Source organism: uncultured Methylophaga sp., assembly GCF_947259025.1.
Taxonomy (GTDB): Bacteria; Pseudomonadota; Gammaproteobacteria; order Nitrosococcales; family Methylophagaceae; genus Methylophaga.
The window spans coordinates 171,085-226,327 of the sequence record NZ_CAMYKO010000006.1 but is presented as its reverse complement, the minus strand read 5'-3'; the positions used below and the strand labels follow the sequence as shown (position 1 = coordinate 226,327).

The window sequence follows — 55,243 nt, the reverse complement described above, 5'->3', positions numbered from 1 at the left end:
AGATGATTCTTTCATCATTCCTGACCTTCCTGCCCGGCGGGCTTCTTAAGCCAGTCGCAGGCAGCTTGTGAGAGCACACGGCAACCAGGCAAAGACAAATCAATGAATATCGCCTATCGCACTTATCTCTACACCCCAGAAAGCGAGCGAATCAAGCTGGTTCCCAACGGCTATCTGTCGAGTATCACTTCCAGGCAGCGGGTTTTGTGGAAAAATGCCAACCAGGATATTCAACTGATTGAAGCACAGATTGTGGCAGATAAAGACGGGGCTGAAGTGTTACGCAGCATTAAGCTCTGGTATCTGACTCTGGATGCTGAAGGCTATCTGGCCAAACGCCGGGTCAATCAATTCGACGCTGCTGAGCTGAAAAAGATTGAACAGGACTTTAAGCTGCAAAACAATGACAGGCTGGTTCAGACATACATCGATGGCCTGTTCAGTGATGAGCCTGCTGAAGCTGAGCTAATCAAGCAGTCCGAAACTATCACCAGCCGAATCTGGACCGTGTTCAAAGCCCTGAACCCTGAGATTTTTGCCAGTTCGCCTGCTTATATCTAACTACCCGCTTAATCCCTCTCTCAATAGAAAACCGCTGGACTTGGGTTCAGGCGACGTTTAAGCTTGCCGTTGCTGCTGATTTCCCCGAGCTGATTAATCTAAATTTCCCCACAAGACAAAATCTTAAATGAACACTGCTAACTCTACTGCCCCACGTGATGGTGCTTTTTACCGCGCACTCTGGCGCTGGCATTTTTATGCCGGGCTGCTGGTGATGCCATTTCTGCTGGCGTTGTCGGCGAGCGGCCTGATGATGCTGTTGAGCAAGCCTGTCGATAATTGGCTGATCAAGGATATGACCCAGGTCAGTGTTGAAGGTGATGCGCTGCCCGCGACAACATTGCTGGCGACAGTTCGCGAGTCATTTCCTGACGCCAGAGTGAAGCTCTATATTCCGCCATCTGAACCGACACAGTCGGCTCAGTTTTCGCTGGTTGCCCATCACGCTGGCGGTCATGGCGGCCACGGTGCGCCCAGCACCACGGCTTTTGTGAACCCTTATAACGGCGAAGTACTGGGCACCTATGATCCGGGCGATAGTATTTATTCGGCGATCAAAACCTTTCACGGCAAGCTGTATCTGGGCGACCTGGGTGACAGTCTGATCGAGATTGCTGCCGGGCTGGCGATATTGATGGTGCTCAGTGGTATTTATCTGGCCTTTCAGCGTCAAAGCTGGCGCGATATGTTGCCACGAGCCCGTTTAAGCAGTCGCACCGACTGGCGTCGTCTGCACGGTTTTATTGGTCTTGTACTGGCGCTGCCACTGCTGTTTTTCCTGCTCTCGGGGATGTCTTGGACCAATATCTGGGGCGGAAAACTGGTGCAGGCCTGGAGTTCGGTGCCCAGCACCAGCTTCGTTGCCCCGGCAACAGAAACCACGCATCAAAGTATGAACCATGAGGGTATGGAACATGTGCCCTGGACGCTGGAACAGACGCCGATGCCACAATCGGACAGTGCGCCTGACAAGCCGAAAGCGCTGGACCTGGATCAGGTAGCGCAGATGGCTCAAGAGCAGGGTTTTGACAGCTTCCGTGTTCACCTTCCGGCCGATGACACCGGTGTGTGGACGATTTCTACCACTACCATGGCCGGCGATCTGACCAATCCGCTGCAAGAACGTACTTTGCATCTGGACCGTCACTCCGGTGAGGTATTGGGTGATGTCCGCTTTGCAGATTATCCACTGATGGGTAAGGCCATGACAGCGGGCATTCCCCTGCATCAGGGGGATCTGGGACTGTGGAATCTGATCACGAACCTGGTGCTATGCGCACTGGTGATGTTGATGATTGTCGGCGGTACCGTGATGTGGTGGAAGCGTCGCCCGCAAAAAACCCGCGCTATTGTCCCGCCACCCGCACATCCCGCTGCCAATAGAGCCGTGGTGGCTCTGATGCTGGTCGTGGCCTTGCTGTTTCCGCTCTCAGCGGCAGCCATAGCGGTCATTATCGCCGTAGATTTAGTGCTGATCTCAAGAGTCGAGCGACTACGGCTGATTTTCAAGTAAGCGCAGGGGTTTTGAAAAACACCATAATCAAGCAGAATCGTCCTCAGACATTTTGATTATGGACTTTCAACAGCACGGGGGTTAAACACCCGCATGTTTTCATCATTGCTGCTCAGCATTATTGCGTTTGCCTTGGCGGCAGTCATTATCGTCGCCGCTGGCAGCCGTCTGGCGGGACTGGCCGATGAACTGGCTGACCGCACCGGTATGGGTGAAGCCTTGTTCGGTATTCTGCTACTGGCGGGGGTGACTTCCCTGCCTGACTTCGCCGCGACCTTAAGTGCAGCAATGGATGCCCGCCCCGATCTGGCAATGAGTAATGTGATGGGCAGTATGGCAGTGAACCTGGCCTTTCTGGGCATCGCTGATATCGTTTACCGCAAAGCCAACCTGGAACATGCCGCTGCCTCGCCGGTGAACCTGATGCTGGCCGGGCTGCTGATCGTTCTGCTTACCCTGCCCCTGCTTGCCATTGTGACGCCGGTCTCATCCCAGTGGCTTCTGCATCCGGTCACTTTTGTGATCATTATTGCCTATCTGTTCGGCATTCAACTGGTGCGTCACACCGAGGCCAAACCGATGTGGTTTCCACGGCGCACAAAGCAAACTGTGCCGGATAGCCCCAAACAAAAACGCAGTGGCAGTCTGCTGGCAAGATGGCTGTTGTTTGTGGCGCTGGCGGTGGTCACCGGGCTCGCCGGTTGGACCCTGATGGAATCCGCCAAACTCATTGCTGATGAGACCGGGCTCTCAGACACGCTGGTCGGTGGTCTGCTGACCGCGCTGGTGACTTCGGCGCCTGAGCTGGTGACAACCATCGCGGCTATTCGCTATGGCGCACTGACCCTGGCGGTCAGTAATATCTTTGGCACCAACTGCTTTAATATGCTGGTCGTCGCTGCGGCGGATGTTGCTTATCCCGATGGGTCAATCTATTCAGCAATGGCACCGCTGCAGATGACCTGGGGATTGGTCAGTATTCTAATGACCGCCATTTTGCTGATGGGTATGGTGCGGCGTGAAACCTATGGCATTGGTCGCATCGGTTTTGAAAGTGCGCTGATTCTGGCGGTTTATGCTGCTGCGATTGGTATGATTGTGGTGAATGCTTGAGGCTTTTTCTGGCGGTCTTGGGGGGGGGTGAATATCAATGATGGTGCGTGGAATTGAGATCTGGATCTGGACTGCCGCGTCGCTAGCGCTCCTCGCAGTGACATTTTCTCTAAGTCCCGTCATTGCGAACGAAGTGAAGCAATCCATGCCACAGCTCAGCAATCAAAACTCACAAGTACAATCAGCCCGGGATTTAATATAGATCGGGGCTGGACTGCCGCGTCGCTAGCGCTCCTCGCAGTGACATTTTCTCTAAGTCCCGTCATTGCGAACGAAGTGAAGCAATCCAGGCCACAGCTCAGCAATCAAAACTCACAAGTACAATCAGCCTGGGATTTAATATAGATCGGGGCTGGACTGCCGCGTCGCTAGCGCTCCTCGCAGTGACGATTTTTCCTACGTCCCGTCATTGCGAACGCAGTGAAGCAATCCAGGCCACAGTTCAGCAATCAAAACCCACAAGCACAAACAGCCCGGACTTGAATATAGATCGGGGCTGGACTGTCGCGTCGCTATCGTTCCTCACAGTGACGATTTTTCTAAGCGCCGTCATTGCGAACGAAGTGAAGCAATCCAGGCCTCAGTTCAGCAATCAAAACTCACCAGTACAAACAGCCCGGACTTGAATATAGATCGGGGCTGGACTGCCGCGTCGCTATCGTTCCTCACAGTGATGATTTTTCTAAGCGCCGTCATTGCGAACGAAGTGAAGCAATCCAGGCCTCAGTTGAGCAATCAAAACCCACAAGCACGACCAGCCCGGACTTGAATATAGATCGAGGCTGGACTGCCGCGTCGCTATCGCTCCTCGCAGTGACGGTTTGTCTTAGAGGTTGGTGCGCTGTCATCAAGTCAGGCTATGTCGATGACAGCCGCGTGGGCTCGTATTTTCCGCTGTCGAACAGGATCAGCTCCCAACTATCAAGAATGACATCATGGCGCAGAATATATAGCGCATCATCATCTCCACGTAGTTTGTAATAGCCATGAGAAGGATCCAGCCAGCGATCCAGGATTTCGCTGACCAGGATTTGTCTGTCGCCATAAAAGAAACGGCCGGGCTCTTGTTCCGCCCGATAATCAGCCAGACACTCCACGTAAATGCCGGGGTTTTGCCTGTTACTCATCATCCCACTCCTTTCAGATCGCCGATCTGATGATATGGCTGGCACGTGACTTCTAGCCTGCGTATCGTCCATTATAACGACAAAATGGATGAGTGAAATTTAATCAGACGCTGAATAGGCTACTCATCACCCCAGGTGCTGATGAAGCCTGAAGCTGGTTGACCAAGCCCATGGCATGTCACAATCAGTCCTATGCTTTATTGCAATTAAGGAAAAGGTGGCGCGCCATGTCAGAGGCTTATCAACACCTGCTCACTTCGCTGCAGGAGAACCGCAGCGCCGGTGCAACCGAACTGGCTTTGCTGACCTTATCGCGGCTCAAGGACTGTCTTTTCGAGACTGGCGAACAAACACCCGAACAGATTGAAATGATCGTGGAAGATCTGAGCCATGCCCGCGCCAGTATGGTGCCGCTGGGCAATGCCCTGCACCGCTGGCAGCAGCGCCTTGATCCCGGGGCTGATAACTATCGGCAGCAATACCTGGATGGTTTGCTGAATGTTTATCGCCAGCTTGCTCAGGCATCGGAACAAGTTGCTGAAAACGCAGCAGAGCTGATTAAACCCGGCATGACCGTGATGACCCATAGCCGCAGTTCACAGGTGATGGCAATGTTCGAACAGCTGCTTGAGCGACATATGGATTTCAACGTGATTATCACCATCAGCGCGCCGGGGAATGAGGGGCTGATGGTTGCCTCACAACTAAACCGTATGGACGTGCCGGTCACGGTAATTACCGATGCCGAAATGGGCCAGACCATGCCCAATGTGGATATGAATATCGTCGGCTGTGACAACTGGCTGAGTGACCATCACTTTGTTAATAAAACCGGTACCCTGCTACAGGCGCTGGCCGCACGCCATTTCGGCAAACCGTTCTGGGTGCTGGCCGACAGTTTCAAGAACAGTTTGCAGACCCATCAGACTGTGAGCCTGGAAACCCTCCCTCTGGATAAGCTAAACCTGCCCGGAGCAAAAGGTATCAGTGGCAATAATACCTACTTTGAAGTGATTGCCACCCGGCTGATTACGGGCCGTGTTGAGGAGCATGGCTTGTTGCCGATACGAGAGTAAGCTTTCTGTCGGCTGGCTGGGGTGATTTAGGGACAAGTGGTGATTGTTTTAAGCACGGTACTGGATTGCTTCGTCGTACCTCCTCGCAATGACACCCCTCTGTCATCGCGAGGCCACAGGCCGCGGCGATCCAGTCCCAGTACTTACAACATGCCCCTAAGCAAACCGTGCAAACAAAGGCTTGGTTTTGATCGCCAGAGCCACCAGTGACAACATCACCGGTACTTCCACCAGCACGCCGACCACGGTAGCCAGCGCTGCACCAGAGTTGAGGCCAAACAGGCTGATAGCCACCGCCACTGCCAATTCAAAGAAGTTAGAGGTGCCAATCAGGGCAGCGGGAGCGGCGACATTGAACGGTACTTTCCACAAATAGGCCCAGCCATAGGCAATGGCAAAAATGCCGTAGCTCTGAATCAATAAAGGGATAGCAATTAAAACAATCACCATTGGCTTGGCGAGAATGGTTTCGGCCTGAAAGCCGAATAACAAGGTCACGGTCGCCAGCAGACCCAGAATCGACCAGGGTTTGACCTTCTCGGTAAACTCGGCAATCTCGTGGTGATCGTTGCTTTTATCCAGCTTACGGCGAGTGAAGTAACCGGCCATCAATGGTGTGACCACGTACAGCACCACCGACAATAACAACGTCTCCCAGGGCACGATAATATTGGTCATCCCCAGCAGAAAGGCAGCTATTGGCGCGAAAGCGAACACCATAATGATGTCGTTGATCGACACCTGCACCAGCGTGTAATTGGCATCACCGCGCACCAGCTGGCTCCAGATAAACACCATCGCGGTACAGGGCGCCACGCCCAGCAGAATCATGCCAGCAATATATTCCTTAGCAGTTTGCGGATCGACCAGGCCGGCAAACAGGAACTCGAAGAACAATATCCCCAGCCCGGCCATGGTAAACGGCTTGATCAGCCAGTTGACCACCAGCGTCAGGCACAGGCCTTTAGGCTTTTTGCCAACATCCTTAATAGAGGCAAAGTCGACATTGACCATCATCGGGAAAATCATCAGCCAGATAAATACGGCAACGGCCAGATTGACATTGGCAAATTCCAGCGCGGCAATCTGCTGAAAGACACCGGGAAAGAACCAGCCCAAACTGACACCGGCGATGATGGCCAACGCAATCCAGACTGATAAAAAACGTTCAAAGACGCCGATCGGGGCGCTCGATTCGCTCATGGTAGCTCCTGTTCGATACGTGTTTTGAGCATGTTGAAGGCTTCATCAAAGGCGGCTTCAATGTCCGCTTCAGTGCCCTCGGCCTTGGCGGGATCAGGTGTGCTCCAGTGCAGTCGTTTGAAATCGCCCATAAAAGCCGGACAGGCTTCATTGGCTGCGTTATCACACACCGTGATCACATAATCAAAAGCCGTATCAGCAAAGTCATCCCAGGACTGACTTTTTGGCTGACCGGGGTCGATGCCGTGGCGTTTCAGCGTTTCAATCGATTTGGGATGGACATAACCGGCAGGCTGACTACCCGCACTAACGGCCTGGTAGTCGTCTTTAAGTTGATTAATCAGGGCTTCGGCCATGACCGAACGGCAGGAATTACCCGTGCATAAAACCAGTACTTTTTTCATCAGCAGCATCCGGAATTGTTGTTATCAGAAGGTTCACAGCAGTCACTGGCGGCCGATACCACAGGAATATTGACTGGCGTACAGCAAGCACTGTCAGACTCGTTTTTCTGCTCGGAGAAAAGCTGGGCTTCCCCCATGGTGCGATAGGCTTCCCAGGCAATTCCGGCCGGATCTTCAACCCAGGACTTGTCGGACTCGGCATAGCAGCACACCGTTTCGCCTTCATCAAAAGTGCTGATATCCGCTTCTGTCAGTTGATCACGCAGGGCAGTCAGCTCAACGTCATCTTCGACCTGCAGGCCCAGATGATCGAGGCCTTGTTTGCCACTGCGGGTTGAGATGGCAAAGTTCAGCTTTGGGTCAGTCAATTCCCACTTGGCGTAATCGTCTTTTAGTTTGCTCGGTTTTGCAGCGAACATCGCTGAATAAAAGCGAACGCCCTGCTCTATATTGTCCACACCGACGTGGATATGCATGGTTTTCATGGTTTACCTCGCTGGCTTTTCAGCAGCAGTTTGATAGTTGAATAATAGAACAGCCGGTTTTTTCATCTTCCCGAATCTGTGCCATATCGCGGCTACAGCAATCTTTCACCATAAAGCTAATCAAAGCGTTCATGGCTTCGAAATTGGCCGCGTAAATCACGGAGCGGCCCTGTTTTTGTGAGGTCACAATGCCGGCATGTGATAACTGGTTGAGATGAAATGACAAGGTGTTGTGTGGTGTTTGCAGTTGTTCACTGATGGCTCCGGCTGGCAGGCCTTCGGGTCCGGATTCCACCAGCAGCCGGAATGCCTTCAGGCGGGTTTCCTGAGACAGGGCATCAAAGATCACTGTGGCTTTTTGTATTTCCATATTTCCAGAATAATGGACATTTATATTTTATGTCAACATTTATCGACATATAACGCATCATGATAGTGCTTTTCAGGCGTGATAATCTGTCATTAACCGAGTCAAAGCAAAGGAGTCCGCTATGGATAAAACCCTGGTAATCGGAGCCAATGGCCAGATTGGTAAGCAACTGATCGGACTGATGGCACTGGCGAAAATGCCAGTCAGGGCGATGATCAGAAATCAGGAACAGGCTCAAATCATGGAAAAACTGGGCGCTGAGACTTATCTTGCCGATCTGGAGCAGCCTTTGCCGGATGAGGCCTTTGCCGACTGCGATAAGGTCGTCTTCACCGCTGGTTCGGGCGGTAAGACCGGACCGGATAAAACCATCCTGATTGACCTGTGGGGCGCGGTGAAAGCCATCGATATGGCGCATAAGCATAAGGTCAAACAATTTGTCATGATCAGCAGCCGTGATGCCGGTGACCCGGAAAACGGCACCCCGGCCATCAAGCACTACAATATCTGCAAGCATTTTGCCGACAAGCATCTGCTGGAAAGTGGCGTCCCCTACACCATTATGAGGCCCGGTCGTTTGACGGATGATGCCGCCACCGGGCGTATCACCACACAACGACCGCTGAACAAGGATGAACAAATCATCTCCCGCGCCGATGTGGCAGCCTGTATTGTGCAGTGCCTGGATCACTCTGAAGCCATTAACCAGATTGACGAGCTTTACCAGGGAGACATGCCCATTGCCGAGGCTTTTATCAAGGCCGTGCGGGGACGGCTGGGATAAGTCACAGGCAATGGCTGGACTTAATCATCGATCATTAAGTCACGCATTATCTGCGCTTCACCAGCTCCACGTCACCCCGACTGGCGGCTGAGAGCGGCGCATAAGGGAGGGAGTAATGGACAAGATTTCGCCTTGTTTATGGTTTGACGGCAATGCCGAACAGGCTGTGGCCTTTTACTTGTCAGTGTTTGATGGTGAGGAAATAGACAGGCTTTACTACAACAGCGCTGGCCCGGGACCGGCTGGCAGCGTTTTATCGATCAATTTCCGCCTGTATGGTCAGACTTTTATCGCCCTCAATGGCGGCGATGAAGTGAGCTTTAATCATGCCCTATCGCTGTTTGTGAACTGTGATCATCAGCAGGAAATTGATCAGTTGTGGGACAGACTACTCGCCAATGGCGGTCGCAGCCTGCACTGTGGCTGGGTGCAGGATCAGTTCGGTGTTTACTGGCAAATTGTGCCGCGATCACTGGATACTATGCTGCAGGATAAACAGCGGGCACCGGCTGTCATGTCAGCTTTGCTGAAGATGAGTAAACTGGACCTGCCCGCCTTGGAAGCGGCCTACCAGCAGGGCTGACTACCAGTATTTCTCAATACTGATGTGCCCCGGCTCGCGGCGGCTGTGCTTGGTCAGTCCATAATTATCTATCAGAAGGTCCATGGTCTCCTGAATCATTGCCGGGTTGCCGCATAGCATAATCTGGCTGTCCTCCGGCGTGATATCAAGCCCGGTCCAGTGTGACAACTTACCATCTTCTATTGCCTGGGGAATGCGACCGGACAAGGCGAAATCACACTGTTCACGACTCACCATGGGCACATAGACAAAGCTTTCCGGCTGCTTGGCCTGAACTTCGGCAATGGTGTCCTGATAGGTCAGCTCATCCTGATAACGCACGGCATGTACCAGCACCACTTTTTCAAAACGCTGCCAGGTCTCGGCATTTTTAATGATCGACAAAAACGGGCCAATGCCGGTACCGGTAGACAGCAGGTAAAGATGTTTCGCCTCGGGCAATTGATCCACGGTCAGTAGCCCAGCGGCTTTGGGCGCAAGCTGAACGGCATCCCCCGCCTCAAGTCTGGCCAGGTGCGGAGATAGCTGTCCGCCAGGCACCTCGATAAAATAAAAATCCAAGGGTGTCTCATCAGGTGCATTGACCAGCGAAAAAGGTCGAATGACCTGTTCACCATCAATGTCCAGTGCCAGGCGAGCAAATTGTCCGGCTTTGAATTCCGGGAAATCCGCCTGCAAACGTAAAGAATGCAGCCGTTCATTCCACTGCTTGTTTTCAACGACGGTCGCCTCAAGCCACTTCGCCATGTTGCCTCCATTTAAAGGGATTCTTGGACTCATGCTACTATCAATCGACCCCGGAAACGAACCCGCGTTCACCGACAGGAAAAATCATGACTGCACTGCATTTCAGTCTGGCCAGTAATAACGATATTGATGCCATCGTGGCACTACTGACAGCCCTGTTTGAACAGGAAGCTGATTTCAAACCGGACCCACCCCGCCAACAACGGGCAGTGCGTGACCAGCTGGCACACCCCGAGCAGGGAGAGATTTTACTGGCCCGCCAACAACACCAGGTGATAGGCATGGTCAGTCTGCTTTATTTACCTTCCACCGCCATGGGTGGCCGGGTTGCACTGCTGGAAGATATGATTATCAATGAAAACTTTCGAGGTAGCGGTTACGGCAGACAATTACTCAGTGCGGCTATCGCGCATGCCCGCAAGAGAGACTGTTTGCGCATCACCCTGCTCACTGACAGGGATAACAAATCAGCACAGCAATTCTACCAACAGCAGGGTTTCAGCTTTTCCGCGATGGTGCCGATGCGGCTCAGCCTGGAGCAGGATAATGGATAATCTCAGCCCCCAGACATGGTGGGCGATTTTCAAACATGTGCGCCGCTGGCTTGCCAACCTGAACCGGGCCAGTCAGGCACGTCAGCAACAGTCAGTCAAAGCACTGCAGAATGTGGTGCTGGCTGCCAGGGAGACCAGCGTTTACCTGCGCCAGATCGAAAACGGACAGGTTGACCACAGTAGTGAAAAGGACCTCGCCCTGGTCTGGACCCGGCTTGGCTTTGAATTGGAAGAGTTGGGTTTGAACAAGCTGGCCAAGCGCTGCCATATTACTGGCAAGCACTGGGCCGAACCGGATTTTTATGATGCCACTTTTCTGCAGCAGGCCGATATCAGCCTGGAAACAATGGAAAAGCTGGCCAGACAGATTTTATTTACTCTCAAACAATAACCATGATGTTCAGAATTATTTTGTTATTTGTGCTGTTCGCTCCATCCCTCACCCAGGCTCGGGCTTTGTGTCCGCAGACAGTAGGTGAGCAAGCCATGAATCAGTGCCTGGATACCAAGCTTGAGCGGGCGGTGGATGAGTTGGACAGCAACCTGGATCACATCAGGCAAAAATTTGCCGGCGACCCGGATCTGCTGCAATTGATTGAGCTGGGCCAGAAAAACTGGGATGCCTACCGTAAGCGTCAGTGTCAGAGCGTATTTATGATTTACAGCCAGCCCCGTATTCAGAATTTGATGACCATGAGCTGCGCCATTCAGCTGGCCCGTGAGCGTAATCAGATACTGCGTGAGACCTATCAGCTTGGGGATTGATAATTGAGATCTGACTCATTGGGTCAGCGGGTTATCAGATAGTTATTTGCTATGTCTATGTGAGCATGGTCATTCAGTAAGCCCGGCTGCTGGCGCTTAATTTGGGTTATCAATTGAGCACTGGAACTGGATGGCTTCGTCGTACCTCCTCGCCATGACAGACTCCGTCATCGCGAGGTCGCAGGCCGCGGCGATCCAGTAAAGCCAACAGGCTTTTGACCTGCACAGGGTGAACCATTTCGCTCCGGACTGGATGGCTTCGTCATACCTCCTCGCGATGACATGTCCCGTCATCGCGAGGCCGTAGGTCGTGGCGATCCAGTAAAGCCGATAGGCTTTTGGACTGCACTGGGTTAACCATTTCGCTCCGGACTGGATGGCTTCGTCGTCCCTCCTCGCCATGACATGTCCCGTCATCGCGAGGCCGCAGGCCGCGGCGATCCAGTAAAGCCGTGAGGCTTTTGGACTGCACGGGTTTTGCCATTGCGCACTGGACTGGATTGCTTCGTCGTCCCTCCTCGCCATGACATGTCCCGTCATCGCGAGGCCGCAGGCCGTGGCGAGCCAGTAAAGCCGGCAGGCTTTTGGACTGCACGGGTTTCAACTATTGCGCACTGGACTGGATGGCTTCGTCGTCCCTCCTCGCCATGACATGTCCCGTCATCGCGAGGCCGCAGGCTGTGGCGATCCAGTAAAGCCGGCAGGCTTTTGGACTGCACGGGTTTCAATAATTGAGCACGGGACTGGATGGCTTCGTCGTGCCTCCTCGCCATGACATGATCTGTCATCAGGCATCCTGCGCCCCGCCGGTCATATACTTCTGATTTGAATGGGTATATTCTGAACTTAGCTGCTTTTCCAGCAGCGACGTATTAGCTGGCATTCAGGCTCTGAATGCCGGCTGGGAGGGTAACGTGATGATGATGTCTGACGTTGTCAAAACTTATCTGGATGATCGTGGTATCGACTACAAACTCAGCGCCCACCGTAAAACGGCAACCAGCCGTCAGTCAGCCGCCGCCGCACATGTAAAAGCCAATCAGGTGGCGAAAGCCGTGCTGATGAATCATGGCGGCGAGTATCTGATGGTGGTGGTACCGGCTAACAGCCGCGTTGATAATCGCCGTATCGACAAAGAAATGGGCACGCATTATCAGCTTGCCCCGCAGAATCAGGTTGAGTCGATGCTCAATGACTGTGTGCCCGGTGCCATACCGCCGATTGGCCGTGCCTATGGAGTGGAAACGCTGGTTGATGATTCATTGGCCAGCCTCACCGATGTCTATTTTGAGGCCGGTGATCATGAGCATCTAATCCACGTCAGTGGTATCGACTTTCACAAGCTGCTCAGCGATTGCCGCCACGGTCAATACAGCATTCACTAAGTTCAGCAGATAAGTGTTATTTCTTGTCCCCGGGGGCGTTATGCTTCCGGGGGCCAGGCCTAGGGCCTGCTTATCTTTCATCGCCACCACTGCTGGGGCGATGAAAGCTAGAACACCTCTGCAAAAAAGGTTCTGGCCTGGTCACAGTCCTTTTCAATCTGCGCCATCAGTCCTTCCAGACCCTCGAACCGCTGCTCATCACGGATCTTGTGCAGAAAATGTACCTGCACATGTTCGCCATAAATATCGCGGTTGAAATCAAACAGGTGCACTTCCAGCAAGGCCTTGTCTCCGCCTATCGTCGGTCGGATACCGATATTGGCAACACCGTTAACCGGCTCTTCATTGAGGCCAAATAACTGCACCGCAAACACGCCATTGAGTGGCGTCTTTTGCCGGTGCAGGTGAATATTCGCTGTAGGAAACCCCATCTCGCGACCACGCTTGTCACCATGGGCCACCCGGCCACTCATCCGGTAAGGCCGTCCCAGCAGGCGTTCTGCAGTTTCCAGATCACCGACGCGCAGAGCATCGCGGATCCGGGTACTACTCACCCGCTCGTGGTCGATAGCAAAAGTATGCATATTGACCACCTGGAAACCATGGTCGTGGCCCGCTTGCTGGAGCATCGCAAAATCGCCCTGACGATGGCGACCAAAACGAAAGTCGTCGCCCACCACCAGGTAGCGGACATCAAGCCCGTCCACCAGCAATTGCTGAATAAAGTCTTCAGCGCTCATCCGCGCCAAGGCATCGTTAAAACGCAACACGCACAGTTGCTGAATGGAATAGGCCCGCAAAGCCTCAACTTTTTCACGGAAACGGGTCAGCCGCGCCGGCGCTTTTTCGGGGACAAAAAACTCGAAAGGCTGCGGTTCGAAGGTAATGATAACGGCCGGCAGCCCCAGCATATCGCCTTTCATCGCCAGTTGTGTGAGCACCGCCTGATGGCCGAGATGAACACCATCAAAATTACCAATAGTGGCAACGCAACCCTGGGGTGACTCTGGCAGATTATGTAAACCGCGGATAATTTTAGGCATGGCTCGCTTGCAAACCGACAATCAAGCCCAACAGACTAACCAGAAATAAAAAAACATTCCAGCGGGCAAGGCCGTCAGGATTCCCTTATAATAGAAGGTTACATCGGTTTAGATTTAATTCAGAGGCCCGCATGGCGTCGAAGCAAAAAAAGCTGGATTACGAAGCAGCTGTCAAGGAGCTGGAAGCGCTGGTAGAACGCCTGGAACAAGGTGATATCAGCCTGGAAGAATCTTTAAAACTCTACGAGCGCGGCGTGTTGCTGACCCGCGACTGCCAGGAGTCACTGAAAGCGGCAGAGCAGAAAGTACAGATGCTGTTACAACAATCCGGCCAGAACACAATGGTCGATTTTGATTCTGAATCCGATCCATCGTGAATCCCAAATTCCCGCTTGAAGACTGGATGCAGGCGCACCAGGCACAGATAGAAATTGTGCTGGATAAACAGCTAAGCGCTGGCGAACAAATCAGTTCAACACGCCTGCTGGAAGCGATGCGCTACGCCACGCTGGGTGGTGGTAAACGACTGCGTGCCCTGCTGGTCTATGCTACCGGTCAGGCACTCAACGCCAAGAACCAGAACATGGATGCCGCTGCGGCCGCGGTGGAAATGATTCATGCCTATTCGCTGGTGCACGACGATATGCCGGTGATGGACGATGATGATTTGCGTCGCGGCCGTCCTACCTGTCACAAGGCTTTTGATGAGGCAACAGCGTTACTGGTCGGCGATGCGTTGCAGTCACTGGCATTTGAAACCCTGTGTCAGTCGGCATTAAACCCGGCGCAACAAGTGGCGATGGTGAATAAGCTGGCTCAGTCTGCCGGCGTTTTCGGCATGGCCGGCGGCCAGGCGATTGATCTGGAATCGGTGGGACAAAAACTCGATCTCAACGCCCTGCAAGCGATGCATAAGCTCAAAACCGGCGCTTTAATCCGTGCCAGTGTGGTGCTGGGCGCTTTGTCTGCTGGCGACTGTGACCAACAAACCCTGGCGCGGCTGGAACGTTATGCTGACTGTATTGGTCTGGCTTTCCAGGTGCAGGATGATGTGCTGGATGTGATTGCTGATACCGAGACGCTGGGCAAAACTCAGGGTGCCGATATTGCGCTCAACAAACCCACTTACCCGGCACTGCTGGGGCTGGAAAAAGCCCAGCAAAAAGCCGTGGCGCTGATTGAAAAAGCCCTCGGTCAACTGGCAGAGTTACCTTTTGACACCGAAGCTTTGGCCGCGTTGGCCCAGTTCGTGGTGAAACGCTCCCATTAATAGATTGATTTGATGGATAATTTACTCGCTCACATAAACAGCCCGGACGATTTACGTCAGCTGGACAAAAAGCAGTTGCCGCAACTGGCCGAAGAACTGCGTACCCTGATTATCGACAGTGTGCAGCAAACCGGCGGTCATATTTCCTCCAATCTGGGCGTTATCGAACTGACGCTGGCGCTGCATTACGTCTATGACACTCCCGAAGATCGGTTGGTCTGGGATGTGGGTCATCAAAGCTATGTACACAAAATCCTGACCGGACGCCGGGACCGTATGGACACCATGCGCCAGCCCGGCGGGCTCTCAGGCTTCCCCAAACGCTGTGAGAGTGAATACGATACCTTTGGTGTGGGCCACTCCAGCACCTCGATCAGTGCTGCCCTGGGGATGGCGATTGCTGCTCAGGCCAATGATGATCCACGCCACAGTGTCGCCATTATCGGTGATGGTGCCCTCACTGCCGGCCAGGCCTTTGAAGCCCTCGCCCATGCCGGCGATCTGGATGCCAACCTGCTGGTGATCCTGAACGATAATGAGATGTCGATCTCGCGTAACGTCGGCGGCATGGCCAATTACCTGGCTAAACTCCTGTCCGGTAATTTTTATGCCTCAGCGCGTGAAGGCAGTAAAAGAGTGCTGGAAAAAATCCCTTCGGCCTGGGAAATTGCCCGCCGTGCCGAAGAGCATGTTAAAGGCATGATGATCCCCGGCACCCTGTTCGAGGAAATGGGCTTTAACTACATCGGCCCGATTGACGGCCATGATATCGATACTCTGATCGCCACGCTCGGTAACCTCAAGCAGCGTAAAGGCCCACAATTCCTGCATGTGGTGACCAAAAAAGGCAAAGGCTTTGAACCCGCTGAGCAGCAACCCTGCAAATATCACGGTGTCAGTCCTGCCAGTAACAGCAAGTCTGGCGGCCCCAGTTACACCCAGGTGTTTGGCCGCTGGCTTTGCGATATGGCCAAACAGGATGCCGATTTAATCGGCATTACCCCGGCCATGTGTGAAGGCTCGGGCCTGAACCGTTTTGCTGAGGATTACCCGGATCGCTATTTTGATGTGGGCATTGCCGAGCAGCATTCAGTGACCCTGGCCGCCGGGCTGGCCTGTGAAGGCAAAAAACCGGTGGTAGCGATTTATTCCACCTTCCTGCAGCGTGCCTACGATCAATTGATTCACGATGTGGCGCTGCAGAATCTGCCTGTGTTGTTTGCCATCGACCGCGCTGGTCTGGTCGGGGCTGACGGGCCCACCCATGCCGGCAGCTTTGATCTGAGCTACCTGCGCTGTATTCCTAACATGGTGGTGATGACACCGGCCGATGAAAATGAATGCCGGCAGATGCTAACCACGGGCTTTCATCATAACGGCCCCAGCGCAGTGCGTTATCCGCGTGGCGGCGGTGTCGGTCGAGAGATAGACCCTGCTTTGAATACCCTGGAAATCGGCAAAGCCGAACTACGCAGACAGGGCGAGAAGGTCGCCATTCTGGCTTTCGGCAGCATGGTGGCAGAAGCGGAAAAGGCGGCCGAGCAACTGAACGCCACCGTGGTCAATATGCGCTTCGTCAAACCCCTCGATACCGCCATGGTGCAGCAACTGGCCGATAACCATGATTTGCTGCTGACCATCGAAGAAAATGCCCTGATGGGTGGGGCCGGCAGCGCGGTCAGTGAATATTTGCGGGATATCAACCACGCTGTACCTGTCCAACATATGGGATTACCTGACAAATTCATTGATCACGGCGTGCACAAGCAAATGTTGGCGGACTGCGGACTCGATGCGACAGGAATTATCGATATGATTAATCGATTCTTTTCGGCATAATGTCCTGTTAACCCGATGAATTCCTGAGTATAATAGTCAACATTATGAGCGCAATTTATACCCTTAAGATCCTGGCTGATTTTGCTTCGGCGCATACCCTGAGAGATTACCCGGGCGACTGCAGCCGCATGCATGGCCATAACTGGAAGCTGGAGGTTGAAGTCACTGCCACCGCGCTGAACGAGCACGGTATGGGAATGGACTTCAAGACCATGAAAACCGCGACCCGAGAACTGGCCAAGACCCTGGATCACCGGTATCTGAATGACATCCCGCCATTCGATACCATCAACCCGACGGCTGAAAACATCGCCCAGTATTTCTATCGCAAGCTGAGCGACACGCTGAATAACGATACAGCCAGGATTTCAGGTGTCACCCTCTGGGAAACAGACCGCGCCTGTGTGAAATATAGCGAGGAATAACTGAATGAGCACAACTCAAGCCAGCACCAAACACGACGAGATTGAAGACGTCCAGAATATCGCCGACAAACGCAAAATTGCAATTGATAAAGTCGGTATCAAGGATATCAAACACCCGGTTAAGGTCAGCGACCGCAATGCCGGTGAACAACATACGATTGCCAATTTCAATATGTACGTGAATCTGCCGCACCACTTTAAAGGTACGCACATGTCACGTTTCGTTGAAATTCTGAACCAACATGAACGCGAAATCACGGTTAAATCATTCCGCGAAATGCTGGGTGAAATGACCGAGCGCCTGGATGCTGAGTCTGGTTACATCGAGATGAACTTCCCCTACTTCGTCAATAAGGAAGCGCCTATCTCCAAGGTTCGCAGCCTGATGGATTACGACGTTAGCTTTATCGGTGAAATCAAAGGCGAAGACACCGCGATGACAGTCAAGGTTATCGTGCCGGTCACCAGCCTGTGCCCGTGCTCCAAGAACATTTCGGACTACGGCGCGCACAACCAGCGTTCACATGTGACTTTGACTGTTCGTGTCGACAGCTTTGTCTGGATTGAAGATCTGATCGATTTGGTAGAAAAACAGGCTTCCTGTGAAATCTACGGTCTGCTCAAACGTCCTGACGAGAAATATGTGACCGAGCGCGCCTACGATAATCCGAAATTCGTGGAAGACATGGTGCGTGATATCGCGGCCAAACTGAACGAAGACGAACGCATCAGCGCCTACATCGTCGAATCAGAAAACTTCGAGTCGATCCACAATCACTCGGCCTATGCGCTTATCAGCAAAGGCTTCGACTGATATTAAATTGCACTGAAAAGCCCGGCCGAGCCGGGCTTTTTTGTATCTAGAACTTTTGTTTCAGATCGAGGCGCTCGCCATTGCGCTGCATATCCAACTGGCCCAGAAACGACATGCCTAAAAGCGCAGTGGATGGCTCAGACCCATCAAGCACCACTGCGGCGACATTATAGAGTTTGATCTCATCGAGCTGAACCACGTCCAGCGTGATCCGGTAACCGACTTCCTGACCCGAGGCAGTCCGAATACCCACCCGCTCACCGCGGTAAAACTCCAGCCCCAGTCTCCTGGCTGTAGCCGCATTGAACGCGATTGCCGAGGCACCGGTATCGACCAGGAAATCAACGCTGTAACCGTTAACGGTACCCGGTGTCAGATACATACCGTTGGTCGGCCACAAACTCACGCTGGGTTGGGCAGCTGCCGCCGAAAACTCACTGCTGATGCGGTTTCCCAATGGAAATGTCTGTTGTCGGCCGTTAAACTCAAGCACTGCCTCGTTACTGTTAGCCGCAATTAGGGTGATGCCCTCATCAGTGGACTGACCAATTTTCAGCAGGTGCTGCTGGCCATTGACTTCAAGCACCGCCTGGCCTGAAAACAGACCGACAACCTGTATATCCAGCTTGTCCGCCAACGCCAGGCTACTGAATAACAGTATAATGAGCGCACTGAAACCGTATTGAACCCTTTTATTTTTCATAGATAAGCAAACCTGTTGATATGCGAGCTCAACCCTACCCGACTGTAGCTGGTGTCATCCTGGCCGGCGGCCGAGCCCGGCGCATGGGCGGTGATGATAAAGGTCTTATTCATTATCAGGGCCGTGCCATGATCCGTCATGCCGTTGCGGCCATGCTGCCTCAGGTAGACAGCCTCATTATTAACGCTAATCGAAATATTGACCAGTACCAGCAACTGGGATATCCGGTCATTGCCGACTCAATCGAAGGCTTTCAGGGGCCGCTGGCCGGCATGTTGACGGCCATGGAAAATACCGATGCTGATTATATTCTGACCGCCCCCTGTGATTGTCCGCAGATTTCAGCACTATTGCGCCGCCGCATGATGGAAACCCTGCTGCACAGTCAGAGCGAGCTGGCCGTGGCTAAAGACGAGCAACGTTTGCAACCAGTCTTCAGCCTGATTCCCACCCGCCTGAAAGCCGATTTACGCGCTTTTCTCGAACAGGGTGAGCGCAAGATTGATCGTTGGCTGAGCCAATACAAAATGGCAGAAGTAGATTTTTCCGACCAGCCGCAGACCTTCATTAATTTCAACCACCCGGAAGACTGGCAACAAGCCGCTGAGCTCAGAAGTCCGCAGCCGATGCTCGGCTTTTCAGCCTTCAGCGGCACCGGCAAGACCACATTGCTGACCCGCCTGTTGCCTGAACTCAAACGTCGCGGCCTGCAGATTGCGGTAGTCAAACACGCGCATCACAATTTTGATATCGATAAACCCGGCAAGGATAGTTATGAAATCCGTGAGGCCGGTGCCCAGCAGATGCTGATTGCCTCATCACGGATGATGGCGCTGATGGAGAAAAACTCTGACATTGACAGCGAGCCGCGGCTGAATCAGCTTTTACCCAGACTCGACTGCAGTAAACTCGATCTCATCCTGGTGGAAGGTTTCAAGCACGAAGCCATACCCAAAATCGAATTACACCGGCCCAGTCTTGGAAAACCCTTACTTTTCAGGGATGATCCGCACATTATAGCTATCGCCAGTGATGCCGAGATTCAGGACAAAGGCGATTTGCTCTGCCTGGATCTCAACGATGTCCATGCGATAGCCGACTTTATTGAACAATTTATTTCTTCATGGACCGCCTGATTATGGCCGAATTTATCCCCGATCCCAGTTGTGCCGATCCGCAGGATCAGCAAAGTCTCAGTGTAGACCAGGCGCGTGCCCAGATTGAGCAACTGCTGAAACCAGTCAGCAGTTGGCAGAAACTGGCCCTGCGTGAAGCGCTGGGTCAGGTGCTGCACGCGCCCATCATCTCGCCTTTGCAGGTGCCACCGCACAACAACTCCGCCATGGATGGTTATGCCATTCACGGCAAAGCCATTCAAGAGCAGCCTTTCACGCTGAAAATGGTGGGTACGGCCTATGCCGGCCAACCCTTTAATGGCAAGGTTGGCGTGAATGAATGTGTGCGTATTATGACCGGCGCCATGGTGCCAGAAGAATGCGACACCGTAGTCATGCAGGAACAGGTCGAGGCAGAAGGTGACAGCATCACCGTGCATGGCCAGCAAAACCCGGGGCAGAACGTACGTATGGCCGGTGAGGACATCCAGCAGGGTGATAGCGTATTGCCAGCCGGACATCGTATTACACCGGCTGATATGGGCCTGATTGCCTCGCTGGGCATCGGAGAAATCAGGGTGAAACGCCGGCTGCGGGTGGCCTTTTTCTCGACAGGTGATGAACTGCGTTCCATCGGCGAGCCGCTGAAAGCCGGTCAGATTTATGACAGCAATCGTTATACGCTGTACGGCATGCTCAAACGTCTGGATGCCGACGTGCTGGATATGGGTGTGGTGCCCGATGAAAGAGTGGCCCTGAAACAGGCACTGCGGCAGGCTGCCGAGGAAGCGGATGTGGTCATTACCTCCGGCGGCGTGTCAGTGGGTGATGCTGATTACGTCAAGGAAATCCTGGCCGAACTGGGTCAGGTCAATTTCTGGAAAATCGCCATGAAACCGGGCCGGCCTCTGGCTTTCGGTCAGGTGAACAATGCCCTGTTCTTCGGCCTGCCGGGCAATCCGGTATCGGTGATGGTGACCTTCTACCAGTTTGTGCAACCGGCACTGAAAAAAATGGCCGGTGAAAACGATCACCCACTGCCATTGATGCAGGTTGAAACCGCCAGCAAGATCCGCAAGCGTCCGGGACGTTTCGAATTTCAGCGCGGTATCCTGTTTGAAGATGACAAGGGTCAGCTTAAGGTGCAAACCACCGGGCAGCAGGGCTCGGGGATTTTGCGCTCAATGAGCGTGGCCAACTGCTTTATATTAATTGATGAACACTGCAACGGTATCGAAGCTGGCACTATCGTTACCGTTCAACCTTTTGCAGGTCTGGTATGACAGAACACACTCTAGCCAAACAACAACGCGAATTTAACAAGCTGCGTAAACGTCTGCGCCGTAACGTCGGTCAGGCTATTGCGGATTACAACATGATTGAAGATGGCGATAAGGTCATGGTCTGCCTGTCCGGTGGCAAGGATAGTTACACCATGCTCGACATTCTGCTCAATCTGCGCGATCACGCGCCGATTAATTTCGAGCTGATCGCGGTCAACCTGGATCAGAAACAGCCGGGCTTTCCCGAGCATGTCTTGCCCGAGTATCTGTCTTCTATCGATGTGCCCTATCACATCATCGAAAAAGACACCTACAGCATCGTTAAGGAAGTCGTCCCCGAAGGCAAAACCACTTGCGGTATCTGCTCACGGCTGCGCCGAGGCTCACTTTACGGCTATGCCCGTGAAAACGGCATTACCAAAATAGCGCTGGGCCATCACCGTGACGATATTATCGAAACGCTGTTTCTGAATATGTTCTACGGCAGTAAAATCAAGGCGATGCCGCCCAAGCTGCTCAGTGATGATAAAAGCAATATAGTGATCCGGCCGCTGGCTTATGCCCGCGAGGCCGATATTGCCGAGTATGCCGAGGCTATGCAGTTCCCGATTATCCCTTGCAACCTCTGTGGTTCGCAGGAAAATCTGCAACGCCAGAAAATCAAAGAAATGCTGCAGACCTGGGAGCGGGAAACACCGGGTAGACTGGAAAATATCTTCCGCAGTATTCAGAATGTGGCGCCATCACAACTGGCCGACAGCGACCTGTTTAACTTTGCCGATCTGGAACAGCAGCGGCAGGCACCGTCGGAAGCCGATAATCCGATGCTCGACGATCTGCAGCAGCCGGTACTGGCCCGCTAAAAGGTATTTGCAAGCAAAGTTATCACCAGTTAGCGACGATGTTACAAACTGATGATAACTATCGCCGCTAAGTTATTGAATCTCGCAGAAACAGTGATAAGTCTTTGTTTCTTAATGGTAATTTTCTAATGGTGAGAATTTAACCATCAGCGGGCAGGCTGTTACAGAATAATGACTTAGCGTTGTCCACAGCAGTTAACCACAGAGTTATCCACAGAAAATGTGAGTAACTCTGTAAGTCACTGATCAATACACTAACTGTTTATTTTGTCAGCGGTGGCGGGGTGAAATCCTCGGCAAACTCCAGCGCATTGCCATCCGGATCGCGGCAGAAAAAAGCGGCCCGGCCTGATTTACTGCGTGAAAATTCAATCCCGGCCTGTTCCAGTCTTTCAGCCAGGGCTTCCAGATCTTCTACGACCAGCGCGACATGACGATCACGACCACCGTGAGCGGGACGACCTTGGTTGGAATCCGGGTTGGGCAACTGCATCAGGTGAATCATCTGATCATCGCCAATATCCAGCCAGGCACCGTCAAAGGCAAAGTCGGGCCGATTGGGATTGAGCGGCATTTGCAGCACATCGCAATAGAATTTCAGTGAGCGGGGAACGTCCTCAACCAGAAAACTGGCGTGTGCAATGGATTTAATCATGCTAAAAACCTGTGTAGTACAGCAAAAAACACCACGGCGAAGCGCCGCAGAACCAACACTCACTATTTTAACGCGCCCGGCTGCTTACCCCAAGTTCAGACACCTTTGCCCAGTCTGGCCATGCCGTAAGCGGCGACAAAGATAAGGGCACCACCAGCCCATTCCATCGAAGTCATGCGCTCATCAGTCAATATCCAGGCAGACACCGCAGCGACCAGCAGTTCAAACAGCATTAAAATCGCAGCGCGGAACACCGCCAGCCGGGCCAAACCATAAAGCACGGTCACGGTCATCGCAATAAAACAAAGCCCACCAAATACACCGACCAGTAACCACAGATTCAGGGAAACCTCTGGCAGCGTTGACTGCTGCAATAGCAATACTGCCAGCGCCACCATCACCACGCCCCAGTAAACCACGGTGGTTTTGATTTCCATCGGCACCGCAGCCAGCTTTCGACTTAATACGTTATTCACCGAAAACATAAAACTGGCAAACAGGGCCAGCCAGTCAGCCAGCCCATGCGGCCAGGGAAAACCGACTTCCGGATGCCAGAGCATCATGAAGGTGCCTGACATGGCGATCAGGATCAACAGCATTGATAACGGGGAAATCTTCTCGCCCAGCCACCAGTGGCCCAGTAACACCGACCACAAAGGTGACAGGTAAAACAGCAACATCACCCGCACCACTTCACCTTCGATCAGGGCTACCAGGAATGACAGGTTGGTCAGCCCCGCCGCCAGTGCCAGCGCCCACAATGTCGGCGGCCAGATACCTTGAATGCGCTGACGCATCCACCAGAGTTGCACACTGGCAACCACCGCCGCGGCAAGATAAGCCGCCAGCGTGGTCCAGACCACCGGCATGCCCGCCTGTTCCAACAGTCGCATTGGATACCAGATCAGGCCCCACATGGCTGCTGAGAACAAAATGGCGCTGACCGCGAGGGAGTATTCTTTGTTATTCGTCATCATCATGGGCAGACCTTATAACACGAGCGGCGTGCAAAACGTTATAATGGCCTGATTTTTCATTCATCCTGGTAACTATGAATCCGGAACTGGCAAAACTTCACCCTTATCCCTTTGAAAAGCTGGCACAGCTCAAGCAGGGCTGTCAGCCACCTGAGGATTTGCCGCATATTGCCCTGTCGATTGGTGAACCCAAACACCCGACTCCAGGCTTTATCACCGAAGCGGTGATTACCCATCTGCACGGCTTGTCGAGTTATCCGACCACAGCCGGTACTAATGAACTGCGTCATGCGATTGCGACCTGGCTGGATCAGCGCTTCAAACTGGACGGCCATATCAATGCCATGACCCAGGTATTACCGGTCAACGGCACCCGCGAAGCCCTGTTTGCTTTTGCACAGGCGGTCATCGATCGCAACAGCGATCCCGCCGTGCTGATGCCCAATCCCTTCTATCAAATCTATGAAGGGGCAGCGATCCTGGCCGGTGCTGAGCCGATTTATCTGAACTGCCATGCGGACAAGGATTTTATTCCTGACTTCGATGCTGTCAGCGAAGCGACCTGGCAGCGTTGCCAGTTGATTTATCTCTGCAGCCCGGGCAACCCGACCGGCGCAGTGATTGATCAGCAGACCTTAACCAAGCTGATCGAACTGGCCCACCAATACGATTTCGTGATTGCGGCTGATGAGTGCTACTCGGAAATCTATCAGGATGAAGACCAGCCACCAGTCGGTCTGCTTGAAGCTGCTCATGCTGCCGGTTACACCGACTTGAGCCGCTGCATGGTGTTCCACAGTCTGTCCAAGCGCTCCAATGCGCCGGGCCTGCGCAGTGGTTTCGTGGCTGGCGATGCCGGCATTATCAAACAATTCCTGCGCTACCGGACCTATCACGGCTGTTCGATGCCACCGGCAACCCAGGCTGCCTCTATCAGCGCCTGGAGTGATGAAGCCCATGTCACCCATAACCGCGATTTGTACCGGGAAAAATTCAAAGCGGTGCTGGAGATCCTGTCACCGGTCATGAATGTCACGATGCCCGAAGCCAGCTTTTACTTGTGGGCACAAACGCCGATTGCTGACACCGAATTTGCCAGACAGCTGTTTGAACAACAGAATGTGACGGTTTTACCGGGCAGTTACCTGGGCCGGGATACGGCAGAAGGCAACCCTGGCGCCAACCGGGTGCGTATGGCCCTGGTGGCACCGCTGGATGAATGTATTGAAGCTGCGAAGCGCATTCGCAGCCTGATTGAAAATTTAAAATAAGTTTATGGAGAACCTGATGAGCGATATTAAAGCTATTATCGAAGAAGCCTTTGAGCGCCGCGCCGATATCAATCCGGCCAACGCTGACAGCGAAGTCCGCAACGCGGTCAACGAAGCGCTGGCGATGCTGGACGATGGCAGCGCCCGTGTTGCCGAGAAACAAGGTGGTGACTGGGTGGTCAACCAGTGGCTGAAAAAAGCCGTGCTGCTGTCTTTCCGTCTTAACGACAACCACCCGATGGCCGGTGGCGAAACCCAGTACTTCGATAAAGTTGAGCCCAAGTTCGCTGACTTCACTGAAGCCGATTTTGCCAAAGCCGGCGTTCGTGTTGTGCCGCCTGCAGCCGTACGTCGCGGTTCTCACATCGCACCAGGCGTCGTGCTGATGCCCTCATACGTTAACATCGGTGCCTTTGTTGATTCCGGCACCATGGTGGACACCTGGGCCACTGTCGGTAGCTGCGCGCAAATCGGTAAAAATGTTCACCTGTCAGGCGGCGTGGGTATCGGCGGCGTTCTGGAACCGCTGCAAGCCGGCCCTACCATTATTGAAGACAACTGCTTTATCGGCGCCCGCTCTGAAATCGTAGAAGGCGTGGTGGTCGAAGAAGGTTCGGTTATTTCAATGGGCGTTTACATTGGTCAAAGCACCAAGATCTTCAACCGCATGACCGGTGAAGTCACATATGGCCGTGTTCCTGCCGGTTCGGTAGTCGTTTCTGGTAATCTGCCATCCAAAGACGGCAGCTACAGCCTCTACTGCGCGGTGATCGTCAAACAGGTTGATGAGAAAACCCGCGGTAAAGTGGGCATCAACGAACTGCTGCGCGATATTTAATATTGCATCCACAGATTTCGTCGATGATCGCGGAAGAGCCTATGAGTTATCTGCGAACATCGGCGGCATCTGCGGACAGTTATTCTCTCCTTACCTGAGGTCATCTGGCCTGAGATAAACAGGAAACAAGCCATGATTGTTTTTGGCATTAAAAACTGCGACACGGTCAAAAAAGCCCGCCGCTGGCTGGACGCTCATGAGGTCGATTACCAATTCCATGATTTGCGCCAGGATGGTCTGGACAAAAAGACCATTGAACAGTGGTTGCAGTCGGTGGATTGGGAAACCCTGCTGAATAAACGCGGTACCACCTGGCGCAAGCTGGAAGACCCGCGCAAAGATTCGCTCGACCAGGCCACTGCGGTGGACTTAATGCTGGAACACCCGACCCTGATCAAACGGCCAGTTGTTGAAACAGACAAGGCTTGTTTTGTGGGGTTTAAAGACACTGAATTTGCAGAAAAACTGGGGCTTTAATGTCGGACACGATTGACCTGACACAAGAACTGATACGCCGCGACAGCGTGACACCCGATGATAAGGACTGTCAGATCATGCTCTCGGATCGTTTGGCACCACTGGGTTTTAAAGCCGAGCATATGTGCTTTGACGAGGTTGATAACCTGTGGCTGCGCCGCGGCAACAAGGGGCCGGTGATTGCCTTTGCCGGTCATACCGATGTTGTGCCCACCGGTCCTGAAGATCAATGGTCCTACCCGCCTTTCGAAGCCAGAATCGTTGATGGCATGATCTACGGCCGCGGCGCTGCCGATATGAAAGGCAGTATTGCCGCCATGGTCACGGCCTGTGAGCGTTTCGTCGCTAAGCACCCCGAGCATGAAGGTAGCATTGCCTTTTTAATCACCAGTGATGAGGAAGGCCCGGCTGTTAACGGTACCGTAAAAGTGATTGAGACCCTGCAGAGCCGGGGTGAGAACATTGACTGGTGTCTGGTCGGTGAACCGTCCAGCACTGATAAAGTCGGCGATATCGTTAAAAACGGCCGCCGCGGCTCGCTGAATGGCACGCTGACAGTCAAGGGCAAACAGGGTCATATTGCCTATCCGCACCTGGCGGAAAACCCGGTTCATCTGCTGGCACCGGCTTTGACGGAGCTGACTGAGATTGAATGGGATCAGGGTAATGAAGACTTTCCGCCCACCAGCTTCCAGGTCTCCAACCTCAATTCAGGCACCGGCGCGACCAATGTTATTCCCGGCACCACCGAGATGGTATTCAACTTCCGTTATTCCACTGAAGTCACCCATGAGGCGTTACAAAGCCGGGTGGAAGCGGTGCTGGATAAGCATGGACTTAACTATGATCTGCAATGGTCGCTGTCGGGCAGACCGTTCCGCACCGCCAGTGGTGAGTTGCTGGAAGCCGTGCAGACAGCCATTCATGAGGTCACCGGCTACAACACCACACTGTCGACCTCGGGTGGCACATCAGATGGCCGTTTTATTGCGCCCACCGGCACCCAGGTGATTGAACTGGGGCCGCTTAATGCCACCATTCATCAGATTAATGAATGCGTTTCTGTTGCCGATCTTGACAGCTTGTCTGAAATTTATGAGACTCTGCTGTCCCAACTCCTGGTCAAGTAATCACCCGTGTTCAACATCCCTCTCAAACGACAATGGTTTTATGCACTGGCAGCAATCGTGTTGCTGTTGCAGTCGTTTGCTGTCTGGCATGATGCCGAACACGCCTTCCACGCCGCCGAAGCACAGTGTGAACGCCTCAATGCGATCAATCACCTGCCAGCGGTGGATATTCTCCCGGAACTGGCTATCAGCCTGCAAAGCGAGTACAGCGTTGACCAAACGCCGCTCTATACCTTTGCTTTGCCTGTACTGCCGCGCGAGCAACACGCGATTCGCGCCCCCCCTGTTCTTTCCTGAACCTTTCAATCCATTTTTATATAAAAGATCGCCGGTGCTCGTTTACATCGGCGATGTGTCTGCTGTTTTACAAGCCGCTGCAGCCTGTATCAGCCGTCTTTGTAGGCTGACTTAATGTCAGCGATGGCATGTTGACCGCCCGGCCTGCAAAACAGACAGACATATCAGTTGAGGAAAGAACATGTTTCAGAAAAAACAAACTGTGCTGTTGGTCAGTGCCTTATTGTCAGCATTACCCACCAGTGCTTTATTCGCCGCCGAAAATGCTTCAGATTCGGTCGAAATCCCCAGTCTCACCGTCACAGCCGACCCATTGGGCGCACGCAGTCCCGATGAATTGATCTTCCCGGTCAGCGTGCTGGCTGATCAAAAACTGGATCAAAAACGTGCCGGTACCCTGGGTGAAACCCTGGATGGTCTGCCCGGTGTCGCCAACTCTGACTTTGGTCCGGGCGTGGGTCGTCCCGTTGTCCGTGGTCTGCAGGGTTCACGCGTCCAGGTATTGGAAGATGGCCTGAAAACGGCTGACGTATCCGGTGAGGGCAGTGACCATACTGTCGCTATTGATCCATCCCGTGCCGATCAGATTGAAGTCTTCCGTGGCCCGGCAACCCTGCTCTATGGTAGTGGTGCTGCCGGTGGTGTGATCAATGTTAAAAGTGGCCGTTTCAACCCTGAATTCGGTGACGCGCCGCGAGTCCATGGCCAGCTGGGTTATGGCTATAACGGTGATGAGCGTCAGGGTAATATCGGCCTGGAATTACCGGTCAGTGATAATTTTGTGCTGCGCACCGACTACGGTCTGAGACGCAGCCATGACTTTGATATAGATGGTTTCCAGCAACGCGGTCAGACCGTGGGTGACAAGGATACGCTGCAAAACAGTAACACCGATGTTGACTCTTTCTCAGTGACCGGTTTATTTAAGGGTGACTGGGGCCATGCCGGTCTGGGCTACAGCCGCTGGCGCACCAATTACGGCATTCCTGAAGTCTTTCTGGCTGAAGGTGAAGAAGAACAGGAACGCATCCGTGCCGACTTCGATCGCGTTGATTTCCGTAGTGAGTTCAATGATCCCCTGCCCGGCTTTCGCACTGCTCGTCTGAAGCTGTCTCATACCAACTTCAGCCAGCAGGAAGTGGGTTACGCTTTCCACGATGGTGAACTTGAAGAAAGCGAAGTCGAACTCGAATTCGATAATGATGAAACCGATGCCCGTCTGGAGCTGGTTCATAACCCGATTGGTTTGTGGCAAGGGGTTGTGGGCCTGCAGTTTAATGATCGTGACTTTTCCGCCGTTGGCGAGGGACACGGACATGGCGGTCATGGTCATGGCGGCCACGATCACGGTGCTGAAGGATTTTATGTCCGTGATAATGACACCCGCTCTTTGGGCCTGTTTGTGCTGGAAGAACGTCTGACTGACTTCGGTCGTCTGGAGTTTGCCGCGCGTGTTGATCATGTCCGTTCCGATCCCAGCACTTTAGCTGAAGAACGCCATATTGATCTGCCAAGCGGTGATGAACTGCATCAGGAAGCCGATCTCGGCGATCGCAGCTTCACCCCGTTCAGCTTGTCTGCCGGCTCCATTATTGACTTGGATGACAAGCATCACCTGCGTCTGGCGATCACCCGTTCAGAGCGTGCGCCTTCGCCGGAACAGCTTTATGCCTTTGGCAGCCATGCGGCTTCAGGTACGGTAGAAATCGGTGATTCCAGTCTGGATGAAGAGACTTATACCAACCTGGAAATCGGCCTGGATCGCCATAGTGGGGCTTTCCGCTTTGATGCCACGCTGTTCTATAACCATGTGCAGGACTTTATCTATCTGGCTTCAGTCGATGATGGTACGGGCAGCCCGGTGATGATTGAAGGTGACACACTGGTGTTTAACCGTCAGGATGATGCCCGTTTCTACGGTGCCGAGCTGACTGCAGCCTGGGATGTGATTGAAGGCCAGGTGCCATTAACACTGCGCGTCTCCGGTGATTACGTGCGGGCCAAACTTGATGATGGCGGTAATCTGCCACGCATCAGCCCGGCACGTGTGGGCTTTGGTTTTGATACCGGCTACCGCGACTTCAGCCTGAGCATGGATTACCGTCATGTGTTCAAGCAAAGCAAAACCGCCGAGTTTGAAAATGACACCAGCGGCTTTAACCTGGTCTCACTGGACGCCAGCTGGCAGCCAGCCAGTCTTAAAGGCGGGGCTTTCTACATTCAGGGCCGTAACCTGCTTAATGAAGACGGTCGCCGTCACCAGAGCTTCCTCAAAGATGAAGCACCAATTATCGGCCGTGCCGTCATTGCCGGTGTGCGTTTTGACTTTGGTGGTTAATAAGCTGTCGACAGGGGCTGGGATTGGCCAGCCCCTGTCAGTTACATCCACACAAAAATTTGCTAGATTAAGGGCTGGTCTCATTCAAGGATAGGAACTCATGTCGGATAACGCGCAGAATAGTCAGAACACGGCCAAGATCGTATACCTGTTGTTTCTGGCCAATATCATCATTCAGTTTCTGGGTATCATTGGCGTGGTCGTGGCTTATGTCCACAAAAGCGATGCACCGGCCTGGTTACAAAGTCATTACCAGTACCAGATCCGTACCTTCTGGATTGGCCTGCTTTACATCGTGGTCGGGGCGTTCCTGACGACCGCCTTTATCGGCTGGTTCATTCTGTTTTTCTGGGTGGTCTGGGTTGTGATTCGCTGCGTCAAAGGTATGAAATACCTGGATCAGCAACAGGCACCGCCTAATCCCGGCACCTGGATGTTTTGAATAGCATCAAGAAGATTAAAAAAACCGCGCCAAGGCGCGGTTTTTTTATTCGCGGTGAAAAGCCATCGGACCGTTGGCTTCCTGAGTGGGCATTAATTCCAGTGTGGTGACATTCACATGCGGCGGTGTATTGACTAGCCACCAGACAGTATCGGCGACATCACCGGCAGTCAGCGCAATCGTGCCTTGATAAACCTTATCGGCACGGCTTTGATCATCCTTGAAGCGCACCATGGAAAACTCGGTTTCTGCATTGCCCGGCTCAATATTACTCACCCGCACATTGGTGCCCAGCAAATCAGCACGCACGGCCAGAGAAAACTGGCGGACAAAGGCTTTGCTGCCGCAATAGACATTGCCACCGGGATAAGGCCAGTTACCCGCCACCGAGCCAATATTGATGATATAACCGGCCTTGCGCTCGACCATGCGTGGCAACACAGTGCGGGTACAGTACAACAGGCCTTTGATATTGGTATCAACCATCTTTTCCCAGTCATCGAGGCTGGTCTGATGCGCCGGTTCCAGTCCTAAAGCCAGACCAGCATTATTCAGCAATACATCAATCTGACTGAAACTTTCTGGCAGATCCACAAAGGCCTGTTCCACGGCCTGCCGGTCACTGATATCGAAACAGCAGGTGTGGACTTTTTCAGCACCGCCCAATTCCTGTTGTAGCTGCTCGAGTCGCTGCTGACGGCGACCAGTGATAATCAGGCGCCAGCCTTTGTCGGCAAACAAACGGGCGCTGGCTTCACCAAAGCCCGATGTAGCACCAGTAATCATAATAACAGGAGGTACGCTCATTGTTGCTCCTCTACAGCTGATAATTCAGCTTGTTCTTAGATTTATTTTTCTGTGAAATCAGCAAGATCTGCGGATAGAAAACCCAGCGCTGATACTTTGATCACGCGCCTTCCGAAAAAACGATAGTACGGCGACCGCTCATAATGATGCGGTGCTCAATATGCGCCCGCACTGCCCGGGTCAGCACCCGTCTCTCGATATCCTTGCCGATCATCACCAGATCATCGGGGCTGTTATCGTGCATGACCCGCTCAACATCCTGTTCTATAATCGGGCCTTCGTCCAGTTCAGCAGTCGCGTAATGGGCCGTCGCGCCAATGATTTTAACGCCGCGTTCATAAGCCTGATGATAGGGTTTGGCGCCCTGGAAAGCCGGTAAAAATCCGTGGTGAATATTAATCACCCGCCCGGAAAATTCTTCAATAAACGGCTCTGACAGAATCTGCATGTAGCGGGCCATCACCACCAGATCAATATCGAATTCGGCCAGCAGCTTTTTGATGGCGGCCTCCTGCTCGGCCTTGGTGTCTTTGGTGATAGGCAGATGATAAAAAGGCTTGTCGAACTGCGTTGCCATATATTCCAGATCAGCGTGATTGCCGATAATCAGCGGGATATCACACTTGAGCTCGCCTTCCAGTTCGCGCAGCAGCAGGTCATAGGCACAGTGGGAAGCACGGGTGACCATCAGCGCGACACGATAAGGCTTATCGCTGTAGCGCACTGACCAGGTCAGGTTCATGTTCTCAGCAAAGGCGTTGAACTGCTGCTCCAGTTGCTGGTGCGGTAATTGCCCCTCGTCTTCCAGCCGGATCCGCATAAAATACTGGCCGTTCTCGACATCAGTGTATTGCTGGCAATGCAGAATATTGAACTCACGCTCAGCAAAAAAGCCGGTAATACCCGCCACCAGTCCTTTACGGTCGGGGCATTGAATCAGGAAAACAATTGCACTCATGGGTTTTTGTCCTTCAGGGCGGAGCGGCCCGCCTGGCTAAATGCCAAATCCTAGCATTGTGGCTGTGAATTATGAATATTCGTTGTATTTATCGGCGCGGCCCCTGACCCGCTCCTTGGGGTACTTGGCGGCATTTTTCGCCATTTTGCTTTTCACCACCTGGTTCAAGTCGATACCCAGATCGTGGCAAAGGTAGCTGAGGTAAACCGCAACATCGGCAATTTCATCTTCCAGATGTTCACGTTTATCAGAATCCAGCATTTGCCTGACTTCATCGGGCTGACGCCACTGAAACCACTCCAGCAGTTCCGCCGCTTCAATCGACAGGGAAATCGCAATATCCTTGGGATTATGGAACTGTTCCCAGTCACGCTCACGGCGAAATGCAATCAGTTCTTCCAGTAACCTCGGCTCAATCATTGCGTAAAAACTCCTCGACGACTTGTTTAAAGCGCTGCGGCTTTTCAGCATGTACCCAGTGGCCGGCTTTATCAATGGCGCTGAACGCGGCGGCAGTGAAATGCTGCTGTATCAGTTGCCGGTCATCCTCGGTGACATACTCAGACAAGGCGCCGTAAACAAACAGGCTGGGCATGCTGAGAATCTGCTGCTCGCAGACCGGCGCCATCAAGTTGCGGTAGTTCGCCTTAAGCCCCGGCAGGTTGATGCGCCAGTAGAGTCCAGCATCGCTGCTTTGCAGGTTCATCAGCAGAAACTGGCGTACACCCGGGTCTTTAATATCATGAGCCAAAGCCTCGTCAACTTGTTTGCGGCTGTTGTACTGGTCTAAATCCAGCGCCATCATCGCATCCATTAAAGGCGTGTGTTCGCTGAAATACTGCCGCGGTGAAATATCGACCACCACCAGTTTATCGAGCCACTGTGGCTGCAAGGCAGCGAACTGCATCGCGACTTTACCGCCCAGCGAATGTCCCAGAACATGGACTTTATTCAGAGACAACTCCCGGCACAGGCTTTCGATATCCTGTGCCATCAGCATAAAATCCTGCTCATCACTATGGGGTGAACGGCCATGATTCCTGAGATCAACACTGATCACCCGGTAAAACCGGGCAAAATATTTCGCCATGCTGCGCCAGTTATCTGCCGAGCCAAACAGACCGTGAATAATCAGCAGCGGCCGGCCTTCGCCGCTTTCTTGGTAGTGTAATTTCATAGTTCTAGAAATGAAACGTTATAATGTCTGATTACATTTAACCTGGAGTAAATCGTGGAAGACGAAGCCATTCTGGTGATGCTGGTGAAGCAATACGCGGACAAGTTCGGCATTACTTTCAGTTCTCATTACCTTGATGACCCCGACAAGAAAAAACAGCTTATCAGCCTGATACAGGAAGCTATCGCAGGCAAACGTGGTCCGGTCACTGACGACGATCTGCAATAATCAAAAAAGCCAGCCGACGTATTACCGTGCGGCTGGCTTTTCAAACTGCTGATAAGGCATCTCAGCGCTTATCAGCCATCCAGCTTTTCAAACACCAGACAGGCATTGGTGCCACCAAAACCGAAGCTGTTGGACATCACTGTGGTAAGGCCGGGATTGTCAATACGCTGCTGCACAATCGGCATGCCTTCCGCTTCCGGATCCAGGTTTTCAATATTGGCCGATGCTGCCAGAAAATCATTCTCCAGCATCAGCAGACTGTAAATTGCTTCCTGAACACCCGCAGCGCCCAGAGAATGGCCTGACAGCGACTTGGTTGAGCCTACATGGGGGATAGCATCACCGAAGGTGTTTTTAATGGCACCCAGCTCGGCCAGGTCGCCTACCGGCGTCGAAGTACCGTGAGCATTGATATATTGCACTTCGCCACGGCTGGTCGACATCGCCAATTGCATGCAACGTTCGGCGCCTTCACCCGATGGCGCCACCATATCGTGGCCATCCGAGGTCGCACCATAGCCGGTCAGTTCAGCATAAATCTTGGCGCCACGGGCTTTGGCATGTTCGTACTCTTCCAGCACGATAACACCGCCGCCACCGGCAATCACAAAGCCGTCTCGAGCGGCATCATAGGCGCGTGAGGCTTTTTCCGGCGTGTCATTATATTTGGTCGACAAAGCGCCCATCGCATCGAACAGTGAACTCATCGACCAATGTTCTTCTTCACCACCACCGGCGAAGACGATGTCTTGTTTACCTAACTGGATTTGTTCCATCGCGGTACCGATACAATGGGCACTGGTAGCGCAGGCAGAGGACATGGAGTAGTTCACGCCCTTGATCTTAAATGGCGTCGCCAGACAGGCTGAGGTGGTACTGCCCATCACCTGTGTCACCCGGTAGGGACCAATACGCTTGAGGCCTTTATTACGCAGGATATCAGCTGCTTCTACCTGATTGGCAGAAGAAGCGCCGCCTGAGCCCATAATCAGACCAGTGCGAACGTTGGAGACTTGTTCATCAGTGAGATTGGCATCTTCAATCGCCTGCTGCATGGAAATATAACTGTAAGCAGCGGCATCTCCCATGAAGCGCAGCGTTTTGCGATCAATGTATTCTTTGAAGTCGATATCAATGGTACCGGCAACATGGCTGCGAAAGCCCATATCGGCATAATCCTGCTTGAAACGGATACCGGAGCGCCCCTGTCGCAGTGATTCTGTCACTGCTGCCACATCAAGCCCCAGACAGGAGGTAATACCCAAACCTGTAACAACAACACGTCTCATCGATAAATCCTAAAAATCGTCGGTAGAGGTAAACAGGCCAACCCGTAAATCTTTGGCCACGTAGATTTCGCGCCCGTCGACAGATACCGTGCCGTCGGCAATGGCCAGCACCAGTTTACGTGCGATCACGCGCTTGAGGTCGATGCGGTAAGTGACCTTTTTTGCCGTCGGCAGCACCTGTCCGGTGAACTTGACTTCACCCGAACCCAAAGCACGGCCCCGGCCCGGATTGCCGTCCCAGGCGAGGAAGAAGCCAACCAGCTGCCACATGGCATCCAGACCGAGACAGCCCGGCATCACTGGATCGCCGGGGAAATGGCAATCGAAAAACCACAGATCTGGATGAATATCCAGCTCCGCAATAATTTCCCCTTTGCCATAGGCACCACCGGTGTTAGCGATATGAGTAATGCGATCCATCATTAACATATTGGGAACAGGTAACTGGGCATTGCCGGGACCGAACATCTCTCCATGTCCACACTGCAATAATTCTTCGTAGCTAAATGATGACTGATTACTCATGAACTCTCTTTAATATCCCGCTAATTGGGCTCCGTATGATAGCACGAACGTTTGCAAACCAGAAAAACTGGCTACCTGAATTTTGTTGTCTCACTTACAAAAAAGCCACGGCATTTCAGCCGTGGCTTTTGCTACCGGTAAAATCAACCGGGTTTATTCATTCGATGCAATAGTCGCAGCAGCCTCAGGCAGTTCTACCTCAAGGCTTTGCAGCAGTACACCCATGCTGTTGAGAATACGGTACATCGCATACAGTTCGTCATACTGAGTATTGACTAAGGCAGTACGCGCTCTGAAAACTTCATTTTCAGAGTCCAGCAAGTCAAGCAACGTGCGCTGACCCAGGCTGAATTGCTGCTGATAAGCATCACGGGCTTTTTCACTTGACTGCACGTGTTGCTCACGTGCCGGTTTCTGGCTTTTCAGCGTTTGCCAAGCGTTCCATGACAGGCGCACGCTTTCTTCAACCTGGCGATGGGTATTATTGCGGATTTCCGCTGCCTGGTTGATCAGGGACGCGGTTTCTTCACGACGGGCGGTATCACGACCACCATTGAACAGGTTGTAGCGCAGACGCAGCATCGCCGTGATGTCTTTATCCTTGCCTTCTATGCCATCGATATCATGATCAGCACGGGTGCCGACTTCCAGATGCAAATCCGGATAGAACGGGGCTTTGGCAGTGGCATGCTGTGCCTTGGCAGACTCGACATCATAGCTGGCCAGACGCAGCGTGGGATGGTTCTCAAGCGCCATCGCAATGGCTTCATCCTGGCTTTGCGGAATCTGGCTGATTGGTGAGTCAGGCAGACTCAGTGATTCAGGGCTCATGCCAACGACGCGAATATAGGCTGTCTCGGCATCTCGCAGGTTAGCCTGTTCTGCTTTCAGATTGGCTTCAGCCAGTGCAAGACGACCCAGGCTTTGTTCCATATCCGCTTTACGACCGACACCGCGCTCGGCACGTAGCATGATTTGATCATGTGTGCGCTCATGCGCTTCAAGGTTGGTTTGCGCCAGTTCTACCAGTTTCTGCTGACGCAAGACATTGTGGTAAGCCAGTACGGCATCCAGCGCGGTATTTTCGGCTGAGCTGTAAACGCCGAAAGAACGCGAGTTGGTTCTGGCTTCCTGACGGGCCACTTCGTTTTTGGTTTCCAGGCCGTCAAACAGCATCTGGCGCATATTCAGACTGGCTTCATCACGATTAAGGTGAACTTCACCCCGGCCGGAGCCCCGGGTGCTGGGATTATCGGTCATTTCCCAGCCGGTGCCGACGGCTAAATCCAGAGTTGGATAATAACCGGCACGGGCCTGGTCAACTTCTTTAGAGACGGCTTGACGTTCATGGGTGGCCGCGAGAACGTCTGGGTTGGTTTTAACAGTGGCATCCACGGCTTCCTGCAGTGTATCTGCATTGGCAATGCCCATGGAGATCCACAAGGGGATGACGATAGCTAAAGGTTTCATATGTGCTTGTCCTATTTTTTTTATTCTTGTGATGCTTTCGGCGGCCCCTCAGGCATCACAAATCAAACTTCCAAAATTGTTTTTATTGCGCTGTCGGCAACTTTATTACAATACCAGCCGGCCTGCAATGGCTTATCTATCTCAGATCACGAAAGAAAATGGCCAGCGATAAGCGGTCGGGCAGCTGCATCTTCTGAAATATCGTCGTCAGGTGCGCTTTGACTGTGCGTTCGGTGATATCCATTTGCCGGGCAATCATCTTGTTGGTAGCACCGTGACTGACCAGTTTGGCCACCTCCATCTCTTTGGGAGACAAGGTTTCCAGTGCCTGCTGCTGTTGCTCGCTGATCTCGGGATGTTGAGTCAGTTCATCTATCAGTCCCGAGATCACGTGACGCTCCACCCAGACTTCACCATGCAATATCAGCTGTAGCGCGGTGTGCAGTTTATCCAGTGGCAGTTCTTCATTAAAATAACCGCGTGCCCCCTGTTTTAGCGCAGCGATTTGTATGGTCATCGGTCGTGGCGGACCCAGAATCATAATGCGGCTGTCGGGACATTGACGCGCCAGTTCCGACAGCAGATTGTTGTTGTCTGCCTCGAAAAAACACTGATGGCATAAAATAAGCTGCGGTTTTCCCTCTACCGCGACAGACTGCAGTGAAGCTAGGTCCTTGTATGCAGACACCGCATAGATATCCGGCAAGGCCCGTTTGATTGCATCGGCCTGTTGATGCTCCGGAACCGCCACGAGCAGGGTTGCCGCTGTCATTGTCATTTCTCTCATCTAGATGATTCCGTCCATCACCGCTCTCTGAGCGCTTCGTTTTTAGCTTTCAATATCGGCTTGAGCAGGTAATCCAGCACTGTTTTCTTGCCGGTCAGAATATCAACCGTGGTGGTCATACCCGGAATAATCTCCAGCTCGCCCTTACTGCTATCAATATAGTTCTTTTTGGTACGCAAATAAATCAGATAGAAACTTTCGTCTTCTTCATTGGTAATGGTGTCAGCACTGATTCTCTCCAAAGTAGCCGGCAGACCGCCGTATATGGAGAAATCATAAGCGGTGAATTTTATCATGGCATCCTGACCGGGACGCAGGAAAGCAATGTCCGAAGGCCGGATCTGGGCCTCTATCAGCAGACTGTCATCAACCGGGACGATTTCCACAATGTCCTCACCGGGCTGTATCACCCCGCCTACCGTATTAATCATCAAGCGGTTGACTTTACCCCGGACCGGCGCTCGCACCTGGGTACGGCTGACCCGATCTTCAGCAGAGGTAATCGTGGTCTCTGTGCGATCCAGCTCTGCCTGCACCTCACTCAGCTGTGAGGCCGCCTCCGATTGAAACCGCGCTTTCACATCTTCAATTTTCTGCCGCACTTCCGACAAACTGGAACGAATCCGAGGTATCGACAGTCGCGTGGTTTCCATCTCACCGCGAATATCATTGACCGTGCGTTTAAGCCTCAGCACTTCTACTTCCGAGATCACGCCCACCGACACCAGCGGCTCCGACATTTTCAGTTCTTCATTACTGAGTTCGTAACTGGTACGCAGTTTATTCAGCTTGGCCTGATTTTCAGCCAGTTCCTGCTGACGCTGACGTGCCTGCTGTTCGAGCACATCAATATTACTCTGCATTTCCCGCTGGCGGGTCTCGTAAAGGCTACGTTCAGCAGTGGCAAGCTTCGGCCGCTCTTCAATGAGATCTTCAGGCAGCTCGAATGTTTTCCCCTCGGCTTCAGCCCTTAGCCTGGCGGCACGGGCTCTGAGCTCCCAGTATTTAAGCTTGGTTTCCTGGAATGAGGAAGAGAAGCGGGTATCATCGATTTTCAGCAGTACATCGCCCTTGTCAACGAGTTGCCCCTCATTGACCAGCACCTCGGACAAGATTCCGCCTTCCAGATTCTGAATTACCTGGATCTTACTCGATGGAATCACCTTGCCTTCACCACGGGTGACTTCATCCAGTTCGGTCTGGCTGGCCCACCAGAAAGCACAAATAAAAAACAACGCCGTCAGCAACAACAGAGAGTGACCGGTTCGTGGCGAGGTTTCCATGGTCGCGGCGCTGACCTCGGACATGAACTCGATATCTTCGGGATGTGCTCGTTTGAACCAGGCCATGTCTTAACCTTTTGAAACTTTGATATGGCCTTTTTTCAAGGCAGCGAGGATTTGATCGCGCGGGCCATCGGCAACCAGATGCCCCTGATCCATCACGATGATGCGATCGACCAGGCTCAGCAAAGAAGCTTTGTGCGTGACCAGCAGCAGGGTTTTATCCTCGAGCTCCGGTGATAGCTTGGCCTTAAAACGCTCTTCTGTGCTGTTATCCATGGCGTTCGTAGGCTCGTCCAGCACGATCACCGGCGGATTGAGCAACAAGGCCCTGGCCACAGCCACGCTCTGCCGCTGACCACCGGAAAGCCCCTCGCCCCGCTCGCCTACCGGCATATCAAAACCGGAGGGGTGGCGGTTCACAAACTCGGTAACACCGGCCACATCAGCGGCTTTGAGCACGGCTTCATCTTCTGCAAACGGCGCCACCATGGTGATATTGTCACGGATACTGCCGTAGAACAGGACTACATCCTGGGGTGCATAACCGAAGTTACGCCGCAAATCGACCGGATCAACCTGGCGGATATCAGTGCCATCGAGCATGATCGCCCCATCATCGGGCTCATACAGACCCAGGATCAGTTTTTCGATAGTGCTTTTGCCCGAGCCAATACGACCGATAAAAGCGACTTTCTCACCGGGTTTGATGCTGAATGACACTTCACTCAAGGCATCCAGCGGCTGCTCGGGATAACGGAAACTGACTTTTTTAAACTCTACCCCGCCCTTGAACTCAGGACGATGCAGAAACTCACGGCCAGTCGGCCGCTCCACCGGCAGATTCATCAGTGAGTTGAGCGATTTCAGTGCAGCCTTGGACTGGTGATAGCGGGTCAGAATACCGGCCATCTGTGCCATCGGGGCCAGCGCACGGCCGGTAAGGATGGTGCTGGCTATCAGAGCACCCATGGTGATTTCGTTTTCGGTAATCAGATATACCCCGTAGACCACCACTGAAATCGTTGCCATCTGCTGCAGAAAAGACGTAAAGTTTATGGCCGTGGATGACAGCAAGCGTGCCCGCTGGCTGTATTTAGTCATAAAGCCGACGGTCTGCTCCCATTTGCGCTGAACGGGTGTTTCGGCGCCAATACTTTTAATGGTTTCCAGCCCGGTCAGCGTCTCTATCAGTGTAGAACTGCGCTGGCCGGAGTGCCGGAACAAGTGCTGAATGGTTCGACCCAGCGGGATCTGGATAATCAGACTGACCAGAATAGTCAGCGGAATCACTGCCAGAGGAATATAGGCGACCGGCCCAGCAAGCATCCAGATAACGGCGATAAACAGGAAAGCAAATGGCAAATCAATCAGTGTGGTCAGCGTCGCCGAGGTGAAGAAATCACGGAATGATTCAAACTCCTGCATGCTGTTGGCAAAAGAACCCACCGAGTTAGAGCGGGCTGCCATTTTCACCGCCATGACACGTTCAAAGATACTTGAAGACAACATCACATCGGCACGTTTACCGGCCATGTCGATAAAGTAGGCCCTGAGCGTTCGCAGCAGCAATTCAAACACGAAGACCGTCGCCACACCAATCGCCAGTACCCACAGGGTTTCAGTCGCGTGGTTGGGCACCACCCGGTCATAGACGTTCATAATGAACAAAGGCGAAGCCAGAGCAAAACTGTTGACCAAAATCGAGGCGATAAACACTTCGCTGTAGATAGGCCAGAATCGCATGATGGTGCCCCAGAACCAGTGTGAGGCTTTGGGGATAGCCGTAAATTCGGTGCGCTTATCGAACTGGTGAACGGGCTTGATAAAAATCGCGTAGCCGCTGTAGGCGTCTTCCAGTTCCTTGACGCTGATTTCTGATTCGCCTTCGCCGCTCTCAGGGAATATCACTTTAGCGTTTTTGCCTTTCACTTCCAGCAAGATGCAGGCATTAGTATCTTCCAGCAGCAACACCGCAGGTAATACCAGATTGGAAATCTTGCGTAATGAACGCTTAACCACTTTGGAAGACAGACCCGCACGTTCAGCGGCACGTGAAAACAGCTTGGGGGTCAGGCGGTTATCGACCAGCGGCAGGCCGGCTGTCAGGGAATCGGGGCTGTGGGGCTTGTTGAGAATTTTGGAGAGGATTGTCAGGCATCCCAGCAATGGATCATCAAAACTGTGGTGGCTGTCCTCTGCCTCCCATTGTGCTTGCTTATTCACGTTGATGATTGGCTCCGTCTACATCTATTGCTGGTCGTGATGTCATTAATTTGATGAGTTTCACAGTTTTTTGTTTTACTGTAAAGCCCACTATACAATAATTCCAAGCCAAGCAGCCAACGCCGGAGCCCAACTTTATGGCCTATGTAAAAAGAGATGAGCAGGGAAATATCATCGAAGTCTTCGATGCCGCACAGAACGGGGCCGAGGAATATCTTTCCATTGAATCAGCGGAACTGATTGCTTTTCTGAAGCAATCCGATGACCCGGACGCAGCCCGAGCTGCTCTGTCAGTATCCGATTTGAGCCTGGTTCGGGTTTTGGAGGACTTGATTCACACGCTGATAGATAAAGAGGTCATCCTGTTTACCGATCTGCCGCCGGCAGCCCGGGAAAAACTGGCCAACCGCGAAAAAATTCGCGGCCAGCTTAATGATCTGGATAACCTGATGGGCGACGATCAGGGCATACTCTGATCAGCCCTTACGACTGTGACGTGGTGGTCTTTGCCTCTTGGCTGTGGTTTCAGGCGGCTTAGGCTTACGGTCACGGTAAGGGTTATCACTGGTCTTGAACTCAATCATCACCGGTGTGCCCTGCAACTTCAGCACCTCGCGGAAGAAATTTTCCAGATAGCGCTTATAGCTGTTGGGGGTAGATTCCGTCTGGTTACCGTGAATGATAATACGTGGCGGGTTTTTGCCCCCCATGTGCGCGTAACGGAATTTGATGCGGCGGCCACGAACCAGTGGTGGCTGGTGGTCCGCCACTGCGTCCTCCAAAACACGGGTAAGTCGAGAAGTCGGCACCCGAGTCATCGCAGACTGGTATGCCTGTCTGACCGATTTGAGTAGCAAGCCCACGCCGCTGCCGTGCAGTGCCGAGATAAAATGCGTTTTGGCAAAGTTCATAAATGGCAGCCGGCGTTCCACGTTGGCTGTGACCCATTCGCGCTCACTTTTTTCCAGCCCATCCCACTTGTTCACCGCCAGCACCACGGCACGGCCACTTTCAATGATTAGTCCGGCCAGATGCAGATCCTGCTCGACGATGCCTTCGTGAGCATCCAGCACCAACATGACCACATTGGCATCTTCCAGCGCCTGTAAGGTTTTTAGTACGCTGAACTTTTCCAACTTCTCCGAGACCTTGGAACGTCTTCTGACACCCGCCGTATCGATCAGCGTGTAATTGACGTCGTCTTTTTCAAACGGAATATGAATGCTATCGCGGGTGGTGCCGGGTTCATCATAAGCCACCACCCGTTCTTCACCCAGCAGGCGATTGATCAGGGTGGATTTACCGACATTGGGACGGCCCAACACGGCAAGGCGGATATCTTCCGCTTTAACCTCATCTTCCGAAGCATCCGGCGCAGTGTCGACAACTTTGGCAGTCGGTAAGGTGGTAGCGACCTGGTCGAAAATATCGCTGATACCGCGACCCTGAGTCGCCGAAATTACCAGGGGTTCCCCCAGACCCAGCGAGTAAAACTCGGCTGCCGCCATTTCCCGCTGCTCGCCTTCGGTTTTATTGATGACCAACGAGACTGGTTTGCCCTGATTACGCAGTTGCTGGGCAACATCATGATCAGCCGGCATCAGACCAGCCCGGCCGTCCACTACAAACAACACCAGATCGGCTTCTTCTATGGCCAGTTCCGCCTGCTTGCGCATGAGGTCTGCCATATTATCGCCCTGATCGGTCAGGCCACCGGTATCAATGAGGATAAAGTCGAGCCCTTCCTCACGCACCGTGCCGTATATCCGGTCACGGGTCAGCCCTGAAAAATCGGCGACCAGCGCATCGCGGCTGCGGGTAAGACGATTAAAAATAGTAGATTTACCGACATTGGGTCGGCCTACCAGCGCAATGACAGGTTTCAAGGTGATGGCACCTGTACCGCTGCAACGGTACCATCCACCGCAGTCACATACACCACGCCATCAATCACCAGCGGTTGGCTGCGAATGGCTGCATCGGTAATTTGCTGACGAGAGACAAACCGGCCGTCATCACGGGCAATCCAGTGCAGATAGCCTTCCAGATCCCCCACCACAACATAATCGCCGGCTACGGCAGGGCCGGTAACCTGTCTTCTTACCAGACGGGTCTGACGCCACAGCGCATCGCCGCTGCCATCCTGAACCGCCCAGACATTGCCCTCATCATCAGTCATATAGACAGCATCACCGTAAACGGCGTCCAATCCTGCCTGTGATGACATATCACGCGACCACAGCGTCTGACCGCTGTTGAGATCGATGCCGGCAGCCTTACCCTGGTAAGTCACCACATACACGGTGTCATTAATGACGACTGGGTCGGCATCAATATCAACCAGGCGATCCAGTTCGGTACGGCCACGCGGCACAGCCACGCTTTTCTCCCAGATCACGCTGCCATCAATGATCGATAAAGCGACCAGCTTACCGTTGTCGTAACCGGCGACGACCTTATCGTCAGCGATGACCGGCGCACCGGCACCACGAAGGCTCAACAGCGGAACGCTACGCTGATAAGACCACTGCACTTCACCGCTACCGGATGCCAGACCACTGACTCGGCCATCGGCAGTACGAACCACTACCACCCCATCAGCAGCCGTAGGACGCGCCAATACCTCACTGGTCAGGCGGCTGCGCCAGAGTTCTTCACCATCTTCCTCATTGAGTGCAATCAGGTCGCCCTTCTGCGTGCCGACCAGCACCATATTCATACCACCACCGGCACCGGTGATAACTTTCTGATCCAGTTCGGTTTCCCATAAACGGCGGCCATTGCTGGCATCAAAGACGTGCACTTCACCTTCATGATCGACTGCAAAGACTTTATCGTTCTGCCACCAGGCACCCAGCGCATTGTTGGTCTCACCGGCACCGTCACCGGCCCCTTTGTCCCACAACACCTCGGCCTGAAATTCCGGGGTATAATCAGTCAGTTCACTGGGTGGAGCTTCGTATACCTCTTCTTCAAACAGACCAGACAGGGTCCCGCAGCCACTGAGCAGCAGAGGCAACAGCAGAGCCGGTATAAAGCGATTAACCTTCATCTGCCACCGCCACTTGATCCAGTTTCATTTGCAACAGAGATTGTCTGGGCTCGCCCACGGCCAGCGTCAGCATCGCCTGCTGATAAGCCGAATGCGCAGCGGCGGTGTCACCCTGCGCCAGTTTAATATCACCTTGCAGTTCGGCAAACAGAGATTGATAAGCCGTGAGTTCTGCCTGTTCCACCAGTGCTGAGGCTTGTTCCAGTTCGCCGGCACTGAAATGCAGTTGTGCCAGACGCAAACGGGCGAGTTCACGATGACTGGCCATACTGGCCTTATCGATAACCCAGTTAAGATGTGAAACGGCTGTGTCGTTATCACCCTTAGCTGCGGCTTTTTCGGCCATTTCCAAAGCCGCAAACACTGCGTAGGCCGTTGAGCCGTAATCCTGCATTAACTGATCGACCGTCTTCTGAGCCTGTTCAGGCTCAGACTGATTGAGCTGAATAGCTGCCTGCTGGTACATCACGGAAGCCTGTTCAGTCTGCACCTGCTGGTAATTCATCCAGTAACGGAAACCAAAAATTGCGGCACCGCCCAGCACGATACCGGCGATGACGGAGCGGCCGTTCTCACGCCACCACTGTTTTATTGCTTCTGCTTTTTCTTCGTCAGATGCATAGATATCCATGCTGTCTCCTTAAACTGATTGCTCACAGACTGTCATATTCAAAACCCAAGATTATACGTTTTTATCATCGGCTTGTGGACATCGCTGCAGCCAGTCATTTTTGCACTAATATAGTGCGGTAAAAACATAAAACGCACCATAATCACGCGGTTCAATGCACAAGTTTTGCACACCGCTTCGCTATCTTATTGAAATCACTACATTGTCTATTTTGGTGCAACTTTTGCTATTTTGGTGCTCTACCATAACCAAAAAAGGACAAGATTGTGCAAAACGCAACTGATGTTTTATTTATACTGCTCGGCGCTATCATGGTTCTGGCCATGCACGCCGGTTTCGCCTTTCTCGAGGTGGGCACAGTACGCAAGAAAAACCAGGTCAATGCGCTGGTAAAGATCATTGTCGATTTCGCTGTTTCCAGCATGGCCTACTTTTTTATCGGCTACGGCATCGCCTACTCGCTCAACTTTTTTGAAGCAGCACCGGCTCTGACTGAAGCCAACGGCTATGCGCTGGTCAAGTTCTTTTTCCTGCTGACCTTTGCTGCCGCGATTCCGGCTATTGTCTCCGGAGGCATCGCCGAGCGTGCCCGCTTTAACCCTCAACTCATCGCGACATTCTTTATCGCTGGCTTTGTTTATCCGTTTTTTGAGGGCATTACCTGGAACGGTGCCTTTGGTATCCAGGACTGGCTCAGCAATCAGTTTGGTGCCGGTTTTCATGACTTCGCCGGTTCAGTGGTAGTGCATGCCGTTGGTGGCTGGATTGCCCTTGCCGCTGTTCTGCACCTGGGTCCACGTCATGGTCGCTATGGCAAAGCCGGCGAAATGTATGCCCATCCACCTTCCAGTATTCCATTTTTGGCACTGGGGGCCTGGATCCTGAGTGTTGGCTGGTTCGGCTTTAACGTGATGTCAGCACAGGAAATTGACGGCATCAGCGGTCTGGTCGCTGTTAACTCGCTGATGGCGATGGTCGGCGGTATCCTGGCAGCCTGCCTGATGGGACGTAATGACCCGGGCTTTGTTCATAATGGTCCGCTGGCTGGTCTGGTCGCGATTTGTGCCGGTTCCGATGTGATGCACCCACTTGGTGCACTGACAACCGGTCTGATTGCCGGTGGCCTGTTTGTCTGGACATTCACGCTTACCCAGAATAAGTGGAAAATTGACGACGTACTGGGCGTGTGGCCACTGCATGGCCTGTGTGGCGTCTGGGGTGGTATTGCCGCCGGTATTTTCGGACAGGTCGCGCTGGGCGGCATGGGCGGTGTCAGCCTGGTATCACAACTGATTGGTACCACACTGGGCGTGCTGGTTGCTTTTATCGGTGGCTTTATCGTCTACGGACTGATCAAGGCGCTGATGGGTCTGCGACTGAGTCAGGAAGAAGAATACATCGGTGCAGATCTGAGTATTCACAAAATCAACGCTTCGCCTAATAACGACTGAGGCTATGCGCACCGGTAGCTGCTTTTGCAGCTACCGGATAATGCCACCTTCCTGCTTATTGAGGAAATCCTTGAGACTCTCCAGCTCATCAGACTCCTGTTCAATTTTCATCAGGCTTTGTTGGGCTTCTTCCAGTTTGAGACCAGAGCGATAGATCAGCTTGTAAGCCTGACGGATATTCCTTATCTGCTTGTCACTGTATTGATGACGGCGCAGCCCTTCTACATTGACCCCTACCGGTTTGGCCATATGACCCGAGACCAGCACATAAGGCGGGATATTGCGTGAAATCACGCTGCCCATGGCACTGAAACTGTATGAGCCCAGATAATTGAACTGGCTGACCAGGGTAAAGCCACCCAGAATCACATAATCATCGATCAAAACGTGACCGGCCAGTGAGGCATTATTGGCAAAGATATTGTCATTCCCCACCAGGCAATCATGGGCAATATGCACATAAGCCATGATCCAGTTGTTATTGCCAATGCGGGTCAGACCGCCGCCCTGAACGGTACCACGGTTGATGGTGACTGATTCGCGGATCAGATTGTTGTCACCAATCTCCAGCAACGTATCTTCACCGTGGTATTTTTTGTCCTGCGGTTCTTCACCGACAGAGGCAAACTGGAAAATCCGGTTGTTATTACCAATGCGGGTGGGGCCGTTAATGACAACGTGTGAGGCAATCTCACAGCCGGGGCCAATTTCCACGCCGGCACCGATAACCGTAAACGGGCCGATTTTGACGTCATCTGCGATGACAGCTGAAGGGTCGATAATGGCGCTTGGATGAATCACTTGGGCATTTCTTGGTTAACACACATGATATCAGCGCTGACTACAACTTCACCGTCAACACTGGCTTCACCGCTGAACTTCCACAAATTGCGCTTGTTTTTGATCAGCTTCACTTCCAATTTGAGTTGATCACCGGGTTCCACCGGCTTTTTGAAGCGGGCATTATCAATGCCGGCAAGATAGTAGAGTGCCTCGTCAGAACGAATCGCATCAGCGGTTTTAAATGCCAGCAGGCCGGTGGCCTGAGCCAGGGCTTCCAGTATCAATACACCAGGCATGACAACACGCTGTGGGAAATGGCCGGTAAAGTGCGGCTCGTTAAAGCTGACATTTTTAATGCCAACCAGATGCTCACCCGCGGTAAATTCAATCACTCTGTCAATCAGCAGGAATGGATACCGATGGGGTAACAGACGTTGAATTTCATGTATATCAATCGTGTTCAAACCAAAACCCTTGGACTCATCGTTTTAACAAAAGAGCAACAATCTTACTTTGAGTCACTCTGGCGGTAAAGCACAAGGCACGACAACAGGCCTCCGATATTAGTCTTTCAGCTGATTTTCCAGTTGTTTTACCCGCTCAGTCAGTTTATCCATCTGCCGATAGCGGATCACATTTTTATGCCACTGCTTGGCTGGTTCAGCCGGTATGCCCGACGAAAATACGCCGGACTCAGTAATTGATTTGGTGACCATGCTCATACCGGTCAGTTGCACACCATCAGCAATTTCAATGTGGCCGGCGATACCGGTACCACCACCGATGGCACAGTGGCGACCAACACGGGTACTGCCGGCAATACCGACACAACCGGCAATGACGGTGTGTTCGCCGATGATGACGTTATGGGCGATTTGTATTTGGTTATCGAGTTTGACGCCATCAGCGATGGCGGTGTCATCTATTGCACCACGGTCAATGGTAGTGTTGGCACCGATTTCAACATCATTGCCAATCCTGACACTGCCGACCTGTGGCACCTTGATCCACTGGCCGTTGTCGTTAGCGATACCAAAACCGTCAGCGCCAATAACCACACCCGGGTGAATAATGACCCGGTCACCAATCATCACCTCATGACACAGGGTAACGTTGGGTTTGATACGACAGTCTTGCCCCACTTTCACATTGGCTTCCAGCACACAGCCAGCTGCGATAACACTATCGCGGCCAATCTTGACCCCGGCTTCAATGCTCACCTGCGGACCAATACTGACATTATCGGCAATTTCGGCATCCGGATGCACCCAGGCAGAAGGATGAATGCCTGGCTGTTTGAAAGGCTCGGGGTGAAGCATGGCAGCGATCCTCGCATAGGCTACGTAGGGATCGGCCACCTCTATCAGGTTACAAGATAAATCCTCTCCAAGGCCGGTGGTCACAATGACAGCACCGGCTCGGGTGGTGTGCAGAAACTTCCTGTATTTTTTGTTGGCCAGAAAGCTGATTTGTTCAGGCCCGGCCTGTGTCAGCGTACCGACACTGTGGACAAGGTAATCGGGGTCACCGACAACCTGACCATTAACGTATTGCGCTATCTGCGCTAAGGTCCTGCTCACGCGTTTGCTCTAGTTTTTTGTTTTAAGCATTTCCAGCACTTTGTCAGTCAGATCCACCTTGTCACTGGCGAAAATAACACCTTGGTACAGGATCATGTCATAAGACTCTTTTTTGGCCAGGTCGACAATGGTTTCAGCAATATCTTTCTCAAGCTCGCGCAGTTCTTCATTGCGGCGAATCGACAGGTCTTCGCTGTATTCATCCTGCAGACGCTGTAATTCACGTTGATCACTGAGAATCTCACGTTCTTTTTCACGTCGCTCATCGGCACTGAGAATGGCACCATCTTTGTTCAGTTTATCCTGCGCCGCTCTGAGTGCTCTGTGCTTGGCCTCAAGCGACTGGCTTCTGGAAGAGAACTCTTTTTCCAGTCGGGCCAGTGCTGCCGCTTTCTGCGGCGACTTGTCCAATACCGCGCCGGCATTAACAACACCGATTTTGAGGTCAGCGGCATAACTTGCAGGTGCTGCAATCATCAATGCAAACAACAGCCAAATAAACTTCATATTTTTCACACTCAACTCCAAAAGTTAATTAAAACGTCGATCCTAACGAGAATTGGAATGCCTCGGTCTCATCGCCATCTTCTTTCTTGATAGGCGCAGCAATACTGAATGACATGGCACCAAACGGTGAAATCCAGATTGCGGACAGACCGGCTGAATAACGCAGCAGGCCGGCATCAAAATCCTGATCAACATCATAAACATTACCGAAATCAGTAAACGCACTGAGGCGGAAGGATTTCAGTTTATTATCTGTAAAGGGTACTGGGAAGATCACCTCGGCACCACCGGTGACCAGCAGGTTACCGCCCAGTGGTTCGTCATCCCCATCCGGTGTTCTTTCTCTTACCCCCAGCGTATTGGCTTGGAAACCACGCACACTGCGGATACCACCGGCATAGAAGTTCTGGAAGAAGGGGTATTCCTCGGTACTGCCATAGGCGTCACCATAACCAAACTCACCACGAACCGCAAAGGTCAGAGAGTCACTAATCGGCCGGTAGGCGTTAACCTTATAGCGCAGTTTATAGAACTGCAGAGATGGTCCCGGAACCGCCACCTCAGCACTCACGCTCTGACTGATACCACTGGTCGGCAACAGCGCATTATCACGGCTATCGCTGGACCAACCCAGGTTCAGCGTCACTGTATCAAAAGTATTACCTTCCCGCTCCAGATATTCTTCATAGCGGGTGATCCGCTCACTGCGAAAACTCGGCAAATCCACTTCGGTATGTTCATAACCCACGCCAAGATTAATACGGTTTTCTTCCGAAATGGGAATACCGAAGGTCATATCACCGCCGAAAGCATCCAATGTGTAACGGGCAATATTCGCCTCATCGGCATCAGTCTTACGGTAAAAGGCGTTAAAGCCACGGCTGATCCCGTCAACAGTCAAAAATGGATTGGTGTAACCAAAACTGTAGACGGTATTGATACTACTGTTATTGAAACCGAAACGGATGTGCTTACCACTACCCAGGAAGTTTTTCTGAGTAATATTGGCGTTGAAAATCAGGCCATCAGACTGAGAAAAACCCACACCGGCTGACAAGCTACCAGATGCCGTTTCTTTAACGCTAAAGTCGAGGTCCACCTGATCCTGAACACCCGGAACCGGAATGGTGTCAACATTGACATCCTCAAAATAACCGAGGCGCGACACTCGCTGCTTGGACTGTTCCACTTGTTCGGTTGAGATCCACGCAGACTCCTGCTGACGGAATTCACGGCGCAGTACTTCATCACGGCTCTTGCTGTTACCAGAAATATTTATACGGCGGACATAAGCACGTCGCCCGGGGTCAACGAAGAATGTCAGATCGACCTCTTTTGCCTCACGGTCAATTTCAGGCACCGCGTTCACATTGGCAAAAGCGTAACCATCATTGCCCAGACGGCTGGTTAGATTCTCAGTACTGTTGGTAATGGCTTTACGGGAGAAGACTGAGTTATGTTTGATTGTGATCAGCTTGAACAATTCCTGCTCGGGCGCAATCAGGTTACCTGCCAGACGCACTTCATTGATCTTGTACTTATCACCTTCACTGATATTAATGGTGATAAAGATATTTTTCTTATCATCGCTGATGGAAACCTGGGTAGATTCCACGGTGAAATCGACAAAGCCGCGGTCCAGATAGAATGAACGCAAGGTTTCCAGGTCGGCAGACAGTTTCTGCCTGGAATACTGGTTATCCTTGGTAATAAAGGATAATAAAGTACCGGTGGTGGTCTGGAAATCTGCGGTCAGGTCATCCTGTTCAAAGGAATTATTCCCGACAACATTGATGTCCTTGATGGTCGCCACCACACCCTCGGCCATGGTGATTTGAATCGCGACCCGGTTGCGTGACAAGGGCGTCACTTCAGATTCAATTGCCACACCATACTTACCGCGGCTGAAGTACTGTCGCTCCAGTTCCAGCTCGACCCGCTCCAGCATCGCCTGCTCGAACACCTGGCCTTCGCCAAAACCGATGTCACGCAGGGACTTGAGCAGTTCCGCCGAGTCCATATCTTTATTACCAATCAACTCGATACTGGATATCGCTGGCCTCTCATCGACGATGATCACCAGCACATTACCGTCTCGCTCAACCTGAACATCATCAAAGTACTTGGACTTAAACAGGGAACGAATAATGCCGCGGGCATCATTGTCGGTCATTTCATCGCCGACTTTGACCGGCAGGTAGTTAAACACGGTACCGGCTGAAATGCGCTGTAGCCCCTGTACCCGGATATCTTCAATGGTGAATGTTTCTGCCATCGCAGCCGATGACAAACACAGCATAACCAGCAACTGCAGTAATTTTTTCATTGTAATTTGTAATACGATCCGTCGGCGAAGTGGTAAGTGTACCTGCAAAGGCGACATTATCCAAACAGTCGTGATAAATCATTGAAAAAGGCTAAAAACATCAGCATCAGCAGCAAAAACAGGCCGATTTGCTGCCCTTTCACCTGCGTTTCTTCAGATAGCGGTTTGCCCCGCACTGCCTCGATTAGAAACATCGCCAAATGCCCGCCATCCAGCATCGGGATGGGCAGCAGATTCAGAATACCCAGCGTGATGCTGATCATGGCCAGGAAGCTGACAAAACTGATCAGCCCCTGCTCGGCCGAACTTCCGGCTATCTGGGCAATGCTGATGGGACCGCCCAGGTTGTCTGTCGACACCTCGCCAGTCAGCATGCCCCACAGGCTTTTCATGGTCGAACTGGTAAATTGCCAGGTCTGAACCAGAGCCTGCGGCACTGCCTCAAGCGGGCCGTAACGCAGTTCAGCTTGCAATTCTTCGGGTAGCTGGCTGAGCTCGCTATCAACACCGGCACCGATACGACCCTGACCGTTGTCAGTCGCTTGCGGTGTCAATTGCAGACCCTGCTTTTCTCCGTTTCGGCTTATTTCGATGGTCAGTGTTTTACCTGCACTGTCTTGAATTAAGGCGACCCAGTTATTCCAGTTATCAATTTGTGCGCCATCGGCTGACAATAAGCGGTCACCCGGTATCAGCCCTGCCTTCTCTGCAGGCGAGTCTGCCACGACTTCACCGATAACCGGCTTTATATCAGGCCGCAGTGGACTGATACCCAGACGGCTCAGTAACTGACCAGCCTGATCGATCCCCAGTTTTGGCACCATCAGCAGATGGCTCAGTTCACTGCCCCCCGAGGCCACAGTGATTTGTGTCTGCTCTCCCCGTTCGGCATGAAGCATCAGGGCTTTGAACGTTGCATTCCAGGTGGGCGTATCATGGCCATCCACTTGCAGGATTTCATCCCCCGCCAGCAGCCCCGCCTCAGCTGCAATCGATGCCGGTGCCACCTCTCCGACAACTGGCTTGATACCCGGTATGCCGCTGACCAGCAGGAACCAGTAAGCCACAATCGCAAACAGCAGGTTGGCTACCGGACCGGCTAACACAATCGCTATTCGTTTCCACAGCGACTGGCGGTTGAACGCTCTGTGCAACTCATGCTCAGGCACATCCCCCTCACGCTCATCGAGCATTTTTACATAGCCACCCAGTGGGAATGGTGCAATAACAAATTCGGTACCATCCTTACCCGGACGACGCCATAGGGGTTTGCCAAAGCCAACTGAAAACCGCAGCACTTTGACACCACAGCGGCGAGCCACCCAAAAGTGACCATACTCATGAATAACAATCAGCAAGGCCAGCGCAACAATAAAAAAGAATAAAGATTGCATCAGCGCGTTAATGCCTCCGCATGACGGCGGGCCGCCGCATCGTCTGCCAGGATTTGCTGCAGACTGCCTGCATCATTTGCCGCCACCTCATTGAGCACCTGTTCTATGACCCGGGCAATATCAGTGAAGCGGATCTGCCGTTGCAGGAAGGCAGCAACGGCTACTTCATTGGCTGCATTTAAAATAGCGGTACTGGTGCCACCCGCATCCAGCGCCTGATAGGCGAGTCTCAAACAAGGAAAACGTTCAAAGTCGGCTTCGCTGAAATCCAGCCTGCCCGCCTGCACCAGATCCAGTGGCGCAACACCGGAATCGATGCGCTCAGGCCAGGCCAGGGTATTAGCAATCGGTGTACGCATATCGGGGTTGCCCATCTGTGCCAGCACGCTGCCATCATCATAATCAACCATGGAATGAATAATACTCTGGCGGTGCAACACGACATCAATCTGATCACTTTGCAGACCAAACAGCCAGTGGGCTTCAATGACTTCCAGCCCTTTGTTCATCATCGTTGCCGAATCGACCGATATTTTCTGTCCCATCGACCAGTTGGGATGCGCTACAGCCTGCTCGGGGGTCACATCTTCCAGTGTCGACAGGTCGGCATCACGAAACGGGCCACCAGAGGCGGTCAGAATGATCTTTCGAATGCCCTTGTCATTAAAGTTATAACGCTGCTCGCCGGCAACCGGCATGCACTGCCAGATGGCATTGTGTTCACTGTCGACCGGTAACAGCGTAGCCTTATTCTGCTGCACTTCATGCATAAATAAGGCGCCGCTCATGACCAGTGCTTCTTTATTTGCCAGCAGAATGCGCTTACCGGCACGGGCCGCTGCCAGGGTCGGCATCAGACCGGCTGCGCCCACAATCGCTGCTACTACATAATCAGTGTCAGCACTGGCCGCGACCTGCTCTAAAGCCGCCTCACCTGACAGAACTTGGGTCTGGCTGCCGGCCTCTGTGAGTTTGTGTTGCAGTTGCTCTGCCGCATTAGTTTCCAGCATCACGGCAATCACCGGTTGGTGCAGCTGACACTGTTCAAACATGGTATCGACTGAACCATTGGCCGTCAGCGCATAGACACTGAACTTATCGGGATGGCGCGACAGCACATCCAGGGTGCTAACCCCAATCGAACCGGTTGAGCCCAGTATAGTGACGGCTTTCATTCAGAGCCCCGCCCCCGCCAGCAGACTAACCGTGAACACCGGTAAAGCGGCCAGCAGACTATCAACCCGATCCAGGATGCCACCGTGACCAGGCAGTAACTGGCCACTGTCTTTTTTGTGATAACAGCGCTTGAAGACGCTCTCCAGCAAGTCCCCCACCACCGAGACCATCACGATAAAGACGGTCAGCAACAGCCAGCTAATGAAACTGTGACTCAGGCCACCAACAAAGAAATAAAAACCCACAGCCCAAAGCAGCGCCAGCAACTGGGCGCCAATCACACCTTCCCAGGTTTTATTGGGGCTGATAGCCACGGCCAGCTTGTGTTTACCAAAGCGCTTACCGGCAAAATAACCACCGGTATCCGCCAACCACACTGTGACCATCACAAATAGCAACAATGCCGGCCCCTGCTCCCAATTACTGTGCAGATAGCCGGCGCTGGCAACAAATCCAGTCAGAATCAACAGCATGGCAAAAAAGCCAAACAGAGGATGTTTAAATAGCTGTGAAAGACTGCCGGCAAGCGGTTTGGCAGCATAGAACACCACAACCAGGGTAGCCAGTAACCAGATCATCACTGTGCTAAACAAAATCACCGCAAAGGGTAAAAAAGCCAGACTGGTCCACCCTGTTGCAAAAGCCAGCGCCAGCAGTCCCAGCTTTGCAGGGGTAGTTTTGATATCCATCAACTGCAGCCATTCCCAGCCGGCCAGTAAGGCCACAGCGGCAAACAGCATCAACACCAGCTGACTCGGTAAAGCCAGGATGGCCCAGACAACCAGCGGCACCAGAATCGCCGCGGTAATCAAGCGCTGCTTAAGCATTAGATTTGTCCTGCAATTGTTCTGAAGTGCGGCCGAAGCGGCGCTCACGCTGCGAGAATGAGGCGATAGCGCGATCCAGTTGTTTGGCATCAAACTCCGGCCACAGCACATCTGTAAAGTAAAATTCAGTGTAAGCCATTTGCCAGAGCAGGAAGTTACTGACGCGCTGTTCGCCACCGGTGCGGATAAATAAATCCGGTTCAGCGATGGCCGCCGTGGTCAGATGCTCATTAATGGACTGTTCAGTGATGGCATCAGCAGCCAGTTCACCCTTGGCGACCTGCTGTGCCAGTTGTCGGACTGACTGGGTAATATC

At 52.7% G+C, this 55,243-nt stretch carries 62 protein-coding genes (2 of these 62 running past the window's edge); 29 read left to right on the top strand and 33 right to left on the bottom strand.

From position 1 onward, the window contains the following. From Q0X64_RS11140 to Q0X64_RS11125, 4 genes are all read left to right on the top strand, one after another. Window positions 1–49: the final stretch of a ParA family protein gene (locus Q0X64_RS11140; protein ID WP_297812855.1), read on the top strand. The gene continues 770 nt to the left of window position 1, outside the view; only the last 49 of its 819 coding nucleotides appear in the window; its start codon lies beyond the left edge, outside the window; it ends in the stop codon at window positions 47–49. A gap of 53 nt (window positions 50–102) precedes the next feature. Then, window positions 103–561, top strand: coding sequence for a hypothetical protein (locus tag Q0X64_RS11135; RefSeq protein WP_297812852.1), 459 nt, complete (start codon window positions 103–105; stop codon window positions 559–561). A 127-nt stretch (window positions 562–688) separates the two neighbouring features. Then, on the top strand, window positions 689–2,074 hold the full coding sequence (locus Q0X64_RS11130) for a PepSY domain-containing protein (RefSeq protein WP_297812849.1): 1,386 nt from the start codon (window positions 689–691) through the stop codon (window positions 2,072–2,074). Between the two features lie 93 nt (window positions 2,075–2,167). Then, complete coding sequence (locus Q0X64_RS11125; RefSeq protein WP_297812846.1) at window positions 2,168–3,187, top strand: sodium:calcium antiporter; 1,020 nt, start codon at window positions 2,168–2,170, stop codon at window positions 3,185–3,187. An 857-nt stretch (window positions 3,188–4,044) separates the two neighbouring features. Here the strand turns inward: Q0X64_RS11125 and Q0X64_RS11120 are convergent. Beyond that, window positions 4,045–4,314: a hypothetical protein gene (locus tag Q0X64_RS11120; protein ID WP_297812843.1), complete on the bottom strand. Its 270-nt coding sequence runs from the start codon at window positions 4,312–4,314 to the stop codon at window positions 4,045–4,047. A gap of 227 nt (window positions 4,315–4,541) precedes the next feature. On the opposite strand from Q0X64_RS11120, the gene Q0X64_RS11115 reads away from it, so the two are divergent. Next, window positions 4,542–5,390, top strand: a complete 849-nt coding sequence (locus tag Q0X64_RS11115) for a hypothetical protein (RefSeq protein WP_297812840.1) — start codon at window positions 4,542–4,544, stop codon at window positions 5,388–5,390. 156 nt (window positions 5,391–5,546) lie between these two features. Here Q0X64_RS11115 and arsB read toward each other — a convergent pair whose 3' ends face one another. Genes arsB through Q0X64_RS11095 form a run of 4 tightly spaced genes read right to left on the bottom strand, consistent with a single transcriptional unit; the run spans window position 5,547 to window position 7,852 of the window. Then, window positions 5,547–6,593: an ACR3 family arsenite efflux transporter gene (gene arsB / locus Q0X64_RS11110; protein WP_297812838.1), complete on the bottom strand. Its 1,047-nt coding sequence runs from the start codon at window positions 6,591–6,593 to the stop codon at window positions 5,547–5,549. Then, a complete protein-coding gene (locus Q0X64_RS11105; protein WP_297812836.1) occupies window positions 6,590–6,997 on the bottom strand; it encodes an arsenate reductase ArsC in 408 nt (135 codons plus the stop codon). Before Q0X64_RS11105 ends, arsB begins: the two co-directional genes overlap by 4 nt. Then, window positions 6,997–7,482 carry an ArsI/CadI family heavy metal resistance metalloenzyme gene (locus tag Q0X64_RS11100; protein WP_297812834.1) on the bottom strand — a complete coding sequence of 162 codons (486 nt, stop codon included), beginning with the start codon at window positions 7,480–7,482 and terminating at the stop codon, window positions 6,997–6,999. Before Q0X64_RS11100 ends, Q0X64_RS11105 begins: the two co-directional genes overlap by 1 nt. 19 nt (window positions 7,483–7,501) lie before the next feature. Then, a complete protein-coding gene (locus Q0X64_RS11095; protein WP_297812831.1) occupies window positions 7,502–7,852 on the bottom strand; it encodes a metalloregulator ArsR/SmtB family transcription factor in 351 nt (116 codons plus the stop codon). A 121-nt stretch (window positions 7,853–7,973) separates the two neighbouring features. Here Q0X64_RS11095 and Q0X64_RS11090 point away from each other — a divergent pair, with 121 nt between their 5' ends. After that, a complete protein-coding gene (locus Q0X64_RS11090; RefSeq protein ID WP_297812829.1) occupies window positions 7,974–8,636 on the top strand; it encodes an SDR family oxidoreductase in 663 nt (220 codons plus the stop codon). 115 nt (window positions 8,637–8,751) lie between these two features. Next, window positions 8,752–9,219 carry a VOC family protein gene (locus Q0X64_RS11085; RefSeq protein WP_297812826.1) on the top strand — a complete coding sequence of 156 codons (468 nt, stop codon included), beginning with the start codon at window positions 8,752–8,754 and terminating at the stop codon, window positions 9,217–9,219. On the opposite strand, the gene Q0X64_RS11080 is transcribed toward Q0X64_RS11085, so the two are convergent. Continuing rightward, window positions 9,220–9,966 (bottom strand): ferredoxin--NADP reductase, encoded by a 747-nt coding sequence (locus tag Q0X64_RS11080; protein WP_297812824.1) that lies wholly within the window; start codon window positions 9,964–9,966, stop codon window positions 9,220–9,222. Window positions 9,967–10,052: 86 nt separating this feature from the next. On the opposite strand from Q0X64_RS11080, the gene Q0X64_RS11075 reads away from it, so the two are divergent. From Q0X64_RS11075 to Q0X64_RS11065, 3 genes are read left to right on the top strand one after another with little or no spacing between them, the layout of a single operon-like run. Then, window positions 10,053–10,520 (top strand): GNAT family N-acetyltransferase, encoded by a 468-nt coding sequence (locus Q0X64_RS11075; protein ID WP_297812823.1) that lies wholly within the window; start codon window positions 10,053–10,055, stop codon window positions 10,518–10,520. Continuing rightward, window positions 10,513–10,911, top strand: a complete 399-nt coding sequence (locus tag Q0X64_RS11070) for a hypothetical protein (RefSeq protein ID WP_297812820.1) — start codon at window positions 10,513–10,515, stop codon at window positions 10,909–10,911. The genes Q0X64_RS11075 and Q0X64_RS11070 overlap by 8 nt, the downstream gene beginning before the upstream one ends. A gap of 2 nt (window positions 10,912–10,913) precedes the next feature. Next, entirely contained in the window at window positions 10,914–11,285 is a 372-nt protein-coding gene (locus Q0X64_RS11065; protein ID WP_297812817.1) for a lysozyme inhibitor LprI family protein, read from the top strand. 96 nt (window positions 11,286–11,381) lie between these two features. Here the strand turns inward: Q0X64_RS11065 and Q0X64_RS11060 are convergent, their stop codons facing one another. Next, window positions 11,382–11,810: a hypothetical protein gene (locus Q0X64_RS11060; RefSeq protein WP_297812815.1), complete on the bottom strand. Its 429-nt coding sequence runs from the start codon at window positions 11,808–11,810 to the stop codon at window positions 11,382–11,384. A 392-nt stretch (window positions 11,811–12,202) separates the two neighbouring features. On the opposite strand from Q0X64_RS11060, the gene Q0X64_RS11055 reads away from it, so the two are divergent. Then, window positions 12,203–12,670 (top strand): aminoacyl-tRNA deacylase, encoded by a 468-nt coding sequence (locus Q0X64_RS11055; RefSeq protein ID WP_297813286.1) that lies wholly within the window; start codon window positions 12,203–12,205, stop codon window positions 12,668–12,670. Window positions 12,671–12,777: 107 nt separating this feature from the next. On the opposite strand, the gene ribF is transcribed toward Q0X64_RS11055, so the two are convergent. Next, window positions 12,778–13,713, bottom strand: a complete 936-nt coding sequence (gene ribF, locus Q0X64_RS11050; RefSeq protein WP_297812812.1) for a bifunctional riboflavin kinase/FAD synthetase — start codon at window positions 13,711–13,713, stop codon at window positions 12,778–12,780. Window positions 13,714–13,844: 131 nt separating this feature from the next. Between ribF and Q0X64_RS11045 the strand changes: the two genes are divergently transcribed. Genes Q0X64_RS11045 through folE2 form a run of 5 tightly spaced genes read left to right on the top strand, consistent with a single transcriptional unit; the run spans window position 13,845 to window position 18,061 of the window. Beyond that, complete coding sequence (locus tag Q0X64_RS11045; RefSeq protein WP_297812807.1) at window positions 13,845–14,090, top strand: exodeoxyribonuclease VII small subunit; 246 nt, start codon at window positions 13,845–13,847, stop codon at window positions 14,088–14,090. A 26-nt stretch (window positions 14,091–14,116) separates the two neighbouring features. Further along, window positions 14,117–14,983: a (2E,6E)-farnesyl diphosphate synthase gene (gene ispA / locus Q0X64_RS11040; protein WP_297813283.1), complete on the top strand. Its 867-nt coding sequence runs from the start codon at window positions 14,117–14,119 to the stop codon at window positions 14,981–14,983. Between the two features lie 12 nt (window positions 14,984–14,995). Continuing rightward, entirely contained in the window at window positions 14,996–16,822 is a 1,827-nt protein-coding gene (gene dxs / locus Q0X64_RS11035; RefSeq protein WP_297812805.1) for a 1-deoxy-D-xylulose-5-phosphate synthase, read from the top strand. A gap of 44 nt (window positions 16,823–16,866) precedes the next feature. Continuing rightward, a complete protein-coding gene (queD, locus tag Q0X64_RS11030) occupies window positions 16,867–17,247 on the top strand; it encodes a 6-carboxytetrahydropterin synthase QueD (protein WP_297812802.1) in 381 nt (126 codons plus the stop codon). A 4-nt stretch (window positions 17,248–17,251) separates the two neighbouring features. After that, window positions 17,252–18,061 (top strand): GTP cyclohydrolase FolE2, encoded by an 810-nt coding sequence (folE2, locus tag Q0X64_RS11025; RefSeq protein WP_297812799.1) that lies wholly within the window; start codon window positions 17,252–17,254, stop codon window positions 18,059–18,061. A 46-nt stretch (window positions 18,062–18,107) separates the two neighbouring features. Here folE2 and Q0X64_RS11020 read toward each other — a convergent pair whose 3' ends face one another. Then, window positions 18,108–18,764: a retropepsin-like aspartic protease gene (locus Q0X64_RS11020; protein WP_297812796.1), complete on the bottom strand. Its 657-nt coding sequence runs from the start codon at window positions 18,762–18,764 to the stop codon at window positions 18,108–18,110. 20 nt (window positions 18,765–18,784) lie between these two features. Here Q0X64_RS11020 and mobA point away from each other — a divergent pair, with 20 nt between their 5' ends. From mobA to ttcA, 3 genes are read left to right on the top strand one after another with little or no spacing between them, the layout of a single operon-like run. Beyond that, window positions 18,785–19,900 carry a molybdenum cofactor guanylyltransferase MobA gene (gene mobA / locus Q0X64_RS11015; protein WP_297812792.1) on the top strand — a complete coding sequence of 372 codons (1,116 nt, stop codon included), beginning with the start codon at window positions 18,785–18,787 and terminating at the stop codon, window positions 19,898–19,900. A gap of 2 nt (window positions 19,901–19,902) precedes the next feature. Then, window positions 19,903–21,162 (top strand): bifunctional molybdopterin-guanine dinucleotide biosynthesis adaptor protein MobB/molybdopterin molybdotransferase MoeA, encoded by a 1,260-nt coding sequence (locus tag Q0X64_RS11010; protein ID WP_297812789.1) that lies wholly within the window; start codon window positions 19,903–19,905, stop codon window positions 21,160–21,162. Then, window positions 21,159–22,025, top strand: a complete 867-nt coding sequence (gene ttcA / locus Q0X64_RS11005; protein WP_297812786.1) for a tRNA 2-thiocytidine(32) synthetase TtcA — start codon at window positions 21,159–21,161, stop codon at window positions 22,023–22,025. Before Q0X64_RS11010 ends, ttcA begins: the two co-directional genes overlap by 4 nt. Window positions 22,026–22,287: 262 nt before the next feature. Here ttcA and Q0X64_RS11000 read toward each other — a convergent pair whose 3' ends face one another. Both Q0X64_RS11000 and Q0X64_RS10995 read right to left on the bottom strand, forming a co-directional pair. After that, window positions 22,288–22,680: a VOC family protein gene (locus Q0X64_RS11000; protein WP_297812784.1), complete on the bottom strand. Its 393-nt coding sequence runs from the start codon at window positions 22,678–22,680 to the stop codon at window positions 22,288–22,290. A gap of 95 nt (window positions 22,681–22,775) precedes the next feature. Further along, complete coding sequence (locus tag Q0X64_RS10995) at window positions 22,776–23,660, bottom strand: DMT family transporter (RefSeq protein WP_297812781.1); 885 nt, start codon at window positions 23,658–23,660, stop codon at window positions 22,776–22,778. Window positions 23,661–23,731: 71 nt separating this feature from the next. On the opposite strand from Q0X64_RS10995, the gene dapC reads away from it, so the two are divergent. The 7 genes from dapC (at window position 23,732) to Q0X64_RS10960 (ending at window position 30,450) form a co-directional block, all read left to right on the top strand. Further along, window positions 23,732–24,928 carry a succinyldiaminopimelate transaminase gene (gene dapC, locus Q0X64_RS10990; RefSeq protein WP_297812779.1) on the top strand — a complete coding sequence of 399 codons (1,197 nt, stop codon included), beginning with the start codon at window positions 23,732–23,734 and terminating at the stop codon, window positions 24,926–24,928. Window positions 24,929–24,944: 16 nt separating this feature from the next. After that, entirely contained in the window at window positions 24,945–25,766 is an 822-nt protein-coding gene (gene dapD, locus Q0X64_RS10985) for a 2,3,4,5-tetrahydropyridine-2,6-dicarboxylate N-succinyltransferase (RefSeq protein ID WP_297812776.1), read from the top strand. Between the two features lie 132 nt (window positions 25,767–25,898). Next, window positions 25,899–26,243 carry an ArsC family reductase gene (locus Q0X64_RS10980; RefSeq protein WP_297812773.1) on the top strand — a complete coding sequence of 115 codons (345 nt, stop codon included), beginning with the start codon at window positions 25,899–25,901 and terminating at the stop codon, window positions 26,241–26,243. Continuing rightward, on the top strand, window positions 26,243–27,373 hold the full coding sequence (gene dapE, locus Q0X64_RS10975) for a succinyl-diaminopimelate desuccinylase (protein WP_297812770.1): 1,131 nt from the start codon (window positions 26,243–26,245) through the stop codon (window positions 27,371–27,373). The genes Q0X64_RS10980 and dapE overlap by 1 nt, the downstream gene beginning before the upstream one ends. A 6-nt stretch (window positions 27,374–27,379) precedes the next feature. Continuing rightward, window positions 27,380–27,670, top strand: coding sequence for a hypothetical protein (locus tag Q0X64_RS10970; RefSeq protein WP_297812767.1), 291 nt, complete (start codon window positions 27,380–27,382; stop codon window positions 27,668–27,670). Between the two features lie 181 nt (window positions 27,671–27,851). After that, the gene (locus Q0X64_RS10965; RefSeq protein ID WP_297812764.1) at window positions 27,852–30,008 is read left to right on the top strand and encodes a TonB-dependent receptor; all 2,157 of its coding nucleotides are present in this window, start codon (window positions 27,852–27,854) and stop codon (window positions 30,006–30,008) included. Between the two features lie 100 nt (window positions 30,009–30,108). Beyond that, window positions 30,109–30,450, top strand: coding sequence for a hypothetical protein (locus Q0X64_RS10960; protein ID WP_297812761.1), 342 nt, complete (start codon window positions 30,109–30,111; stop codon window positions 30,448–30,450). 45 nt (window positions 30,451–30,495) lie between these two features. On the opposite strand, the gene Q0X64_RS10955 is transcribed toward Q0X64_RS10960, so the two are convergent. The 4 genes from Q0X64_RS10955 to Q0X64_RS10940 all read right to left on the bottom strand — a co-directional run bounded on the left by Q0X64_RS10955 (window position 30,496) and on the right by Q0X64_RS10940 (window position 33,392). Continuing rightward, the gene (locus Q0X64_RS10955) at window positions 30,496–31,257 is read right to left on the bottom strand and encodes an SDR family NAD(P)-dependent oxidoreductase (protein ID WP_297812758.1); all 762 of its coding nucleotides are present in this window, start codon (window positions 31,255–31,257) and stop codon (window positions 30,496–30,498) included. Between the two features lie 100 nt (window positions 31,258–31,357). Next, window positions 31,358–32,215, bottom strand: a complete 858-nt coding sequence (gene purU, locus Q0X64_RS10950; protein WP_297812754.1) for a formyltetrahydrofolate deformylase — start codon at window positions 32,213–32,215, stop codon at window positions 31,358–31,360. Between the two features lie 69 nt (window positions 32,216–32,284). Continuing rightward, window positions 32,285–32,635 (bottom strand): nucleotide pyrophosphohydrolase, encoded by a 351-nt coding sequence (locus Q0X64_RS10945; RefSeq protein ID WP_297812751.1) that lies wholly within the window; start codon window positions 32,633–32,635, stop codon window positions 32,285–32,287. Further along, window positions 32,628–33,392 (bottom strand): alpha/beta fold hydrolase, encoded by a 765-nt coding sequence (locus Q0X64_RS10940; protein WP_297812748.1) that lies wholly within the window; start codon window positions 33,390–33,392, stop codon window positions 32,628–32,630. Before Q0X64_RS10940 ends, Q0X64_RS10945 begins: the two co-directional genes overlap by 8 nt. A gap of 54 nt (window positions 33,393–33,446) precedes the next feature. Between Q0X64_RS10940 and Q0X64_RS10935 the strand changes: the two genes are divergently transcribed. Then, the gene (locus Q0X64_RS10935; RefSeq protein WP_297812745.1) at window positions 33,447–33,620 is read left to right on the top strand and encodes a hypothetical protein; all 174 of its coding nucleotides are present in this window, start codon (window positions 33,447–33,449) and stop codon (window positions 33,618–33,620) included. 71 nt (window positions 33,621–33,691) lie between these two features. Here the strand turns inward: Q0X64_RS10935 and fabB are convergent, their stop codons facing one another. The 6 genes from fabB to Q0X64_RS10905 form a co-directional block, all read right to left on the bottom strand. Continuing rightward, window positions 33,692–34,909 carry a beta-ketoacyl-ACP synthase I gene (fabB, locus tag Q0X64_RS10930; RefSeq protein WP_297812742.1) on the bottom strand — a complete coding sequence of 406 codons (1,218 nt, stop codon included), beginning with the start codon at window positions 34,907–34,909 and terminating at the stop codon, window positions 33,692–33,694. Window positions 34,910–34,918: 9 nt separating this feature from the next. Then, on the bottom strand, window positions 34,919–35,434 hold the full coding sequence (fabA, locus tag Q0X64_RS10925) for a 3-hydroxyacyl-[acyl-carrier-protein] dehydratase FabA (RefSeq protein WP_297812739.1): 516 nt from the start codon (window positions 35,432–35,434) through the stop codon (window positions 34,919–34,921). 153 nt (window positions 35,435–35,587) lie between these two features. Further along, complete coding sequence (locus tag Q0X64_RS10920; protein ID WP_297812736.1) at window positions 35,588–36,904, bottom strand: TolC family outer membrane protein; 1,317 nt, start codon at window positions 36,902–36,904, stop codon at window positions 35,588–35,590. A gap of 136 nt (window positions 36,905–37,040) precedes the next feature. After that, window positions 37,041–37,691, bottom strand: a complete 651-nt coding sequence (locus Q0X64_RS10915; protein ID WP_297812734.1) for a response regulator transcription factor — start codon at window positions 37,689–37,691, stop codon at window positions 37,041–37,043. A gap of 17 nt (window positions 37,692–37,708) precedes the next feature. Further along, window positions 37,709–39,040 (bottom strand): HlyD family type I secretion periplasmic adaptor subunit, encoded by a 1,332-nt coding sequence (locus Q0X64_RS10910; protein ID WP_297812731.1) that lies wholly within the window; start codon window positions 39,038–39,040, stop codon window positions 37,709–37,711. Window positions 39,041–39,043: 3 nt separating this feature from the next. After that, a complete protein-coding gene (locus Q0X64_RS10905) occupies window positions 39,044–41,200 on the bottom strand; it encodes a type I secretion system permease/ATPase (RefSeq protein WP_297812728.1) in 2,157 nt (718 codons plus the stop codon). 137 nt (window positions 41,201–41,337) lie between these two features. On the opposite strand from Q0X64_RS10905, the gene Q0X64_RS10900 reads away from it, so the two are divergent. Next, window positions 41,338–41,676 carry a hypothetical protein gene (locus Q0X64_RS10900; protein ID WP_297812724.1) on the top strand — a complete coding sequence of 113 codons (339 nt, stop codon included), beginning with the start codon at window positions 41,338–41,340 and terminating at the stop codon, window positions 41,674–41,676. Here Q0X64_RS10900 and der read toward each other — a convergent pair whose 3' ends face one another. From der to Q0X64_RS10885, 3 genes are read right to left on the bottom strand one after another with little or no spacing between them, the layout of a single operon-like run. Continuing rightward, window positions 41,677–43,086, bottom strand: a complete 1,410-nt coding sequence (gene der, locus Q0X64_RS10895; protein ID WP_297812719.1) for a ribosome biogenesis GTPase Der — start codon at window positions 43,084–43,086, stop codon at window positions 41,677–41,679. Then, on the bottom strand, window positions 43,083–44,252 hold the full coding sequence (bamB, locus tag Q0X64_RS10890) for an outer membrane protein assembly factor BamB (protein WP_297812716.1): 1,170 nt from the start codon (window positions 44,250–44,252) through the stop codon (window positions 43,083–43,085). Before bamB ends, der begins: the two co-directional genes overlap by 4 nt. Beyond that, complete coding sequence (locus Q0X64_RS10885; protein ID WP_297812713.1) at window positions 44,242–44,883, bottom strand: tetratricopeptide repeat protein; 642 nt, start codon at window positions 44,881–44,883, stop codon at window positions 44,242–44,244. The genes bamB and Q0X64_RS10885 overlap by 11 nt, the downstream gene beginning before the upstream one ends. Before the next feature lie 266 nt (window positions 44,884–45,149). On the opposite strand from Q0X64_RS10885, the gene Q0X64_RS10880 reads away from it, so the two are divergent. Then, window positions 45,150–46,334, top strand: coding sequence for an ammonium transporter (locus Q0X64_RS10880; RefSeq protein WP_297812710.1), 1,185 nt, complete (start codon window positions 45,150–45,152; stop codon window positions 46,332–46,334). A gap of 30 nt (window positions 46,335–46,364) precedes the next feature. Here the strand turns inward: Q0X64_RS10880 and lpxA are convergent, their stop codons facing one another. From lpxA to Q0X64_RS10835, 9 genes are all read right to left on the bottom strand, one after another. Further along, window positions 46,365–47,135 (bottom strand): acyl-ACP--UDP-N-acetylglucosamine O-acyltransferase, encoded by a 771-nt coding sequence (gene lpxA, locus Q0X64_RS10875; protein ID WP_297812707.1) that lies wholly within the window; start codon window positions 47,133–47,135, stop codon window positions 46,365–46,367. Then, a complete protein-coding gene (fabZ, locus tag Q0X64_RS10870; protein ID WP_297812704.1) occupies window positions 47,132–47,581 on the bottom strand; it encodes a 3-hydroxyacyl-ACP dehydratase FabZ in 450 nt (149 codons plus the stop codon). Before fabZ ends, lpxA begins: the two co-directional genes overlap by 4 nt. A 99-nt stretch (window positions 47,582–47,680) precedes the next feature. After that, window positions 47,681–48,697: a UDP-3-O-(3-hydroxymyristoyl)glucosamine N-acyltransferase gene (lpxD, locus tag Q0X64_RS10865; protein WP_297812701.1), complete on the bottom strand. Its 1,017-nt coding sequence runs from the start codon at window positions 48,695–48,697 to the stop codon at window positions 47,681–47,683. 9 nt (window positions 48,698–48,706) lie between these two features. After that, window positions 48,707–49,204 carry an OmpH family outer membrane protein gene (locus Q0X64_RS10860; protein WP_297812698.1) on the bottom strand — a complete coding sequence of 166 codons (498 nt, stop codon included), beginning with the start codon at window positions 49,202–49,204 and terminating at the stop codon, window positions 48,707–48,709. Window positions 49,205–49,232: 28 nt separating this feature from the next. Then, window positions 49,233–51,530, bottom strand: a complete 2,298-nt coding sequence (gene bamA, locus Q0X64_RS10855) for an outer membrane protein assembly factor BamA (RefSeq protein WP_297812695.1) — start codon at window positions 51,528–51,530, stop codon at window positions 49,233–49,235. A 56-nt stretch (window positions 51,531–51,586) separates the two neighbouring features. Then, window positions 51,587–52,924, bottom strand: a complete 1,338-nt coding sequence (gene rseP / locus Q0X64_RS10850) for an RIP metalloprotease RseP (protein WP_297812692.1) — start codon at window positions 52,922–52,924, stop codon at window positions 51,587–51,589. Then, on the bottom strand, window positions 52,924–54,099 hold the full coding sequence (gene ispC / locus Q0X64_RS10845; RefSeq protein ID WP_297812690.1) for a 1-deoxy-D-xylulose-5-phosphate reductoisomerase: 1,176 nt from the start codon (window positions 54,097–54,099) through the stop codon (window positions 52,924–52,926). Before ispC ends, rseP begins: the two co-directional genes overlap by 1 nt. Next, complete coding sequence (locus tag Q0X64_RS10840) at window positions 54,100–54,927, bottom strand: phosphatidate cytidylyltransferase (RefSeq protein ID WP_297812687.1); 828 nt, start codon at window positions 54,925–54,927, stop codon at window positions 54,100–54,102. It abuts the gene before it with no gap. Continuing rightward, a protein-coding gene (locus Q0X64_RS10835; protein WP_297812684.1) for an isoprenyl transferase crosses the window boundary here: on the bottom strand, window positions 54,920–55,243 show its final stretch. The gene runs 420 nt beyond the window's last position; only the last 324 of its 744 coding nucleotides appear in the window; its start codon lies off the right edge, out of view; its stop codon occupies window positions 54,920–54,922. The genes Q0X64_RS10840 and Q0X64_RS10835 overlap by 8 nt, the downstream gene beginning before the upstream one ends.

What these genes read in the sequence shown, in the direction of transcription:
- ribF (WP_297812812.1), bottom strand. Translation starts at nt 13,713, where the DNA reads ATGCCTAAAATTATCCGCGGTTTACATAATCTGCCAGAGTCACCCCAG.
- ispC (WP_297812690.1), bottom strand. Translation starts at nt 54,099, where the DNA reads ATGAAAGCCGTCACTATACTGGGCTCAACCGGTTCGATTGGGGTTAGC.
- dapE (WP_297812770.1), top strand. Translation starts at nt 26,243, where the DNA reads ATGTCGGACACGATTGACCTGACACAAGAACTGATACGCCGCGACAGC.
- Q0X64_RS10915 (WP_297812734.1), bottom strand. Translation starts at nt 37,691, where the DNA reads ATGAGAGAAATGACAATGACAGCGGCAACCCTGCTCGTGGCGGTTCCG.
- Q0X64_RS11130 (WP_297812849.1), top strand. Translation starts at nt 689, where the DNA reads ATGAACACTGCTAACTCTACTGCCCCACGTGATGGTGCTTTTTACCGC.
- arsB (WP_297812838.1), bottom strand. Translation starts at nt 6,593, where the DNA reads ATGAGCGAATCGAGCGCCCCGATCGGCGTCTTTGAACGTTTTTTATCA.
- Q0X64_RS11020 (WP_297812796.1), bottom strand. Translation starts at nt 18,764, where the DNA reads ATGAAAAATAAAAGGGTTCAATACGGTTTCAGTGCGCTCATTATACTG.
- bamA (WP_297812695.1), bottom strand. Translation starts at nt 51,530, where the DNA reads ATGAAAAAATTACTGCAGTTGCTGGTTATGCTGTGTTTGTCATCGGCT.
- Q0X64_RS11090 (WP_297812829.1), top strand. Translation starts at nt 7,974, where the DNA reads ATGGATAAAACCCTGGTAATCGGAGCCAATGGCCAGATTGGTAAGCAA.
- Q0X64_RS11100 (WP_297812834.1), bottom strand. Translation starts at nt 7,482, where the DNA reads ATGAAAACCATGCATATCCACGTCGGTGTGGACAATATAGAGCAGGGC.
- Q0X64_RS11055 (WP_297813286.1), top strand. Translation starts at nt 12,203, where the DNA reads ATGATGATGTCTGACGTTGTCAAAACTTATCTGGATGATCGTGGTATC.
- ttcA (WP_297812786.1), top strand. Translation starts at nt 21,159, where the DNA reads ATGACAGAACACACTCTAGCCAAACAACAACGCGAATTTAACAAGCTG.
- Q0X64_RS10920 (WP_297812736.1), bottom strand. Translation starts at nt 36,904, where the DNA reads ATGAAACCTTTAGCTATCGTCATCCCCTTGTGGATCTCCATGGGCATT.
- Q0X64_RS11085 (WP_297812826.1), top strand. Translation starts at nt 8,752, where the DNA reads ATGGACAAGATTTCGCCTTGTTTATGGTTTGACGGCAATGCCGAACAG.
- Q0X64_RS11125 (WP_297812846.1), top strand. Translation starts at nt 2,168, where the DNA reads ATGTTTTCATCATTGCTGCTCAGCATTATTGCGTTTGCCTTGGCGGCA.
- queD (WP_297812802.1), top strand. Translation starts at nt 16,867, where the DNA reads ATGAGCGCAATTTATACCCTTAAGATCCTGGCTGATTTTGCTTCGGCG.
- Q0X64_RS10940 (WP_297812748.1), bottom strand. Translation starts at nt 33,392, where the DNA reads ATGAAATTACACTACCAAGAAAGCGGCGAAGGCCGGCCGCTGCTGATT.
- Q0X64_RS10840 (WP_297812687.1), bottom strand. Translation starts at nt 54,927, where the DNA reads ATGCTTAAGCAGCGCTTGATTACCGCGGCGATTCTGGTGCCGCTGGTT.
- Q0X64_RS11080 (WP_297812824.1), bottom strand. Translation starts at nt 9,966, where the DNA reads ATGGCGAAGTGGCTTGAGGCGACCGTCGTTGAAAACAAGCAGTGGAAT.
- Q0X64_RS11010 (WP_297812789.1), top strand. Translation starts at nt 19,903, where the DNA reads ATGGCCGAATTTATCCCCGATCCCAGTTGTGCCGATCCGCAGGATCAG.
- fabA (WP_297812739.1), bottom strand. Translation starts at nt 35,434, where the DNA reads ATGAGTAATCAGTCATCATTTAGCTACGAAGAATTATTGCAGTGTGGA.
- Q0X64_RS11060 (WP_297812815.1), bottom strand. Translation starts at nt 11,810, where the DNA reads ATGGCGAGGAGGGACGACGAAGCAATCCAGTCCAGTGCGCAATGGCAA.
- Q0X64_RS11075 (WP_297812823.1), top strand. Translation starts at nt 10,053, where the DNA reads ATGACTGCACTGCATTTCAGTCTGGCCAGTAATAACGATATTGATGCC.
- dxs (WP_297812805.1), top strand. Translation starts at nt 14,996, where the DNA reads ATGGATAATTTACTCGCTCACATAAACAGCCCGGACGATTTACGTCAG.
- Q0X64_RS11135 (WP_297812852.1), top strand. Translation starts at nt 103, where the DNA reads ATGAATATCGCCTATCGCACTTATCTCTACACCCCAGAAAGCGAGCGA.
- fabB (WP_297812742.1), bottom strand. Translation starts at nt 34,909, where the DNA reads ATGAGACGTGTTGTTGTTACAGGTTTGGGTATTACCTCCTGTCTGGGG.
- dapD (WP_297812776.1), top strand. Translation starts at nt 24,945, where the DNA reads ATGAGCGATATTAAAGCTATTATCGAAGAAGCCTTTGAGCGCCGCGCC.
- Q0X64_RS10955 (WP_297812758.1), bottom strand. Translation starts at nt 31,257, where the DNA reads ATGAGCGTACCTCCTGTTATTATGATTACTGGTGCTACATCGGGCTTT.
- dapC (WP_297812779.1), top strand. Translation starts at nt 23,732, where the DNA reads ATGAATCCGGAACTGGCAAAACTTCACCCTTATCCCTTTGAAAAGCTG.
- Q0X64_RS10885 (WP_297812713.1), bottom strand. Translation starts at nt 44,883, where the DNA reads ATGGATATCTATGCATCTGACGAAGAAAAAGCAGAAGCAATAAAACAG.
- Q0X64_RS11115 (WP_297812840.1), top strand. Translation starts at nt 4,542, where the DNA reads ATGTCAGAGGCTTATCAACACCTGCTCACTTCGCTGCAGGAGAACCGC.
- purU (WP_297812754.1), bottom strand. Translation starts at nt 32,215, where the DNA reads ATGAGTGCAATTGTTTTCCTGATTCAATGCCCCGACCGTAAAGGACTG.
- Q0X64_RS11000 (WP_297812784.1), bottom strand. Translation starts at nt 22,680, where the DNA reads ATGATTAAATCCATTGCACACGCCAGTTTTCTGGTTGAGGACGTTCCC.
- Q0X64_RS10960 (WP_297812761.1), top strand. Translation starts at nt 30,109, where the DNA reads ATGTCGGATAACGCGCAGAATAGTCAGAACACGGCCAAGATCGTATAC.
- Q0X64_RS10910 (WP_297812731.1), bottom strand. Translation starts at nt 39,040, where the DNA reads ATGGCCTGGTTCAAACGAGCACATCCCGAAGATATCGAGTTCATGTCC.
- Q0X64_RS10900 (WP_297812724.1), top strand. Translation starts at nt 41,338, where the DNA reads ATGGCCTATGTAAAAAGAGATGAGCAGGGAAATATCATCGAAGTCTTC.
- Q0X64_RS10980 (WP_297812773.1), top strand. Translation starts at nt 25,899, where the DNA reads ATGATTGTTTTTGGCATTAAAAACTGCGACACGGTCAAAAAAGCCCGC.
- mobA (WP_297812792.1), top strand. Translation starts at nt 18,785, where the DNA reads ATGCGAGCTCAACCCTACCCGACTGTAGCTGGTGTCATCCTGGCCGGC.
- folE2 (WP_297812799.1), top strand. Translation starts at nt 17,252, where the DNA reads ATGAGCACAACTCAAGCCAGCACCAAACACGACGAGATTGAAGACGTC.
- Q0X64_RS11045 (WP_297812807.1), top strand. Translation starts at nt 13,845, where the DNA reads ATGGCGTCGAAGCAAAAAAAGCTGGATTACGAAGCAGCTGTCAAGGAG.
- Q0X64_RS11070 (WP_297812820.1), top strand. Translation starts at nt 10,513, where the DNA reads ATGGATAATCTCAGCCCCCAGACATGGTGGGCGATTTTCAAACATGTG.
- Q0X64_RS11065 (WP_297812817.1), top strand. Translation starts at nt 10,914, where the DNA reads ATGATGTTCAGAATTATTTTGTTATTTGTGCTGTTCGCTCCATCCCTC.
- Q0X64_RS10860 (WP_297812698.1), bottom strand. Translation starts at nt 49,204, where the DNA reads ATGAAGTTTATTTGGCTGTTGTTTGCATTGATGATTGCAGCACCTGCA.
- ispA (WP_297813283.1), top strand. Translation starts at nt 14,117, where the DNA reads ATGCAGGCGCACCAGGCACAGATAGAAATTGTGCTGGATAAACAGCTA.
- Q0X64_RS10995 (WP_297812781.1), bottom strand. Translation starts at nt 23,660, where the DNA reads ATGATGATGACGAATAACAAAGAATACTCCCTCGCGGTCAGCGCCATT.
- Q0X64_RS11105 (WP_297812836.1), bottom strand. Translation starts at nt 6,997, where the DNA reads ATGAAAAAAGTACTGGTTTTATGCACGGGTAATTCCTGCCGTTCGGTC.
- Q0X64_RS10945 (WP_297812751.1), bottom strand. Translation starts at nt 32,635, where the DNA reads ATGATTGAGCCGAGGTTACTGGAAGAACTGATTGCATTTCGCCGTGAG.
- Q0X64_RS10965 (WP_297812764.1), top strand. Translation starts at nt 27,852, where the DNA reads ATGTTTCAGAAAAAACAAACTGTGCTGTTGGTCAGTGCCTTATTGTCA.
- Q0X64_RS11095 (WP_297812831.1), bottom strand. Translation starts at nt 7,852, where the DNA reads ATGGAAATACAAAAAGCCACAGTGATCTTTGATGCCCTGTCTCAGGAA.
- Q0X64_RS11120 (WP_297812843.1), bottom strand. Translation starts at nt 4,314, where the DNA reads ATGAGTAACAGGCAAAACCCCGGCATTTACGTGGAGTGTCTGGCTGAT.
- bamB (WP_297812716.1), bottom strand. Translation starts at nt 44,252, where the DNA reads ATGAAGGTTAATCGCTTTATACCGGCTCTGCTGTTGCCTCTGCTGCTC.
- rseP (WP_297812692.1), bottom strand. Translation starts at nt 52,924, where the DNA reads ATGCAATCTTTATTCTTTTTTATTGTTGCGCTGGCCTTGCTGATTGTT.